Genomic DNA, 55,858 nt, shown 5'->3' with positions numbered 1-55,858 from the left:
ACGTCGTCGTCGAATGGATCGACGACGATGAGGGTCCGGGATTGCTCCTGGACGACGACCCCACCGCGGTCGCGCTTCTGGACGTGCTCGACACCCCGGCCGAGCGCTACGAGATTGAGGTCCAGCATCGATTCCCCGCGGAGGAAGGCGATGCCTAGGCCGGTCGCCCGCCCTCTCCTCGTCGATGGCCTCAACTCCCTCGACGCCGCCGAGCTCCGCAAGAGGCTCTCCCTGGCGATGGCCGTGGTCCGCGCCGCCTCCATCGAAGGCGGCGGCGTCCGGTCGCTCGATAGCGCGATCCGCCGCGCCCAGGCCGACCTCGCCTCCGCCTCGCGTCTCGCCATCCAGGATCTCGCGTACGCCCTGGCGGACCACGAACGCGGAAGCGGCCGCGGGCCGCCGCCGGACACGCCCCCGGTGGCAGCCATCCATCCCGCCCGCCTTCCGCGTCTCACTCCGAGGACCCCATGACCTCTCGCCATCCGCCCGTCAGCCACATCGCCGGCGTCCTCGCCGCGCAGGAGAGCCGCATCCCGTCGCACGAACTCGCGCAGGCCATCATGGACCGCCTCACTCGCGAGGGATTCGCCATCGTGCCGGCCGACGGCGACACGGCCGCCGCATGGAAGGCCTTGGCGGAACTCGATGAGGTCCTCACGCTGCCGGGCACGCCGGAACTCGTCGCGGGATTCGCCCAGCAGCTTGAGATCGAGGACGACCAGGATCTGGCCCGCGTCTGCGGCCGCGTCCGCGCGCTGCTCGACTACGGAGCCGCACCGTGAGCGCCGTCGTTATCGTGGAGTGCGGGCGCGAGACCCGCACTGCCTTCGTCTCCGAGCGCGACGCAAACGGGGACGAGCGCACCGAGGCCGCCGCTTCCATCATCGCGGGCTTCCACGTCGACGGCTACATCCTGGCCACCGGCCCGATGCCCGACGGCGACGTGGCGCCCGCCCTATGGCCGTTCCCCCTGAGCAAGACCCTCGACATCCATACTCAGATCGCCCGCTTCCCGCGGCGATTGGGCAGCGGACTGCATTCCGAGCGAGCCGCGGTGTTCAAGGCCATCCGTGGGACGGTCCGGACCGTGACGCCCTCCGAGATCGACGCCTACCTCGGGCGCCCGCCCGCTGCGGCGGCCAAGCCGGTTCGCCGCAGTGCCTCACCGCCGGCGCGCCCGAACGCCCCCATCCAACTCGCTCTCTTCTAGGAGCCCGCCCGTGTCGCACCTGCGCCTCGTCCCCGATTCCCCGCCGCCCGCGCCCGAGCCCGAGATGCCCCGGGCCTACGCGCCGCCCCCGGCGCCGGCCCGGCTTCCCTCGGCGGCGTTCCATTCCCATGGGCGCCGCCTCGCGCCGTCCCGGTCGGAACCCGACAAGCCGGTTCCGCCTCCAGGCGGGCGGGCGCACATCACGGCATGCTGGGACGACCTCGACGTCGAGGAAGCGGTTCTCGCCGGGTTGGAGCGCCTCACCCGCGGGCGAGAGCTTAAGGACGAGATGGGCCGTGCCATCGAACGCAACGAGATCCAGCGCCACGCCGGCCTGCGCGCGGCGGGGCTCGCCGGCCTTCAGGCGCGGATCAAGCCCCACCTCAGCGGCAGCCATCCATGGGTCGAGCAGGCCCGCGAGCTCGTCGAGCGCCTCGCCGCCGAGGAGGCCTATTGGATCTCGGTCGAGGGGAGGCGCCGGTGACGACGTCGCACGCCGAATACGCCCGGACCTGCCTTGAGCGCGACGACGACGGCCCGCCGCCCGGCCTGCGCATCCTGTCCGAGCGCCGGCTCGTCGCCCGCGTGGCGCACGACTGCGACGGCTGCAACGAGGCCGGCGGCATCCGGCCGGATGTCCCGTACGCGCAAGTCGTAGAGCTCGAAGGCAGGCGTTTCGCCATCCGCCGGTACTGCCTCAACGGCCGCTGCCGGCCGGATGACGAGCCCGTCCCGCCACGCAGGTCGGAACCCGAATGGGCCCCCGACGAGCTTCCCTTCTGAACCTTCCCCGCAACCCCGGTTTCCCCGAGCGGACCATGGACTACATCGACGAACTTCGTGACGGCGCTGGCGAGCACTTCAAGGAGTGGCTCCGCGCCCTCGCCGCGGGGGAACCATCCGCCCGTGCGGCCGCATGGGGCCTGCGCCTCAGCCTCGGCGGCCTATCGCCTGCCGACGCCCTGGTGCGCGTCGCCGAGGGCATGGAGCGATATGCCGGCCATCATCGCGTCCTCTACGCCGCGGCCGTAGCGGGCGGCCCGTACGACGACGCCGACGCCATCGAATCGGTGATGGAGACCGTCGAGGCCATCCTGTCCGACCTGGCGCTGCCGAAGTTGGCTCACGAGGCGACCCGGGTCGCGCGCATCGTTAAGCGCATCCGCCGGGGCGACTGGTCCGAGGTTGACATCTCCTGGCTCCAGGAGCGCGCAGCCCTGATGTCGGACGCCGAGATCCTGAGCATGGCGCCCTTCGACGGCGAGCGCCTCACGGAGATCTCCCGCCACGTCGCGCGGGCCTCGACGCCCCAGGTCGACCACTGGACGCGCCGGGAGATCCCCGTGGGGCAGCGGCACCTCGTCCTGCGGGAGTCCCTGCGCGGCCGGGAGCATGCGACGCGGCACTCGCTGCTGTCGGCGTATCTCCACGTCGTCGCCGGCGACGGGGGCGCGACGGAGTTTTTGTCGGCCTGCGACGAGCACGTCGCCCTGGCAAGTTAACTACTTCTTAACCAAACCAGAGACATCCACTTGCATCCGGCGCCCGGATGTAGCGTTAATGATTGACGACAAGAGTCTTGGCGGGCGCCCTCGCGCCCCCTGGACTTCCCGATGTTTGACGCCTTTTCTCCTGCGCATGGGGCAACCCGCCCCGCGTGGGACTTTCGTCATGGGAAATGGAAAGGTGTTCGGGCCGGTATGGCCTGACAAGGGCCTGGAGCAGGCCAAGACTCAGTGGGCGAAGGGGGAAAAGGCCCTCGGGCTGCGCCCCCTCGCGGTGGGGTGGTACGTCCTCCGCCACCTGCAGGAGCGCGACGTCCGCAACTTGCGTCGCGCCATGAAGATCGCGGCGCGCGACGAGGACGATGAGTGGAACATCGACCTCGGGAATGCCGGCTACGGGCTGACGGTAGTCGAGGGCCAGGCCATCACGACGGAACACCTCGCCCTGATGCTCGAATACCTGGCCATGGCCAGGGTCGAGACGCAGATGGACGCGGATGACTGGTACAACATCCTCCGGGGCGCCTTCGGGCAGGGGCGTGCCTTCGAGGTGGCGCGCATCTACGCCCGTGCGACCGGCCTGGACGACAAGATCCTCTTCCACGAGCTGATCGGCGACGAGATGCGCGAGCGCCTGCGCGTGCAGCGCCAGGTGCTCATCGATTCGGGCTATCCGGCCCCGGTGGCATACGCCCGGCCGGCGCTGCACCGGTACCGGCCGGACGCGCCCGAGCTCGCCGAGCCGGCGCAAGAGCAGATGCCCCTGTTCGGGGGCATCGAGGGCGCAGCCCGGGAGGACGGGGGCGGCGAGGGCTAGTCCCCCTCGGCCTCCAGGGCACGGGCGAGCCGGATCTCCTCCGGCTCCTCGGCCACGCCGGCAAGGCGCTCGCGGATCTCGTCGAGCGTCACCGGCCGGTAGGCCCACGCGTCCACGCCGACGTCGCAGGACTGCCGGGTCGGCGGCAGCGTCCCGTGCGTGTGCCCGTAGAGGTGGAGGGCGCCGCGCCAGACGCCCGGCCAAGCCCGCGCCGCATAGTGGCAGAGGAACAGGCGCTGCCCGTCCACCGTCACCTGGACGAGGTCGTGCTGGCTCGACCACGGCAGGTCGAGCACCCGCTTAGCGTCGTGGTTCCCCCGCACGAGATGCTTGACCCCGTGCAGCCGGGCGAAGATCGCGGCGCACTCCGCCGGGCTCGAACCCATGGCGAAGTCGCCGAGGTGCCAGACGGTGTCGCGCGGGCCGACGACGGCGTTCCAGGCGTCTACCAGGTCGCGGTTCATCTCGGCGACGTCGGCGAACGGCCGGTTGCACATGCCGATGACGCCGCGGTGGCCGAAGTGGTGGTCGGCGGTGAAGAAGGTTCGGTTGGTCATGAAGGCAGCCTCCGGTCTGGGGGCTGCCGCCGCGCGGTCACGCCCCGGGATGGGTCTCGGTCGGGTAGGGGCGTATGCTCGGTTTCACGGGTCGCTCCATCGCGTCGGTGTCCCGGGATCGCAGCTCGGGAATCCCCCGGTCAAGCGTCGTCGCCCGACACGGTTAACGGAAATCCAGGCCGGTCGGGCGGCCTGCGGCCCCCGAGCTCGGCGAACCTCGCCCGGCACCAGGGCAGATATTTTCCCGGGCGCCTGGCGTGCCACGGCGCCGGCCACCGGCACCGGACAAGGGCGGCTAGGACGTCCTCGGGGGTCGCCCGTGGCCCGAGGCGCGCGGTCAGCCTCTCGACGCAGTAATCCCCCCGCCGCCCCGGGCACCAGGGGCAGACGAGCCGCACCCGCCGGTAGGGGAACTCGCCCAAGCACCGCGGTACCCGCATCCTGCCCCCCGTCGACCCGATCCTTCCGTTCACTATCTGTTCGCTTTGGCGAAGGGGTCAATGCCGAGCCCGCTCGATGTCGGGCGAGTTATCCCGGGTCCGTCGCTGCCGGCGCGTCCTTCGCGGCCCGCTTCCGCTGCCGGTGCGTGCGGCCCTCCGCGTACTGCGCCGCCGCCACTTTCCGCAGCCGCGCCTTGTCCGCCTCGGGGTCGACGCCGCGCTGCTCGGCCCGGCGCCGGACGAGCTCGGCCTTGAGCTCCTCCCTTGGCAGGAGGACGGCGGCCGCGGCGGCTGGCTCCAGAAACCGCTCCCACGCCTCCATGACCGGCTTCTTGAACCCGAGGAGCTCCGCCTCGGTGTAGCGCCTGGTCATTCCGTTCGCTTGCCGGACGGTCTCAGTCTCGTCGCTGTGGTCGAGGATGTAGCCGACGAGGGCCACGTGGACGCCACCCCGCTCCTGAACGGTCGACGAGAGGCCGCGGCGCAGGTCGTGCGGCGAGCTCTTCGAGCCCGGGATGGCGGTGATGGTGTGCGTGAGCGTGTCCTCGGCGATGTGGCCCATGGGCCGATTCGAGCCCACTTTCGCCGGGCGTTGTTGCGGGAAGGCCCATCGCTGGTCCTCGCCGTATTCCAGGCGGTGCCACGCCAGGTAGGCCGTGAACGGGCCCCACGCGGCAGGCGGCAGGGGGATGACGTGCTCCTTGCCCTTCTTGCCGCTGGGCTTCCGGTGCCAGCACCGCCACAGCCCCCAGCCTGGCTCGCCATCCCATGGCTCGAAGTCATCGCGGTAGGCCGTGACGATGGACATGCGGCGCTGCCCCGTCCAAGCTGTTAGCTGCACCGCCGTGCCGACGGCGGGATTCAGCACGCCGCACCGCGCCGTGGCCAGGATGAGGGCGCATTCATCCAGAGGCGGGAAATGCTGCCGCCCCTTCACGCCGACGAGCCTGGGCGCCTTCAGCCGGTCCATGTCCGTCGTCTTGATGCCCGAGGCTCGCTCACGGTCGGGAGTACGCATCCACCGCCATAGCATGCGGACCTTCCTGACGACGTCGGCGGCCTGGGTACGCTTGCCCGCCTTCCGGAGCTCCTCGACTTCCTGTGCGATGCTGGAAGGGGTGATGTCGACGACCGCCTTGTCGTCGAACGCCCTCAGCGTCGGGCATCGGAGCGTCTTGCGATAGTTGTCGACCGTCGCCTGCGCGTAGACTCCCTCGCTGCACTCTGCCTGCGCCCACGATAGGTAGGCCTCGCAGGCCTGCGCGTAGCTCCACGTCGTCACCGGCGCCTGCCGGGGCATGACCTCGGGGACGTAGGGCCCCGCATCGGCGGTCTTGCCCTTCTTGCGCGCGTCGACGTGCAGGAAGGCTTGGCGCTTGAGCTCGATCCATTCCTCGCTCGGCACGCCGTTGCCCGTCGCGACATGCGAGAGGATGGCGGTGCAGACCAACCTGGCGTGCGCCAGGCTCCATGCGTCCGCGCGCCCGATCCGGACGCGGTACTCCCGTCCGGCGTGCTGGACCCGGGCGAAGTATGTCGGGCCGCGGGGCTGGACGCGGAGGCGGAGCCCCTGGTGCCGGATGTCTGTGATCTCGGTGGTCCCCTTCAGTTCTCCGGACCTCCACAACTCCATGAGCTCGGCTACGACATTGTCGTGGAGCGGCATCTTGTGCGACCGGTTCTTCGGTTCCGGCTTCGGCGGCGCCGGCGCCCAGGCCGTCCCGGCGAGCGCATCCTCCACGGGGACCGGCGCCGGGGGAGGTCCTCCGCCCCATACCGACGCTGCGCTCTTCCGCTTCCTTCCCATGGCCGGCCGTCCGAGTTCGCCTCTTCCGGCCGATTCGTAACTCGGACGGTATTCGGACGGCCAGGGACTTCGTCCACCGGCAAAACGGGGATCCACCGCCAAAACCGTATCACCCCCCTGGGCTTGGCGTTTTCGACCCCTCTCCAAGGGGGAAAGTGCGAGGTAGCGGAAACGCTTGACCGCGGGCCGAACCCGTGGCTTTTGGGGGTCGTTGGCGCCAGACTCCGTAGCTCAGCTGGATAGAGCAGCCGCCTTCTAAGCGGCAGGTCGCAGGTTCGAGCCCTGCCGGGGTCGCCAATCGCGCCCCAGGCGCTACAACCCTCGAGGTGGCGCGCCGGGAAGAGCGACGCCCTCCGGGAGGGATCGGCATGGCGAAGGTCGCGATCGTCGGGTGCGGGGCCATGGGCTCGGTCTATGCGGCGCTGATGGCGTCGGCCGGGCACGAGGTCCACGCCGTCACGCTCTGGGCCGACCATGCGGCGGCCATGCGTGGGCGCGGCCTACGGGTCGAGGGTGCCAGCGGCGACCGGACCGTGCGGCTGGCGAGCGCCGGCACGACGACCGAGGGCATCGGCCCCTGCGATCTCGTCATCATCGCCACCAAGGCCTTCGACGTCGCGGCCGCCGCCCGGACCTGCGCGCCGCTGATCGGCCCCGCGACCGTGGTCCAGACCATCCAGAACGGCCTCGGCTCGCCGGAGGTCGCCGCGGAGGTCGTCGATCCTGGCCGGATCGCCGTCGGGGTGGTCGGCGGCTTCGGCGCCTCGATGCGCGGGCCGGGCCACGCCCACCATAACGGGCTCGAGATGATCCGCTTCGGCGCCTTCGCGGGCTTGCCCCGGGCGGAGCTGGAAGCCTCCGCGGCGATCTGGGAATCCGCCGGGTTCAAGGTCAGCCTCTTCACCGATCTTAGCCGGATGGTGTGGGAGAAGCTGATCATGAACGTCACCTTCTCGGGCACCACCACGCTGACCGGCCTCACCATCGGCGGCGTGATGGCCGATCCGGAGGCCTGGCGGGTGGCGCAAGGGTGCGCCGAGGAGGCGATCGCGGTGGCGGCGGCGATGGGCATCGCCCTCGATGTCGGCGATCCGATCGCGCATATCCGCCGGCTCGGCGGCAAGATCCCGGAGGCCCGGCCCTCGATGCTGCTCGACCACCGGGCCGGGCGCCGCGGCGAGGTCGAGGCGATCAACGGCGCGATCCCGCGCCTGGGCCGGCGTTGCGGCGTCCCGACCCCGGTGAACGACACCCTGGTCGCCCTCGTCAAGGCGCGCGAGGCCGCCTTTCCGGCGCCGGCCGACCCGACCGTCACCCCGGTCTGATCGGGGACTTCAGCCCTCGACCGCCCGGTCGGTCTCGGCACGCCAGGGCAGGCTCGCCTGGCTGCCCCGCCGGCCGCAGGCGAGGGCCGCCGCCGTGCTCGCCCGCTCCATCGCCGCCCGCAAAGGCGCGCCGCGGTCGAGGGATGCGGCCAGCACGCCGACGAAGCAATCCCCCGCCGCCGTGGTGTCGACCGGGGTGATCGCCCGGGCCGGGACGTGCCAGGCTCCGTCCGCGGTGGCTGCTTCCGAGCCGGCCTCGCCGAGGGTGCGCACCACGTCGATGCCGAGCGCCGCGTGGAGGGCCGTCGCCTCCGGCGCGCAGCCGAGCCGGGCGGCGGTCGCCTCCGCCTCGTCCTCGTTGACGACGAGGAGGCCGGCGAGCTGCAGCGCGCCCAGGTCGAGCGGCAGCGCCGGGGCGAGGTTGAGGAGGCTGCGCACCCCGAGCGTCCGGGCCCGGCGCAGCAGGGCGGCGGTCTCGGCCGGGTCGACCTCCATCTGCAGGAGCAGCGCGGTCGCGCGGGCGAGGTCGTCGTCCGCGATCTGGTCGGCCCGGGTCCGGGCATTCGCGCCCAAAGCCACCACGATGCGGTTGCGCCCCTGTGCGTCGATCCAGATCGAGGCGCAGCCCGTCGCGGCCTCGACCCGGCGGACCCGGCCGAGATCGGCCCCCGCCTCGCGCAGGCCCGCCAGCGCCACCTCGGCGAGGGCATCGTCGCCGACCGCGCCGACCATCGCGACCGCGGCCCCGTCGCGGGCGGCGGCCACGGCCTGGTTCGCGCCCTTGCCGCCCGCCTGCACGGCGAGGTCGTCGGCCAGCAGGGTCTGGCCCGAGCGCGGGACCTGGGCCAGGCGGAAGATCAGGTCGGCGTTGAGGGAGCCGAAGCAGACGATCAACGGGATTCTCCGGCAAGGGTGGGGGCATCGATCGGGCCGCCCGGAACAGGGGCCTCGGGATGAGACCGCGGATGGGATGGAGGAGGCATCCGTCGCCTCACGCAACGCCGTGAGGCAGCCTCCTCACACCACCTTCCCCGGATTGAGCACCCCGTCCGGATCGAGCGCCGCCTTCAACCGCTGCATCAGGGCGATCTCGGCCTCCGAGCGGACATGGCCGAGCCACGGCTTCTTGGTAAGCCCGATGCCGTGCTCGGCCGAGACGGTGCCGCCGAACGCGCGCACGAGGCCGTAGACCACCTCCTGGATCACATCCTTCGGCTGCGGTTGTGCGCCCTTCAGGCCGGCGACGATGTGGAGGTTGCCGTCGCCGATATGGCCGTAGAACAGCGCGAAGGCGCCGGGCAGGCGCTCGGCGAGGGCGGCCTTGCAGGCGCGCACGTAATCGTCCATCGCCGCCACCGGCAGGCCGATGTCGAACGGCTCGTGCGGCCCGAGCACCTGCGGGAATTCCGAGCAGGCGTCGCGCACGCCCCAGAACGCCTTCACGTCGGCGACCGAGCGCGACAGGACCGCATCGGCGAGCAGCCCCGCCTCGGCCTGCCGCTCGAGCCAGGCCTCGAAGCGCGGCGCGTCGTAGGTCTCGTCGGTGCCCTGCGCCTCGATCAGGCAATAGGCGGCGTGGCCGGAGCGCAGCGGCACCCGCACGCCCGGCATGCCCTCGATCGTCCCCCAGTAATCCGGCCACATCACCTCGAACGCCGACAGCATCGGGCCGAGGCCCCGCCGGGCCGCCGCGAGAAGGCCGACCACCGAGTCGTAATCCGGCAGCGCGCAGAGCGCGGCAAACGTGCAGGCCGGCTTCGGGAAGAGGCGCAGCACCAGCCGGGTGATGATGCCGAGCGTTCCTTCCGAGCCGATGAACAGGTGCTTGAGGTCGTAGCCGGCGTTGTTCTTGATCATGGTGTTGAGGGCGGTGACCGTGCCGCCGTCGGGCAGGACGACCTCCAGGCCCAGGATCATGTCCCGGGTCATGCCGTAGCGGATGACCCGGTTGCCGCCGGCATTGGTCGAGGCGTTGCCGCCGATGGCGCAGGAGCCCCGCGCCCCGAGATCGAGCGGGACCAGGAAGCCGGCCTCGTCGGCGGCCTGCTGCACCACCTGGAGGGGAGTGCCGGCCCGGACCGTCATGGTGGCGGAGGCCGGGTCGATCGCCTCGATCCCGGTCATCCGCTCCAGCGAGAGGGCGACCGCGCCGGGAATCGGCCGCGCGCCGCCGCACAGGCCGGTGAGGCCGCCCTGCGGCACCACCGGCACGCCGTGGGCCGCACAGATCCGCATCGCGGCGGCGACCGCCTCGGTGGTGGCCGGCCGCACCACGGCGAGCGGCGCCTGGGGCCCGAGGGTGCTCCAGTCGGACTCGTTGCGGGCCGGCCGGTCGGCACCGGCGAGCACCGTCCTGGTCCCCAGTTCCGCCACGAGGGCGGCGATCGCCGCCTCGCCGCGCTCCGTGTCCGATAGCGCCGTCATCCGCTCTCTCCTCCCCGGGGGCGGCGTGGATCGCCGCTCCTCGCGATGGCCGCCGCTTTACCTCACGCCGCGGCGGCGCGGGAGAGGCCGGCGATCTCGGCCGCGATGCGCTGGCCGATCCCCGCCTCGGCGGCCACCAGCGGCGCACGCACCCGGCCGAAGGCGGGTTCGCCGGTCATGGCGGCCATGGCCGACTTCAGCACCGGCACGAACGGGCCGCGGATCAGGCCGATCGCCGCCCGCATCGGCTCGGCGGCGGCGGGATTGGTGAACATCGCCCGGACCAGCTCGGGGACGAGGTTGGCCATGCCGCAGATCGTGCCGGCCCCGCCCTCGGCCAAAGCCCGGCCGATATCCGCCTCGTTGCCGACGCAGACCGCGACCTCGGGCGCCGCCGCCCGGAAGGCCTGGAACTGGGCGAAGTCGCCCGAACTGTCCTTCACGCCGGCGACGAGGCGGCCGTAACGCGCCCGCAAGGTCGCGACCGCCGCGGGCGGCAGGGCGACGCCGGAGGTCTGCGGGATGTGGTAGAGCGTCGCCCGGAGGCGGTCGTCGCCGACGCCGTCGATATAGGCCGCGAAGGCATCGACGAGGCCGGCCTCGGTCACGTCGCGGTAGAAGTAGGGCGGCAGCACCAGGGCATGGGCGAGGCCGAGCGAGAGGGCCGCCTTCGTCAGCGCGACCGCGTCGGGGATCGCCGGCATGCCGGCGCCGAGGCCGATCCGCGCGGCCGGGATGCCGGCGGCGAGCAGCGCCTCGACCGCGGCGAGGCGCTCGGCTGCGGAGAACGAGGTGCCCTCGCCGGTCGTGCCGAACGGCACCACGCCGTCGCAGCCCCGCTCCATCAGGAACTGCACGTGGCGCACGAGGGCGCCGTGATCGACCGCGCCGGTCGCGTCGAGCGGCGTGGCGAGGGCGACCCACAGGCCGGTGATGGGGTTGGTCATGCGGTCCTCCGGGAGGGCGCTTCGCGCCCGTCGTTGTTGAGAGGTTCGGGCGCTTCGCGCCCGTCGTTGTTGAGAGGGTCGGGCGCCCCGCGCCCGCCTGTTTCAGGGGATCCCGGCGCCTCGCGCCGGTCGGCGTCGCGTCCGGTGTCGAGGCCGAGCGCCCGGCGGCGCGAGGTCTCGAGGTGGCGCCGCAGGGCCGCGGCGGCGGCGTCGGGGTCGCGGTTCTCCACCGCCGCCAGGATCGCCGCGTGCTCGGCGAAGGCCGGCGGCAGCACCTCGGGCGAGAGCGCGACGCGGCTCTGCATGATGACCCGGATCCGGATCAGGTTGACCCGGTGGATCTCCGAGACGAGGCCGTTGCCGAGATGGGCGACGATCGCATCGTGAAAACCCCAGTCGGTCGCCTGCGCCTCCGCGATCAGCGCCTCGGTGACGCCGTCCGCGGCCTGCGCGCTGACCCGGTCGTGTGCGGCGCGGTGGGTGGCGACCAGGGAGGCCGGCGCCGTGCGGGCGAAATGCGCCACCGCCGCGGTCTCGATGATCTCCCGGAGCTGGAACGCCTCGTGGACCAGCCGCAGGTCGACCGCGGCGACCTGCAGCCCGCGCTGCGGCAGGGTCGAGATCAGCCCGTCGGCCTCCAGCCGCGGGATCATCTCGCGCACCGCGCCGAGGGGCAGGCCGGTAAGCGCCACCAATTCGCGCTGCGTCACGAAGGAGCCCGGCGCCAGCCGCCCGTCCAGCAATTGCTGGACGAACGCGTCATAGGCTTGGTCGCGCTGTTTCATGTCACTCGTCTCTCATTGACATGTCAGTCTGTCAATCGCTAAAGGTTCGCATAACACGCAGTGATCGGGCAGTGCGCGGAGGCCGGTTCGGCCGGCGCGGGGACCGCCCGGCGAAGACGTGGCGAACCGGGCAGCCGGTCCGAGGAGGAAACATGACGATGGTGCAGCGCGCGACAGCCCCCGGTCGTTCCCGCAAGCGGGCAGGACGGCGCGGACGGATCCTCGCGCTGGCGGGCGTTCTGGCGAGCCTCCTCGCAGGCCCGGCCGCGGCCGAGGGGTTCGACTGGAAGCGGTACGACGGCCAGACCATCAACCTCGTCCTCACCAACCACCCCTGGAGCAACGCCATCCGGGATATGGCGCAGCAATTCACCGACAAGACCGGGATCAAGCTGCGCATCGAGATCCTCAACGAGGACCCGCAGCGTGCCCGCCTCAACACGCTGCTCCAGGCCAAGTCCGCGGATATCGACGTCTACGTCTCGCTCAAGATCCGCGAGGGCGCAGTCTACAACAAGGCCGGCTGGTATGCCGACATCGCGCCGATGCTGAAGGATCCGGCCCAGACCGCGCCGGAGTTCAGGATCGAGGATTTCGGCGCCGGCCTGATCCGCAACGAGACCTTCGGGGGCAGGCTCACCGGCCTGCCGATCAACGTCGAGGGGCCCTTGTTCTACTGGCACAAGGACATCTTCGCCAAGTGCAACGTCGCGGTGCCGGAATACCTCGAGGATATTCTCGACGCGGCGCGCAAGATCAAGGCCTGCGATCCCGCGATCAACGCCTGGGCCGCCCGCGGCGTGCGCAACGCCGTGCCCTACCCGATGGCCGCCTTCGTGTTCAACAGCGGCGGCGGCTTCAAGTCGGTGGACGGGACCAAGCCCGGCCTGTGCCGGCCGGAATCGGTCGCGGGGCTGACGCTCTACACCGACCTCCTCAAGGATTACGGCCCGGTGGGGGCCACCAACCACAGCTTCCCGCAGGTCGTCGAGCTTCTGGGCCAGGGCAAGGTCGCCATGACCCACGAATCCTCGAACGAGTTCTCGAACATCATGAAGTATCCGGGCCGGGAGGACGATCTCGGGGTCAAGCTGCTGCCCAAGGGGCGTGCCAGCGGCGTGTCGCAGCCGATCGGCTTCGGCTGGGGCCTGTCGATCTCCGAGTATTCGCGCCGCAAGGGGCCGTCCTGGACCTTCCTGCAATGGGCGACCTCGCCCGAGGTGCAGGCGGTGCTGGTCGATCGCGGCGTCGCGCCCTCGCGCAATTCCGTCTTCGCCGGCGAGGGGATGCGCGCCTGGGCGAGCCAGAAGCCGGTCCGCCGGGAATGGGTCGACGCGGTGAGCGAGATCAGCCGCCGCGGCACCGGCGACTACGCCTCGCCGACCGACCGTGTGCCGGAAACCCGAGAGATCATCGGGCGGGCGGCGCAGGAGGTCGTGCTGGGCCAGAAGACGCCCCAGCAGGCCGCCTGCGACGCCGACGCCGCCCTGCTCAAGCTGCAATAGCTCACACGTCGACAACTCCCCGGGTCGTCCCGGGGCCCGCCGAAGGCGAGAACCCGGGACGACGTGGAGAGCGTCAGGTCGGCCGGGGCAATCAGACCGGCGCTCAGGACGAGGTTCAGGGTTGGATCCTCTCTCGACACCGGCCGCCATCCCACCAGGGGGACACGTGTGAGCACCATCGCCAGCCCGGCCGTCACCGCCGCACCCGACAGGATGCGGCGCGGCCAGCACAAGATCTCGTTCTCCTGGATGGTCTGGCCGGCGGTCGCCTTCGTCGTCCTGATGATGGTCTTTCCGCTGGTCTATGCGGCCTGGATCTCGCTCCAGGACGCCTCGCTCGGCACCGAGCCGCGCTTCGTCGGGTTCGAGAACTACCTCAACCTCGCGAGCGATCCGGAATTCCTCAACGCCTTCCGGGTCACCTGGGTGCTCTACGGGGTGGCGCTGGCGCTGCAGCTGGCCCTCGGCACCTGGCTCGGGATCGTGCTCAACGGGGTGAAGGTCGCGCGCCACCTCGTGCGCACGATCGCCATCACGCCGTTCATGATGCCGCCGGTGGTGGTCGGCATGATGGCGATCGTGCTCCTCGATCCGTCGGTCGGCATCGTGAACTGGCTCATCGGGACGGTCGGCGTCCCGCCGCTCCTGTGGCTGGCGAGCCCGCACTGGGTGCTCCTCAGCGTCGCCCTGGTCGATACCTGGCAATGGGCGCCGTTCGTCGGGCTGATCGTGCTCGGCGGCCTGCAATCGCTGCCGGCGAGCGTGTTCGAGGCGGCGGAGGTCGACGGCGTGATCGGCTGGCGCCGGTTCGTCTACGTCACGCTGCCGCTCCTCGGGCCGACGCTCCTGACCGCGGCGGTCCTGCGCTCGGTCGATCTCCTGCGCTTCTTCGATCTCGTCTTCATCGCCACCCGCGGCGGGCCGGGCAACGCCTCGACCACGATGAACATGTACGCCTACCAGCAGGGCTTCGAGTTCTCGCGCTTCGGCCACGCCTCGGCGGCGATGCTGACGCTCTCGGCCGTCGTGCTGTGCACCGTCATGGTCTTCGCCCGCCTGCGCCGCTCCCTGAGCTATTGAGGATCCGCCGATGACCCCTTCCGTCGCCCGCCGGATCCTCGGCCGCCTCCAGGTCGCCGCGATGCTGGTCGCGGTCCTGGCGCCGCTCGCCTGGATGGTCCTGTCCTCGTTCAAGGTCAGCCGCGACGTGATGGCGCTGCCGCCGCAGCTGATCTTCACGCCGACCCTCGACAATTACCGCGAGCTTTTCCTGCGCACCGACTTCCTGCACAACACCTGGAACAGCCTGGTGGTGGCGCTCGGCGCCACGTTGCTCGGGCTCGTGCTCGGGGCGCCCGCCGCCTTCGCGATCTCCTGGCACCGCACCACCTGGCCGGCGACGCTGACCCTGTTCGCCCGCATGGCGCCGGGCACGCTGTTTCTGCTCCCCTGGTTCATCCTGTTCTCGCAGGTCGATCTCGTCGGCACCTACACGGTGCTGATCCTGACCCATGGGGCGATTACCGTGCCGGTCGCGCTCTGGACGCTCCTGCCCTATTTCGACGCCCTGCCGCGGGCGCTCGTCGAATCGGCGCAGATGGACGGCTGCCGGCCGCACGCGATCCTCCTGCGCATCGCGCTGCCGCTCGTCGCGCCGGGCCTCGTCGTGGCGGCGATCCTCTGCTTCGTCTTCACCTGGAACTACTTCCTGTTCGCGCTCGCCCTGTCGGGCTTCGACACCAAGACGGCGATCGTCGCGTCGTTCAACTTCATCGGCGAGGGCGTGACCAACTGGGGCGCCCTGATGGCGGCCGCCACCATGATCGCGCTGCCGCCCCTCGCCCTCGCGCTCCTCGTGCAACGCCAACTCGTCTCGGGCCTGTCGTCCGGGGCGGTGAAGGGATGACCCCGATGCCGGCCCTCTCGCTCCGCAACGTCGTCAAGCGCTACGGCGCCGCCGAGGTCATCCGGTCCTTGAGCTTCGACGTCTCGCCCGGCGAGTTCATCGTCTTCGTCGGCCCCTCGGGCTGCGGTAAGTCCACGTTGCTGCGCATGATCGCCGGGCTCGAGGATTTCCAGGACGGCGAGGTCGCCATCGACGGCCGGGTGGTCAACGGGCTCGCCCCCTGGCAGCGCGACATCGCGATGGTGTTCCAGGATTACGCGCTCTACCCCCACATGAGCGTGGCGGCCAATATCGGCTTCAGCCTCAAGATGGCGGGCGTGGACAAGGCGACCGTCGCCGCCAAGGTCGACCGCGTCGCCGCGGTGCTGCAGATCGGCCACCTCCTCGACCGCAAGCCGAAGGCCCTGTCGGGCGGCCAGCGCCAGCGCGTCGCCATCGGCCGCGCGATGGTGCGCGACCCCAAGATCTTCCTGTTCGACGAGCCGCTCTCCAACCTCGACGCCAAGCTCAGGGTCGACATGCGGGCCGAGATCAAGCAGCTCCACCAGCGCCTCGGCGCGACGATGATCTACGTCACCCACGACCAGGTCGAGGCGATGACGCTGGCCGATCGCATCGTCGTGCTGAAGGAGGGCCGCATCGAGCAGATCGGCACCCCGACCGAGCTCTACCGCAGCCCCGCCTCGCGCTTCGTCGCGAGCTTCATCGGCTCGCCGGCGATGAACTTCGTCTCCGTCGAGGTCGCCGACGGCGCCATCACCCTGCCGGGCGGCCAGCGCATCCCGACCCCCAGCCCCCATGCCGGCCGGGCCTCCTTCGGCATCCGGCCGGAGCATCTGGGCCTGGGAGGGGAGGGGCCGGCGCTCCGCGGCACGATCTCCCTCGTCGAGCCGCTGGGGGCGGATACGCTGGTCACGGTGGTGGCTGGCGAGGAGCGGGTGCTGGCGCGGCTGCCGGGGGATGCGGCGCCGGTGCTGGGCGAGGCGATCGCCCTGACCTTCGATCCGGGGCGGGGGGCGTTGTTCTCGGTGGAGGGGCGGCGGGTGTAGGCTCGAAGCCGAGCGCCATCCTGCCAGCGATGTCCTTCCGACGGCGTCGTGACGGACGGGAAGGCGACGTCACATCCGCCGGGCGATGGCCGCTCCCAGCCGCCCGACTCCTTCGCGGATGACCGCCGGGGAGCCCGCGAAGGTGAGCCGCAGGAACGAGCCGTCCGGGTCGGCCGGGAACCAGGCGCGGCCGGGGCTGACGACGACGCCTTGACGGTCCATCTCCGCGGCGATCTCGCCCTCCGGGACGTGATCCGGCAGGCGTAGCCACAGATGCATGCCGCCACCCGGGACCCGGAACGTGGCGCGATCGTGGAGGTCCGTGCGCAGCGCGCCGACCATGGTGTCGCGGCGCTCGATCAGGGCGGCCCGCACCGCGTTGAGGTGTCGTTTCCAGCCGGGCGCCGTGACGACGGCCAACGCCGCCGCCTGCAAGGGACCGGACACGAAGAAATCGTCGCTGCTTCGCCCCGATTTCAACCGGGCCGAGGCGGCCCCCCGCGCCATGATGGCGGCGACCCGCAATCCGGGCGCGGCCGACTTGGCGAGGGAGCGGAGATAGACGACGTGGCCATGCCGGTCGCCGGCGGCGAGCGGTGCGGGCGCCGTTCCCGTCAGGTCGAGATCGCAAGCCCAATCATCCTCGATGACGAAGGCCCGCGCCTCCGCGGCGATGTCGAGAACGGCAGCGCGCCGCTCCGCCGACAGGACGGCTCCGGCCGGGTTGGAAAAGGTCGGCTGGGTATAGAAGGCCCTGGCGCCGGTCCGCTGGAAGGCATCCCTCAGCAACTCCGGCCGTACGCCCTCCTCGTCCATCCCCACGGGGACGAGGGCGAGACCCGCCGCACGCGCAGCCGAGATCGCCCCGGTATAGGTTGGCATCTCGACGAGGATCGGATGCCCGGGCGGGACGAGCGCGCGGAAGGTCGTGGCGATGGCGGCCTGTCCACCCCCGCAGATGATGACGTCGTGGGGTGAATAGACCGTGCCGCGTGCGACTTCGCGGGCGAACCACGCACGGAGGGGGTCGAAGCCGTCGATCGGCAGGCGGTCCCACAGTTCGGGCCGGCCGGCGGCTTGGCGGAGCGCATTCGCCAGCAGGCCGGAGGCCTGAAGATCCGGCGGCAGGTAGCCCGTGCTGAGGATCAGGCTGCCGGGCGGCGGCAGGGTCAGGAGCGCCCCTATCTCACGACCGTCGGCGCGCGCCGCGCCGAGCGCGTTCGATTGCCAGGAGAAATCGGCGCCCGGTTCCGTGCCGTCCGTCCGTTCACGAACGAAGGTGCCATGACCGGGCCGAGGCTCGATCAGCCCTTCGGCGACGAGTTGCGCGAAGGCCCGCTCGACCGTCGCCGGGCTCACGCGATGCCCGGTGACGAGCGCCCGGACCGACGGCAGGCGCCCCCCCGGGCCGGCCGCCGCGATCTCATCCCGAAGCGTTTGAATAACGCTCGCCGCTCTGTTATTCGTCTTCATGAGAAAGACGGATAACACTTCCCGCCAGGAGCCGGAAACGCTTTCGGCCCGCGCCCCGACCGAAACGGCCTTGGATACAGGTGCCGACACCGGTGCCGACAGGCTGCCGCCACGCCTCTTCGCCCCGTACCTGGCCTCCGCCGTCGCGCTCGCGATGTCCTATGGGTCGAGCTTCCTGTTATCCGACGCGCTGCGCGCGGCGGGTTATCCGGCATCGACCGCCGGGGCCGTCGTCAGCGCCGGGACTGTGGCGACGCTCATCGGCTCCCTGGCCGCGGGCCGCTTGGCCGAACGCGCCGGCATCCTGCCTTTGGTCGTCGCCTCCGCGGCGATCATGGCGGTGGCCATGGCCTGCTTCGCCCTGATCGGCGTGGGCGGCCTGTCGCTCGCCTATGCCGGAGGTCTTCTCCTCGGCCTCGGGTGGGCCGTCTTCTACATGCTCGCGCCGCTCCAACTCATCCATTGCCTCAGGCCTGCGGCGCGCCTCGAGGCGCTGACGCTCCTGTCGGGATCGCAGATGCTGGGCATCGGCCTGTCCGCGCCGCTCGGCCGTGCCGTCTCCGGGGCCTTCGGCGGCCCGGCCCATGCCTATGCGTGCTACGCCGCCTTCTGCGCCCTGGCGGCGGTCCTCTGCCTCGCCATTCGCAAGCGCATGGCCGATCAACCGCAATTGCCGATGCGCGCGGTGGCGTTGTCGGTTCCGTCGATCCTGTCCATCCTGCGCGCCCGCACGCTCGCACCGGTGCTGATGATCGGGGTGGCGGCCTGCACCTTCGCCGGCCTGTCGACGTTCCAGGGCCTCTACGCGGCCTCGCGCGGGACGACCCCCGACATCTTCTTCCTGGCCTTCACCATCACCACGGTCGCCCTGCGCTTCTCGGTGGCCTCCATGATCGGCCGGCTGCCGCTCGTGCGGCTGGCGCTGGCGCTCTTCGTTGCGACACTCCTCGGCATCGGGCTTCTGGCGATCAACGAGAAGAGCCGGATCCTGTATGCCGTCGCCACCATCCTCTTCGCGACAGGCTACGGCCTGACCTACTCGACGCTCAACGCCATGGTGGTGAACCTCGCCGGCGAGCGGGGATTGTCGATCCCGGCCGCATCGCAAGTGTTCACGCTCGGCTACTTCGTCGGCTTGTTCGGCTTTCCCTTCATCGCCGGCAGCGTGATTGCCGTCTACGGGATCGACGCGGCGCTCCTCGTGATGGTGGGACTCGTCATGGCCAACATCGCCGGAGCCTGCTGGATCTCGAGACGTGACAGAGCAGAGGCCGAGCGCATGTCGGGACGACGAGCGGCCCGGATCCGGCGGTGAACATCCGCATCCCGCATCATGACGCCGCCCGGCGAGCCCCTGACCGCCTCCTGCCGCGCCGACCGCCCCTCACGGTCCTTCGAGCCGGCTCGCCCGCAGGGCGCCGCCTCTCTCCAGGATCGGGTAGGCGGCGCCGGCGACGAGGTGGTCGTTGACCCGCTTCAGGTCGCGCACGAGGTCGGGATAGAGCGCGGTGGCCTCGGCCGGCCCCGGGCCGGCGCCGTGGCCGGATCCGGCCTCGCGCAGGCGGCGGAAATGGTTCTCGGTCGCCCGCGCCTCAAGATCGCGAAACACCGCCTTCTCGTCGGCGAGGCGTCGGGCGGCCCGGGGATCCTCGGTCAGGAAGGCGGCGCCGGCGGCACTCAGGTTGGCCTGGAGCCGGGCGAGCAGGGCCTCCACCTCCGCCTTGCCCTCGGCCGAAAAGGTCAGCCCGCGCTTCAGGCGCTTGGCCGCATGGGTCATCACGTTGCGCGAGAGGATGTCGCCCGCATGCTCCAGGTTGGTGGTGAAGGCGATGAGCGTCGCGACCCGGCGCTCGTCGTCCTCGCTCAAGGCCTCGGGGTCGAGGCGCACCAGATAGGCCTTGATGGCGGCGTTGAGCCGGTCGAGCGTGTCGTCCATGCGGCGGATCTGCGCCACCTTGGTGCGGTCGCCGCCGGTCAGCGCCTCGCCGGCGCCGCCCGTCATCTCGGCGAGCACGTCGGCCATCCGCAGGGCCTCGCGGCCGGCGGCGCCCAGGGCGACCGGCGGCGTCTCCAGGGCGGCCTCGTCGAGGTGGATCGGCTGGCCGGGATCGTGGGCGGCGATCCGCTCCGGCACCAGCCGGCGCAGCATGGCCGCGAAGGGGGTGAGCGCCGGCAGGAAGACCAGCGCGAGCGCGAGGTTGAAGGCGGTATGGAAGTCGGCGACCGCCCGCGACAGGTCGGGCTGCCATGTCACGAGGAGCGGTCCGATCAGCCCGAGGCAGGGCAGGGCGACCGCGCAGCCGAGTGCCCGGGTGAGGAGGTTGCCGAGCGCCACCCGGCGCCCCGCCGCCTCGCCGTCGCGAGACCCCTCCAGCACCGGGTTGAGCGCCGAGCCGAGATTGGCCCCGAGCACCAGGGCCATGCCGGCCTCGAGCGGCAGCACGCCGGCCTTCGTGAAGGACATCACCAGGAGCACGATGGCGACGCTCGAATGCGCCGCCCAGGTGAGGACCGCGCCGATCACCAGGGCGATCAGCCGGTCTGTCGCGACGGCGCCGAGCAGCACCCGCAGGGCCGGCACGTCCTCGTAGGGGGTGATGACCTCGACGAGGCGCGCGAGCGCCATCAGCATCAGCCCGAGCCCGATCGCCGCCCGGCCGAGGTCGCGGGTGCGCGGCTCGGCGCCGCGGCGGAACAGGATCACCCCGACCAGCACCAGGACCGGCGCCACCCGGGCGACGTCGAAGGACAGGGCCTGGACGATCAGCGTGGTGCCGATATTGGCGCCGAGCATCACCGCGAGCGCCGGCACCACCGCCACCAGCCCGGCGCCCGCGAAGGACGCGACCATCAGGCCGGTCGCGGTGCTGCTCTGGAGGAGCGCCGTGACCCCGAGGCCCGCCGCGAGCGCCTTCACCCGGTTGCCGAGCGCCACCCCGAGCAGGCGGCGCAGATGCGGGCCGAGCGCCCGCTGCACCCCGGTCTGCACCATGTGGATGCCCCAGAGCAGCAGCGCGACCGCGCCGCAGAGATCGAGCAGGGTCAGGGTGGTGTCCATCCGCGTCGGCCGTCCTCCGTCCCGTCCGGGCCCTGAGATAGGGCGCCGGGGTATCGGGGCTCCGGCTCCGGACGCAAGTCTGCTGCCGATCCTCGGCAGGGGCCGAGGATTCGGCGTGCCGTCAGGGCTTCGGGCAGGCCGGGTCGGCCGGGCGCGGTGCGCGGGTGAAGTCCAGCACCTCGCGCGTATAGGTCTCGACCACCTCCGAGAACGGCTGCCGCTCGCCCGTGAACAGCACCGCGCGGTGGCTGAACAGGTGCTCGGGGACGGCCAGCGTGCCGCAGGCCGGGGGAGGCGGCGGCGCCTGGTCCCAGCCCGCGGGCAGGGGCTGCCAGAGCGGCTCGGACCCGACGGTCTGGCGGGTGGTGCCGAGCGACGACACCGCCCGGCCGAACGGCGTATCGGTGGTCTCCAGCACCCGGTTCATCTCCGGGGTCAGGCGGGCGGGCACGTACCAGTTGTCGGCCTCCGACAGGACGTGGTCGCCGCAGGCGAGCCGCACCCTGCGGTAGCGCAGGGGCTCGTCCGGCCCGACCGCGAGGCGCTTGCGGGTCTCGGGGCTTGCCGGCTTGTCCACGCCCCGGTCCAGCCGGGCGACGAGGCGCGGCGCCTCGGCCATGCGGTGGGCCGCGCACCAGCCTTCGAGCGTCGCGGTGGCGCTGCGGCTCGCGAGCAGGGCGGCGTTGAGGCTCTGCACCACCGCGGTCGCCTCGACCCGGGACAGGTAGGTGTCGGGCCAGTCCGGCCCCGCGGCCCGGGCGGAGAGGGCGGCCAGGGTTGCGGTCGCGCCGGCGGCGAGGCCGGTGAGCAGGGCAAGGAGGCGGCGGGTTTGCAGCATGTGGGGCGTCTCTTCGAGCGGGGCCGTGACGCAGGGGTGCCCGGTCCGGGCCCGGGCCGCAAGCGGGGGCTGGCGCGGCGCTGCGGCCCCGCTATGAAAGGCGCGGGCGCGACCGATTCGCCGCGCGTGCCCGGCGCATCCGGTCTTCGTGCTGTCGCAGGGTTTCGCCAGACGGAGCGGCGGTTCGCCGATCACGACTGTTTTTCCGGAGAGACGACGATGTCGGGTGGTCACGGAGCCGTCGACGGCTCCAACAAGAAGATCGCGCTGTTGATCTCGGTCCTGGCACTGTTCCTCGCGCTGGGCGAGACCCTGGCGAAGAGCGCCCAGACCGACGCGCTCAGCGCCAATGTCGAGTCGTCGAATCTCTGGGCCTATTTCCAGGCCCGCACCATCCGCGCGACGGTGCTGAAAACGGCGAGCGAGGAGATCGCGCTCGAGCCCGGCGCCCCCCCGGAGGCGGTGAAGAAGCAGGTCGAGGAATGGGCCAAGACGATGGCCCGCTGGGAATCCGACCCGGCCTCCGGCGACGGCCGCAAGGAACTCGCCGCCAAGGCCAAGAAGGCCGAGGAGAAGCGTGACCTGTCGCTGGCCCGCTACCACCATTACGAGCTCGGCTCCGCCGCCTTCCAGATCGGCATCGTGCTCGCCTCCGCCTACGTCATCACCGGCATCGCGGCGCTCGCCTTCGCCGGCGGGGCGCTGGGCGTTGCCGGGATCGCCATGCTGGCGATCGGGCTGTTCGCGCCGCACGCGATTCATCTGGTGTGACGGGACGGGGCCGATCGTCCGTCATCGGCCGGACTCCGGTTCGTCCGACATCCACCGCGTCGTCCCGGGCTCCGCTGGCACGGCCGGGAGCGTGGGCAGTGTCTCGGTTATCGGACGCTATCGACCTGGGGCGATCGCCTCGGACCGTGCTGCCCTCGGCCTCATCCTGAGGGGCCCACGAAGTGGGCCTCGAAGGAGGTCTCCAGATATCCCTGCGATCCCTGGAGACCTCCTTCGCGGCTCGCTACGCTCGCACCTCAGGATGAGGTCGAGGATTGAATATCTGTTGTTTTCTTGTTTTATTGAGGGCGTTTATTTTTGATTTGTTGTGTTCGATAGTTGCGAATTGATTGTCGTGGGATCTGCTGCGGCTGATCGAAGCCGGATCGACGTCTTGGAACTGCACCGACCCCTCCGATTCCACCTCCATCCACATTGCGCCATTGTGTCGCAGAAACCTTCGCTTGCCAGCCGGACACGCCGCACCCCTAACTGAACCCGTCAGTTCAGTTAGGCCTTCATGAGCGACGCCGCCCGCCACGTCGATCGCCCTTCCGCCGCGCGCCCGCAGGCTGAGCGTCCGCTCGATCCGAAACGCCGTCGCCGCATCCTCGAAGCCGGGATGGGACTGTTCTCCGGCCTCCCTTACGCCGCCGTCCACATGGATGCGGTGGCGGCCGCGGCCGGCGTCGCGAAGCCCACGCTCTACCGCTACTTCCCCACCAAGGAAGCCCTGTTCATCGCCGGCCTCGCCTGGACGCTGGCCGAGCTGCGCGACGCCATCGGGGCGATCCCGGAGCGGGACGCCGGCGCGCGCCTGCGCCGGGCGGTCGGGCTGGTGCTGGAGCGCATCGGCGCGCTGTCGCCGGCGCTCACCGCGATCGAGGGGCGCGGCGCCGAGTGCGGCGAGCGCAGCCGGCGCGTCCTGCGCGAGGGCTTCGACGGGTTGCGCGGGGCGCTGGCCGGGATCCTGCGCGACGGCGTCGCCGCGGGCGAGCTGTGCGTGCCGGATGTCGACCTCGTGGTGCTGATGCTCCTCGGCGGGATCCGCATGGCGGTGCACGGCACCGGCCGGCGTGCGCCTGCCGCATCGGCCGTCGCCGATTTCTTCCTCCACGGCCTCAGCGCCGCCGCCCATCCTGACGGAGCCCCGCGATGATCCGCCTCGTCCTCGTTCTCCTGGCGCTCGTGGCGGCCGGGGCGGGATGGCTCGTGCAGCGCCACGGCGGCGACACGCGCGCGGCCTGGACCACGGCCAGGGGCGCGCTGCCGGGAGCCATCGCTCGAGCCCTGCCCGAGCACCTGCCGGTGGCCTACGTGCCGCCGCCGCCCCCGACGCCGGCGAACCCCGCCGCCGCCCGCCCAGTCGTCACCACGGTCGCGGCCGGCGTCACCGACCTCGCGCTCACCCGCTCGGCGGTGGGCTGGGTCGAGCCGATGGCGAGCGTCGTGGTGCGCCCGCGCATCGACGGGGTCATCGTCGAGCAGCTCGCCCGCGACGGCCAGGTGGTGAAGGCGGGCGACGTGCTCTACCGCCTCGACGACCGCGAGATCCGGGCCCAGCTCGCCCGCGACGAGGCCGCGCTCGCCCGCGACCAGGCCACCCAGGTCCGGACCCAGAACGACGTCCGTCGCGTCGGCGAATTGCTGTCGCGCTCCTCCGCCTCGCAGGCGCAGTTCGACGTCGCCTCGGCCGAGGCCAAGGTCGCGGCGGCCAACGTCGCGGCGTCGCAGGCCGCGATCGACGCCGACAAGGTCCGGCTCGACTACACCATCGTGCGGGCACCGATCGCCGGCCGCCTCGGCCGGGTGCTCGTCACCACCGGCAACCTCGTGAAGGGCAACGAATCCGCCGGCACCGGTCTCGTCACCATCACGCAGATGCGGCCCTTGCGCGCCACCTTCTCGCTGCCCGAGCGCGACCTCGACGGGCTGCGCGCCGCGCTGGCGCGGCCCGGCACCGCGCCGGTCCGGGTCTATCCGAGCGGCGGCGAGGCGGTGCTGGCGACCGGCCGGCTCTCCTTCGTCGATTCGAGCGTCGACCAGGCCTCCGGCACCGTCACCGCCTGGGCCCTTTTCCCGAACGAGGACGACCGGCTCTGGCCTGGCCAGTACGTCCGGATCGAGGTCGATCTCGGCCGGCGGCCGAACACCGTCACGGTCCCGCAGGCCGCCGTGCAGCCGGGGCAGGAGGGCAGCTTCGTCTGGGTGGTGCGGCCCGACCGCACGGCGGAGCGCCGCATCGTCGAGGTGATCGCCTCCCGCGACGGCCGCGCCGCGCTGGCGATGGGGTTGAGGCCCGGCGAGCGGGTAGTGGTCGAGGGCCAGTTCCGGGTCCGTCCCGGCCTGCCGGTCAGCGAGCGCCCGCAGGACGCCACCGAGGCGCAGGCCGCAGGCCCCGGCGCGTCCACCCGCATCGAGTGAGAGCCCGCGCATGAACCTCTCGGCCCCGTTCATCCGCCGGCCCGTCGCCACGATCCTGCTCTCGATCGCCCTGACGCTGTCGGGGCTGTTCGCCTACCGCTTCCTGCCGGTGGCGGCGCTGCCGACCGTGGACTTCCCGACCATCTCGGTCACCGCGCAGCTGCCCGGCGCCTCGCCGGAATCGATGGCGGCCTCCGTGGCGACGCCGCTCATCAAGGAGTTCTCGACGATCCCGTCGATCGCCACGATCTCGGCGACGAACTACCAGGGCTTCACCTCGATCACCGTCGAGTTCGAGCTGTCGCGCAACATCGACCAGGCCGCCGCCGACGTGCAGGCGGCGATCACCCGGACCTTACGCCGGCTGCCGATCGAGCTGACGATCCCGCCGAGCTTCCGCAAGCTCAACCCCGCCGACGCGCCCGTTATCCTGCTCGCCCTGTCGAGCGAGACGACGCCGCTGCCGACGCTGGACGCCTTCGCCCAGACGGTGATCTCGCCCTCGCTCTCGACCATCACCGGCGTCGGGCAGGTGCTGGTCTTCGGCAGCCAGAAATTCGCCGTCCGGGTGCAGCTCGATCCCAACGTGCTGGCCGCCCGCGGCATCGGCGTCGACGAGGTCCAGGCGGCGATCCAGAACGCCAACACCTCGACCCCGGTCGGCGTGGTCGAGGGGAGGGGGCAGAACCTCACCATCCAGACCAACACCCAGCTGATGAACGCCGACGGGTTCCGCGACGTGATCGTGGCGGTCCGCAACGGCCGGCCGGTGCGCCTCGGCGAGGTCGCCCGCGTGATCGATTCGGTCGAGAACAACCGCATCGCCTCGTGGAAGGACGGTACCCGCGGCCTGGTGCTCGCCGTCCAGCGCCAGCCCGACGCCAACACGGTGGACGTGGTCGACCGGGTGCGGGCGATGCTGCCGAAGTTCCAGGAGCAGCTGGGATCGAGCGGCACCATCGACGTCGTCAACGACCGCTCGGTCTCGATCCGCGAGGCGGTGCACGACGTGCAGTTCACGCTGGTGCTCACCATCGTGCTCGTCGTCGCGGTGATCTACCTCTTTCTCGGGCGGCTCGCCGCGACGCTGATCCCGTCGGTGGCGGTGCCGATCTCGATCATCGCCACCTTCGGGGCGATGTACCTGCTCGGCTACTCGATCGACAACATCTCGCTCTTGGGCCTCACCCTCGCGGTCGGCCTCGTCGTCGACGACGCGATCGTGATGCTGGAGAACATCGTCCGGCACGTCGAGGAGGGGATGAAGCCGTTCGAGGCGGCGCTGAAGGGCGCGGGCGAGATCGGCTTCACCATCCTGTCGATCACCATCTCGCTCGTCGCGGTGTTCATCCCCGTGCTGCTGATGGGCGGCGTCGTCGGACGCATCTTCAACGAGTTCGCCATCGTGGTGACGATCGCCATCGTGGCCTCGGCGGTGATCTCGCTGACGCTCACCCCGATGCTCGCCGCCCGCCTGCCGGCCGACGCCGCCGGCCATGGGCAGAAGAAGAACCTGTTCGAGCGCGGCTTCGCCCGGATGCAGGGCGCCTACGAGCGCGGGGTCGATCTCTGCCTGCGCTGGCCCCTGGCGGTCCTGCTGGTGTTCTTCGCCTCCGTGGCGCTCACCGCCTGGATGTTCGTCGTCATCCCGAAGGGGTTCTTCCCGTCGGAGGATATCGGCCAGCTCCAGATCGCCACGGAGGCCGGCCAGGACGTGTCCTTCGACGCGATGAGCGCGCTCCAGCACGAGGCCGAGGTGATCCTCGCCCGCCATCCGGCGGTGGCCCACGTGGTGAGCCGGGCGGGCTCGAACGGCTTCTCGGGCACGCTCAACCAGGGCTCGTTCTTCGTCGAGCTGAAGGACCGCGACCTGCGCCCGCCGCTCAGCAAGACCATCGCGGAATTGCGGCGCGACCTCGCCGCGGTGCCGGGCCTGACCTCGTTCATCACGCCGGTGCAGAACCTGCGCCTCGGCGGGCGCCAGTCGAAGAGCCAGTACCAGTACGTCGTCCAGGGCCTCGACCGGCCCGGGCTCGAGCGCTGGTCCGAGCGGCTGACCGAAGCTCTGGCGCGTGACCGTGCCACCTTCGCGGGCGTCACCAGCGACCTGCAGAACGCCGCGCTCCAGGCCAAGGTCACGGTCGATACCGACAAGGCGCAGGCGCTCGGCATCACCTCCGACCAGATCCGCCAGACCCTCTATACCGGCTTCGGCACCCGCCAGATCTCGACGATCTACGGCACCGCCGACAGCTACCAGGTCATCACCGAGTTCGACCCGCGCCTGAACTGGACCGCCGACCGCCTCGACGACATCCGCCTGCGCGCCTCGGGCGGCAAGCTCGTTCCGCTCTCGGCGGTGGCGGGCATCACCCGGGTGCCGGGCCCGCTCTCGATCAACCAGCTCGGCCTCTTGCCGGCGGTGACGATCTCGTTCGACCTCGCCCCCGGCGTCGCCCTCGGCCAGGCGGTGAACCGCATCGCCGAGATCAAGGAGTCGCTCGGGGTGCCGGGCACCATCACGACGACCTTTGCCGGCACCGCCCAGGTGTTCCAGGACGCGCTGGCGAACCAGGGCCTGCTGCTGGCGGCCGCGGTCATCACCATCTACCTCGTGCTCGGCATCCTCTACGAGAGCTTCATCCACCCGCTCACCATCCTCACCGGCCTGCCGGCGGCGGCGATCGGGGCGCTCGGTGCGCTCCAGCTCTTCGGGATGGACCTCTCGGTGATCGCGATCATCGGCGTGCTGATGCTGATCGGCATCGTGAAGAAGAACGCCATCATGATGATCGACGTCGCCCTGGTGCTCCAGCGCGAGCAGGCCTGGAGTCCGGCGGCGGCGATCCGCGAGGCCTGTGCCTTGCGCTTCCGCCCGATCATGATGACGACGGCCGCCGCCGTGATGGGCACCCTGCCGATCGCCATCGGCCACGGGGCGAGCGCCGAATTGCGCCAGCCCCTCGGCGTGGCGGTGGTGGGCGGGCTGCTGGTGTCGCAGCTCCTCACCCTGTTCATCACGCCGGTGCTCTACCTCTACATGGACCGTCTCGGCACGGGGGTGACGCGCCTCGTCCTGTCGCTGCGGCGCGGACGCCTGCCGGCGGCGCGGGACGAGGGGGAGGCGGGCCGGCATCAGCCGGCGGAGTGAGGGGCGGGGACCGCATTCTTCGGGTCGCGACCTCCGCGCCTGATTGAGAGGCCGACGGCGTTATCACCCGCCACATCATCTCGGGGCAGCGCAGCCGAATCCGGGACCCGTCACCGTCGACATTTCAGGACGAGGCGGAACGCCGATCGCCATGGTGTCCATCGTCAGCGGCGATGGATCCTGGGTTCTCGGCCAGGGCGAGGCCGCGCGCGCGAGAAGGCCGACGCTCACCCTCGTCATGCGACGACACGTCATCGCGAACCGCGTCTCATTCGAATGACGGATGACGCAGTTCCCCGGCGTCTCTACGCCTGTCAGGAATAAACAAGCAGACGGACCGTAGCCCGTCGGCCGATGGCTTCGGCGGACAGATGATCGCCGGTCTCCGGTACGCCGGATCCTGCATGCGATCACGCGCGACCCAATTGAGCCTTGCCAAGATGCGGTCCCCGTGGATCGCGAGACCGTGAGCGGGCGGACCGGCGCGGCCTGCCCGCTCGGGGACGCCGAAGGACTCGTCCGGCCCGGCGATGCGGGCCGTCAGGAGGCCGACATGCGTGTTCTGACCACTCTCTGCGCCCTCGCCGTCGCCACCGGGCTGTTCTGGGCCACCATGCTGACCCATCCGCCGACCAGCGAGGCGCGGCCCGGACTCAGCATCGACACCCGGGCCCTGACGCTCGGCGCCGACCTGCGGGACGCCGATCCCTGCGACGCCTACTGACGGCCCGGGACCGCCCGAGCGGCTCCGTTTCGTCCCGGGACCATCCCCTTCCCTAGCCGCCGACCGGCCGCGTCGCCTCCACCAGCCAATCCCGGGTCTCCGGATCGACCAGGTCCGACAGCGCCTCCCGCACCCGGGCGTGATAGGCGTCGAGCCAGGCGGTCTCCGCCGGGGTGAGCAGCTCCGGCAGCACCAGCGCCCGGTCGATCGGCGCGAGGGTCAGGGTCTCGAAGCCGAGCATCGGCCGCTCGGCGCCGGGAATCTCCCGCTCCTCGACCAGGATCAGGTTCTCGATCCGGATGCCGAAGGCGCGGGCCTTGTAGTAGCCGGGCTCGTTCGAGACGATCATGCCGGGCTGGAGCGCCACAGTGCCGGTCTTGGCGATGCGCTGCGGTCCTTCATGCACCGACAGGAAGGCACCGACGCCGTGGCCGGTGCCGTGGTCGAAGTCGAGGCCGGCCTCCCAGAGCGGGCGGCGGGCGAAGGCGTCGATCTGCGCCCCCGTGGTGCCGCGGGGAAACGATGCGGTCGCGATGGCGATGTGGCCCTTGAGCACGCGGGTGAAGCGGTCGCGCATCTCCGGGCTCGGCGCGCCGACCGCCACCGTGCGGGTGATGTCGGTGGTGCCGTCGCTGTATTGCGCACCGGAATCGATCAGGAACAGCTCACCCGGCTGCACCCGCCGGTCGGTGCCGGCGGTTACGCGATAATGCACGATGGCGCCGTTCGGCCCGGAGCCGGAGATGGTCGGGAAGGCGATCTCGCGCAAGGCATTCGTCTCGGCGCGAAATCCTTCGAGCCGCACCACGGCGTCGATCTCCGAGACCGCGCCGCCGGGAGCCTCGCGGGCGAGCCACGCGAGGAAGCGCGTCACCGCGGCGCCGTCGCGCCGGTGCGCGGCGCGGGAGCCGGCGATCTCGGCCGGGTTCTTCACGGCCTTCATGGCGGTGATCGGATCGGGGCCGACATCGAGCGAGCCGCCCGCCGCCTCGATCCGCCGGCCGAGCGCCACGGCGCCGGTGGCGGCGTCGATCCGCACCCGGGCCTTCGCGGCGCCGAGGCCGTCGAGGAAGGCCGGCAGGGCCGACGGCTCGGCCCGCTCGGCGAGGCCGTCGAGGGCACTGGCGGTCTCGGGCGTGATCTTCCCGGATTCGAGGAACAGGCGCGGCCGGCCGTCGCGCGGGAGCACCGCGTAGCCGAGCGGCAGGGGCGTATGCGCCACGTCGCCGCCGCGGATGTTGAACGCCCAGGCGAGGTTGTGCGGATCCGACACGACCAGCGCGTCGAGGCGCGCCTTCGCCAGCGCCGCGCGGACCCGGTCGAGCTTCGCGGCCGAGGCTTCGCCCGCAAGGCCCTCCGGATGGGGCACCACCGGTGCAAGCGGCGCGGCCGGGCGGTCGATCCACACGAGGTCGACGAGGTTGAGGGAGGTCGGCTCGACGCGCCCGCCGGCCGCTGCGGCGGCCCGCTCCAGCCGGGCGAGCCCGTCCGCCGTGTGCAGCCAGGGATCGTAGGCGAGCACCCCGCCGGCCGGCAGGTTGGCCTCGATCCAGGCCTCGGCGCTGGTCTCGGCGAGCGGCACCGGCGTGACGACGGCGGTATCGACCTGCTCGGCGGCCTGGAGGGTGTAGCGCCCGTCCACCACCAGGGCGGCCTTGTCGGCGAGCACGATCGCCGTGCCGGCCGAGCCGGTGAAGCCGGTGAGCCAGGCCAGCCGCTCGGCGTGGGGCGGCACGTACTCGGATTGGTGCTCGTCGGCCCGCGGCACCACGAAGCCGGCATAGCCCCGTTGCGCCATCGCGGCCCGGAGCGCGGCGACCCGCGCCGCGCCCTCCCGGTGGCTGGGATCCTCGAAGCTCTGGAAGCGGGCGGTCTGGCTCATGCCCCCTGGGGTACGACGGAGCGGGCGGGGCGGCAACCGGCGGATCGGGCTTTCACCCGATCCGCGACGGGCGGAACATGACCATTCCTTCCCGTTCCCGCGACGCCTCTCCCCCCTCGGGGTCGTCCCGGGTCCGGGCTCCCCTGCGCGGCCCCGGAGCGACGAGGCGGGAGCCTGAACCGGGATGGGGGCGAAGGCGCCCTCAATACAGCGGCTGCAGACGCACGTTCGGCACCGCGAACGGGCCGACCACCACCCGTCCGCCGGTGAGGCGCACGGTCGGCAGCACCTTCAGCGGCGGCTCGCCGGGGCGGTCCTGGGTGCCCGGCGCGGGCTGGCCGGACGCCGGCTCCTTGCGGCGTCCGCCGAGGAACTGGCCGACGATGTTGCCGATCAGCGCCGCGCCGTCGCCGCCGAGGCGCGCGCCGATCTGTTCGCTGATCAGCGGCGCGATCACCTGCTCCAGGCCGGCGGTGCGCACGTCGAGCTGGCCCGTCGGCCGGTGCTCGTCGTCGAGGGCGAGCACGCCCTGCGCCCGCAGCCGCCGGCTGCCCTTCTCGACGGCGAGGCTCGTCAGCTCCACCGTGCCGCCGGCCTCGCGCCAGCGCTCGAGCTCCTTCGCCAGGGTGCGGGTGCGGAAGCCCGTGGCCCGGGTCACGGTGGCATCCAGCGCGACGTCGGCGGGCTCGGATCCGCCGAGCACCGGGTCGAGCAGCGGCAGGCCGACCTGCATCACCCGGAGGCTAAGATCGACCGCGCCGTCGGTGGCGAAGCGCCCCGGCGTCGGCCTGGCATGCAGCTCGAGATGCCCGGCGGTGAAGTCGATCGGCCAGGGATCGGCGCCGGTGACGCGGCCCTTCAGCCCGTCGACGACCAGGGAGGCGCGCTGGAAGCCGTCGCCGGTGAGGTGGAGGCTGGCCTCCAGGTCGCTCCAGGTCACGTCGGCGTCGAGACCGCCCTGCTGCACCCGGAACGGCCCGGTCGCTTCCAGGATCACATGGCGCGGCTGGTAGACCTGCGCCGCCGCCACCACCGGCCCGACGGTGAAGCGCACGTCGGAGCGGGCGAAGCTCAGTGCGCTGCAGCGCAGCTCGAAGCGGAAGGGGAAGCCGGTGAGCGAGCGGTCGGCGCAGGTCCATTGCCGCCCGGCCTGCGCCTCGCGGGCGAACCACCCGTCGATCTCGGATTCGGCCTTGCCCCGCAGCCAGAACCAGCCCGCGGTCCAGGCCAGGGCCAGCAGGAGGAGCAGCACGAAGGGGGCGAACAGGCCGAGGCGCAGGCCCGGCCCGCGGCCGGCCCCCCGGTCCCCCGTGCCCCCGCTCCGCGTCGTCCCGCTCGTCGGCCCAACGGTGGTCGGCCTGTCCATCGGCATGATCCCGGCGCTGCGGCGGTCCGTCCTCGGGCCGCCCGGATTGAATCGCGTCCCCGTAGCTGCTACCGGCCGCGCCCGGCAAGTGAGCCGGGCCTCGGCCGCGCTCACGAGGTCGTGGCGACGGACCGCGCCGGCAGCAAGAAACGACGAGCGGGGGGCGATGACGATGGAGGCGGGGACACCGTCGGATCTCTGGGTGTTCGGCTACGGCTCGCTGATGTGGCGGCCGGGCTTCCCCTTCCTCGAGAGCGGGCCGGGCCGCCTGCGCGGCTATCACCGCTCGCTCTGCGTGCTCTCCCACGTCCATCGCGGCACGCCGGAGCGGCCGGGGCTGGTGCTCGGGCTCGATCGCGGCGGCTCCTGCCGCGGCATGGCGTTCCGGGTCGCGGCAGCCGATGCCGCGGCCACGCTCACCTATCTGCGCGAGCGCGAGCAGGTCACGGCGGTCTATGTCGAGCGGCGGCTCGGCATCACCCTCGACGACGGGCGCAAGCTCCAGGCGGTGACCTACCTCGTCGACCGCCGCCACCCGCAATATGCCGGCCGCCTGCCGGAGGAGGAGCTGGTGCGGCTGGTGCGCCAGGGCCTCGGCCGCTCGGGCGCCAATCCCGACTACGTCCGCCACACCCACGACCAGCTCGTCGCCATGGGAATCCCCGACCCGATGCTCGCCCGCCTCTCCGCCGCCTGCGCGGTGCCGATCCCGTGAGTGACCCCGGGAACGCCCTGAGAGGAATGAACGCCCGGCCAGGAATGAACGCCTGGCCGGGAATGAACGCCCGAACTGTGAGAGCTTGACATGGGAGAGCCCGGCCGCCTGTACGATCATTCCCGGTTCAGGCGCGTTAGTCCGTCTGGGCCCATGAAGAGCCCGAACAGGCAAGCCGGAGCGCCTCCGCGTTGATGAATCCCACCACCCATCTCGCCCTGATCAACGCCTTCGTCGGCGACATCCAGGGCGGGCTCGGCCCCTTCCTCGGCACCTGGCTGGCGCAGGCCGCGCAATGGGGGCCGAGCGAAGTCGGCCTCGTCACCACCATCGTGGGCTTCGCCACCCTCGGCTTGAGCGGCCCGCTCGGCGCGCTCGTCGACCGGCTCGGACGGCCCCGGATGCTGATCGCGGCGGCCTGCGCGGCGATCCTCGTCGGCACCCTGCTGCTGCTGCCGGCCCGCGCCTTCATGACCGTGCTGGTGGCGCAGTTCATCGCCGCCGCCGGCGGCACCCTGGTGGTGCCGGCGGTGACGGCGCTGACGCTCGGCATGGTCGGCAAGCAGGCCTTCCCGAAGCAGCAGGGCCGCAACCAGGCCTGGAACCACGTCGGCATCCTGGGCGCGGCGCTCGCGATCAGCTTCGGCACGCCGGTCATGGGCCCGAGCATCGCCTTCTGGGTGCTCGGCGGCCTCTCGGCCTGCGCCATCGTGGCGGCGCTGACGACGCCGAGGAAGTCCTATAACGGCCGCCGCGCCGTCGGCTGGAAGGAGGACGATCCGGACGACGAGCCGGAGCGCTCCGGCATCCTGAAGGTCCTCGCCGACCGGCGCCTGCTGATCCTCTCGGCGGCGCTCGCCCTGTTCAACCTCGCCAACGGCTCGATGCTGAGCCTGCTCGGCCAGAAGCTGGTGGCCTCCGGCCAGGACGGCACCGGCTGGACCGCCCGCTACGTCATCGTCGCCCAGGCGGTGATGATCCCGGTGGCGCTCTTCGCCGGATCCCTCGCCGACCGGCGCGGCCGGCGCCAGCTGCTCCTCGTCGCCTGCGCGGTGCTGCCGGCCCGCGCGCTGCTCTCCGCCTTCCTGTCCGATCCGTACTGGCTGATCCTGGCCGAGGTGCTGGACGGCGTCGCCTCCGGCGTCATCGGCGTCGCGGTGCCGGTGGTGGTGGCCGACCTGACCTGGGGCTCGGGCCGCACCCAGACCGCGCTCGGCACCGTCGCGGCGGTGCAGGGGGTCGGCGGCGCCCTGTCGGGCTGGGTCGGGGGCCTGCTCGCGCTCCATCTCGGCTGGACCTGGGCCTTCCTGGCCCTCACTGTCCCGGCCGGCCTTGCCCTGATGATGGCCCTGTGGCTGGAGGAGACCTGCGCGCCCGGCGGCCAGGACGGTGCCGGGGCCGCCTGCAGCCAGTCGAGGCCGCCCGAGGAGGCCGCGCCGCGCCGCGGGAGGGTGGAGGCGCCGGCAGGGTCGTGAGGCCCGCGCAGGGTCGCGAGGCTCGCCTGGGCCGCCGTCGCCCCTCGCCCGGGGGCGCATGACCCTGGGGGAAGAGCCGGGTGGCCCCTGGACAGGGCGCGGGCCGCCGTGATGCTATCGCGGCACAGATCCCCGAGGCTCCTGAGGTGAGTGCGCCGCCATGAAGACGCTTCTCGTTCCGGTCGCCCGTCACACCCTGCTCGACTCGGTGCTCGACACCGCGACGCTCACCGCGCGCCGCTTCGGCGCCAGCATCGAGGGGTTCGGCCTGCGGCCCGCCCTCGCCGAGTACGTGCCCGTCGACATGGTCGGAGGCATGACCTGGGTGCGCGACGAGGAGACCGACCTCGTCGAGGCGCGCGATTGCGGCGGCCTGTTCACCGCCGCGATGGAGCGCCACGGCCTCGCCCGCGAGAGTGCCGATACGGGCCGGGACGGCCCGCGCTACCGCTGGCTCCCCGATGCGCCTCCCGGCGACGGCTTCCTCGCCCAGCATGCGCGCCTGTTCTGCGCCACCGTCGTCGGCCGTCCCGGCAGCGGCGAGGGCGCGCCGCGCATGACGACCCTCGAGGCGGTGCTGTTCGAGAGCGGGCGACCCCTGGTCATCGCGCCGCCGAGCGCCCCCGCGAGCATCGGCGAGACCGTGGTGATCGCCTGGAACGGCTCGACCGAGACCGCCCGGGCGGTCGCCTTCGCGGCGCCGTTCCTGCGCGCCGCCTCCCGGATCGAGGTCCTGGGCGTCGATGCCGGCATGGTGCCGGGCCCGAGCGCCGAGGAACTCGCCGCCGTCCTCAACCGCGAGGGTCTGTCGGCGCAGGGGCGCACCCTCGCCGCCGGCCGCCGCACCGCCGGCGAGGTCTTCCTGACCGAGGCCGAGGCGATCGGTTGCGACCTGCTGGTGAAGGGCGCCTATACCCAGAGCCGCCTGCGCCAGATGATCTTCGGCGGCGCCACCAGCCACATCCTCGCCCACGCCACCATGCCGGTGCTGATGGCGCATTGACGGAACCGATGACCGACTTCACCCTCGACCCGCGGCTCTCCGCCGACACCATCGCGCTCGGCGACCTCGCGTTGTCGAGCGTGCTGCTCCTCGACGACAAGCGCTTCCCCTGGCTGGTCCTGGTGCCGCGGCTGCCCGGCGTCTCGGAACTCACCGACCTCCCGCCTGAGGAGGCCGCCCGCCTGATGGAGGAGACCCGCCTCGCCGTCGGCGTGATGCAGGCGCTGGCCAAGCCCGACAAGGTGAATGTCGGGGCGCTCGGCAACGTGGTGGCGCAGCTCCACGTCCACGTGGTCGGGCGGTTCCGGTCCGACCCGGCCTGGCCCGGCCCGGTCTGGGGCCACGGCACCCGCGAGCCGTATCCGGCCCATGCGGCGGCGCAGCTGGTCGAGCGGGCGCGGGCGCTGTTCGCGGCGGCGTGAGGCGCGCGAGGGGGCGGGCCCCTCAGCGCAGCGACACCGCCCCGCCCGGATGGCGCCACACCTTCCCGTCGAGTTCCAGCTCCATCAGCAGTCCCTGCACCGCCCGGGCCGGCAGCCCGGCCTGGCGGGCCAGGGCGTCGACCGGCACCGGGGACGGCCCGAGGAGCTCGAGCAGGATGGCCGCGTCGTCGGTCCGGGGCGGCGGGGAGGGCGCTTCGTCGAGGCGGGCGCCGTCGAGGAGGGGCTGCGCCGGCTCGGCCGCCATCGCGGTGACCGGCTCGGCGGAGAAGTCGATCTCGTCCCAGTAGAGCGCGGGATCCGGCCGGTCCGCCGCGTCCTCGGCTCCGGCATCCGGTGCCGGCCCGCCGATCAGCGGCGCCAGCACCGCCATCACGTGCTCGGGGGCGGCGCAGAGGGTGGCGCCGTCGCGGATCAGGTCGTTGGTGCCTTCGGCCCGGGGATCGAGGGGCGAGCCCGGCACGGCGAAGACCTCGCGGCCCTGCTCCAGGGCGAAGCGGGCGGTGATGAGCGAGCCGGAGCGGCGCGCCGCCTCGACCACGACCGTGCCGAGGGCGAGTCCCGAGATGATGCGGTTGCGGCGCGGGAAGTCGCGGCCCCTCGGCTCCCAGCCCATCGGCATCTCGGCGACGACCGCGCCGCCCGAATCGAGGATGCGCGCGACCAGCTCCTCGTGCTCGGACGGGTAGATCCGGTCGTGCCCGCCGGCGAGCACCGCGACGGTGCCGCTCGGGAGCGCCGCCTTGTGGGCCCGGGCGTCGATGCCGCGGGCCAATCCCGACACGATCACCAGACCCTCGGCGCCGAGCGCGTGGGACAGCCGCTCGGTGAAGGTGAGGCCGGCGGCCGAGGCGTTGCGCGAGCCGACGATGGCGACGGCAGGCCGCTTCAGGCAGGCGGCGTCGCCCCGCAGGCAGAGCAGCGGCGGCGCATCCGCGGTGGCCTGGAGCGGCAGCGGGTAATCCGGCTCGCCCATCGCCACGAAGCGGGCGCCGAGGCGGCCGGCCGCGGCGATCTCGCGCTCCGCCTCGGCCTTGGTGGTGACCCGGATCGGCTTGCCGCGGGCCTTGGCAAGGCCCGGCAGGGCTTTCAGCGCCGGCCCGGCCCCGCCGAACTTGTTCACCAATCCCCGGAAGGTGCGCGGGCCGACGCCGTCGGAGCGGATCAGCCGGAGCCAGTCGAGGCGCTGCGCGTCGCTGAGGAGCAAGGCCCTCTCCCTTTGGATGAGGGCCTGTGTCAGACCTTCAGCCCTTCTGCCCGATGCGCCCTTCGGTCCCCGCGGCGAGGCGGCGGATATTGGGCGCGTGCTTCCACCATAGCAGCAGGGCGAGGATGCAGAACAGCACCGCGAGGTGCGGTTGCCCGAAGGCCCACAGGGCGACCGGGGTGGCGGCCGAGGCCGCCAGCGCCGAGGCCGAGGAGTAGCGCAGCAGGGCGGCGAGGCCGAGCCACACGACCGCGAAGACCAGCACGCCCAGCGGAAACAGGCCGAGCAGCACGCCGATGAAGGTGGCGACGCCCTTGCCGCCCTTGAAGCCGAGCCAGACCGGGAAGAGGTGGCCGAGGAAGGCGCCGAGCCCGGCCGCCAGGGCCGCCTCCTGCCCGCCGAGCCGGCCGGCGACCAGCACCGCGGCGGTGCCCTTCAGGGCGTCGCCCAGCAGCGTCGCGGCAGCCAAGCCCTTCCGGCCGGTGCGCAGCACGTTGGTGGCGCCGATGTTGCCTGAGCCGATCGCCCGCACGTCGCCGAGGCCGGCGAAGCGGGTCAGGATCAGCCCGAACGGGATCGCGCCGAGCACGTAGCCGAGGGCCAGCCCGAGGGCGACCTGGGTCCAGTCCGGAATCATCAGCGCGCCTCCTCGCTGCGGTGGACGATGCGGCCGGCGACCATGGTGAGGGAGGCGAGACCCTGCAGGCGCGCCTCGTCGAAGGGCGAGTTCTTGGAGCGCGACTTCAGCCGGCGCTTGTCGAGCACGTAGGGCGCATCCGGGTCGATCAGCACGAGGTCGGCGGGAGCGCCGGGAGCGAGGCGCCCGGTCTCGCGGCCGAGCACCCGCGACGGCGCGGCCGAGAGGGCGGCGAGCAGCCGTGGCAGCGAGACGTCTCCGGCATGGACGAGGCGGAGCGCGGCGGCGAGCAGGGTCTCGATGCCGAGCGCCCCGTCGGCGGCCTCGGCGAAGGGCAGGCGCTTGGTCTCGACGTCCTGCGGGTTGTGATCGGACACGATCACGTCGATCACGCCTTCGTTGAGAGCCGCCACCACGGCCTGGCGGTCGGCTTCCGTGCGCAAGGGCGGCGAGAGCTTGCAGAAGGTGCGGTAGTGGCCGATGTCGTTCTCGTTCAGCACAAGGTTGTTGACCGAGACGCCGCAGGTCACCGGCAAGCCGGCGTCCTTGGCCCGTCGCACGATCTCGACCGAATCGGCACACGAGATCATGGCGGCGTGGTAGCGCCCGCCGGTCAGGCGCACGAGGCGGATGTCGCGCTCGAGCAGGATCGTCTCGGCCTCCCGCGGAATGCCGTGCAGGCCGAGCCGCGAGGCCATCTCGCCCTCGTTCATCACGCCGTCGCCGACCAGCGTCGGCTCCTCGACGTGCTGCATCAGCAGCACGCCGAAATCGCGGGCATAGGTCAGCGCGCGGCGCATCACCTGGGCGTTGGTGACGGCCTTGAGCCCATCCGTGAAGGCGACGGCGCCGGCCTCGGTCAGCAGGCCGAACTCGGTCATCACCTGGCCGGCGAGTCCCTTGGTGATGGCGGCGGCGGGCAGGACGTGGGTGCTGGCGGTGTCGCGGGCGCGCCGCAGCACGAAATCGACGATGGCCGGCTCGTCGATCGGCGGGTTGGTGTCGGGCATGCACACCAGCGTGGTCACGCCGCCGGCCGCCGCCGCCGCGCTGGCGCTGGCCAGGGTCTCGCGGTGCTCGGCCCCCGGCTCGCCCACGAAGGCGCGGAGATCCACGAGGCCGGCGGTGAGCACCTGCCCGCCGCACTCGATCACCTCGGCGCCCTCGGGCAGGGCGGCGGGCGTGCCCCAATGGACCTCGGCGATCGCGCGGTCGCGGACGAGCACCGCGCCCGGGCCCTCGCGGCCGGTGGCGGGGTCGATCAGGTGGGCGTTGGTGAGGAGAAGTGGGTTCATGCGATGCGGTCTGTGTTCGGCGGAGGCGAGATGGTGCGGCGCTCGACCGCGGCGAGCACGGCGTCGAGCGCGCGCTGAGGGTTGCCGAGGAAGGCGTCGTTCGTGAACCGCATGATCTCGAAGGTTTGGGCGCGAAGCCAGGCATCCCGAGTGGCGTCGCGCGTGCGGCGTTCGGCCGTCTCGTGAGGCTCGCCGTTGAGCTCGACGATCAGCCGGGCGGCGGGGCAGAGGAAATCGACGATGGAGGGGGTGATCGGGACCTGCCGCTTGAACGTGTGGCCGGAGAGGCGACCGGCGCGGACCTGGCTCCAGAACAGGGCCTCGGCACGGGTCGCAAGCGAGCGTTGATCCCTGGCGAAGTCCCTGAGGCGGCCGGAAACCGGATTTCGCTTCTCTTGCTCCATCCGCCTCTCCTCAAACCCGCCGCCCTGAACCCTGCCCCCTCTGCGGGGGAGGGTGCCCGGCAGAGCCGGACGCGAGAGGGGAACCACGCTTCCGGATGAAGCGGAACCGTTCTGACGAGCGCCATACTTGGCACCGTCGCGCTGCCCCTCTCCCGGCCTGCTCCGCAGGCCACCCTCCCCCGCAAAGGGGGGAGGGTTCAGCCGTGGCGCCCTTCCCCGAAGTTACGCTTGATCCCTCACGCGTTCGGCAGGTGGGTCGCCAGCGCCTCCAGCACCGCCATCCGCACCGCGACCCCCATCTCGACCTGCTCCCGGATCAGCGACTGCGCGCCGTCGGCGACCTCGGAGGAGATCTCGACGCCGCGGTTCATCGGGCCCGGATGCATCACCAGCGCATCGGCCTTGGCGTGGCTCAGCTTGTCGCCGTCCAGGCCGAAATACCGAAAGTACTCCTTCACCGACGGCACGAAGGAGCCGTTCATCCGCTCGCGCTGGAGCCGCAGCATCATCACGATGTCGACGCCCGCGAGCCCCTTGCGCATGTCGGTGAAGACCTCGACGCCGAAGCGGGCGAGGCCCGGCGGCAGCAGGGTCGAGGGGCCGATCACCCGCACCCGGGCGCCGAGGGCCTGGAGCAGGATGATGTTCGAGCGCGCCACCCGCGAATGCAGGACGTCGCCGCAGATCGCCACGGTGAGCCCCTCGATCCGGCCCTTGTTGCGGCGGATCGTGAGGGCGTCGAGCAGCGCCTGGGTCGGGTGCTCGTGGGCGCCGTCGCCGGCGTTGACCACGGAGCAATCGACCTTGCGGGCGAGGAGATGCACCGCCCCGGCCTGGTGGTGGCGCACCACGATGATGTCGGGGCGCATGGCGTTCAGCGTCGCGGCGGTGTCGATCAGGGTCTCGCCCTTCTTCACCGACGAGGAGGCGACCGACATGTTCATCACGTCGGCGCCGAGGCGCTTGCCGGCCAGCTCGAACGAGGACTGGGTCCGCGTCGAGGGCTCGAAGAACAGGTTGATCTGGGTGCGCCCGCGCAGGGTCGTGCGCTTCTTCTCGACCTGGCGGCTGATCTCGACGGCCTCGTCGGCACGGTCGAGGAGCGCCACGATGTCGAGGGGCGAGAGGCCCTCGATGCCGAGGAGGTGGCGGTGCGGGAAGCCGGGGGGTGCCTGGGTGCTCATCCTGAGCGAAGGGCTATAGGAGCGCTGCGCGCCGCCCGCAAGGACGGGCGTGTGGATCGCAGGTGGAACGAGTTGGACCATCGGCGGTATTTGACAACCGCCGCGTCATCACCCACTTGTCCGCTTCGCCGCGCGAAAATCCGCGCCAGCCGCCCCGCACAAGTTGAAGCCCGATCTGCCGCGGTGTGCTCTTCGAAGAGGCAGCCCGTCCATGAAAGTCGTCGTCGTCGAGTCGCCCGCGAAAGCCAAGACGATCAATAAATACCTCGGCAGCGACTACGAGGTGCTGGCCTCGTTCGGGCATATCCGGGATCTTCCGGCGAAAGACGGCTCGGTCGATCCCGAGCAGGACTTCCATATGCTGTGGGAGCTGGAGGATCGCGGGGCCAAGCGCGTCGCCGAGATCGCCAGGGCCGTGAAGGGCGCCGATACCCTGATCCTGGCGACCGACCCGGACCGCGAGGGCGAGGCGATCTCCTGGCACGTGCTGGAGGCGCTGCAGGCCAAGAAGGTACTCAAGGACGTCGCGGTCGAGCGCGTCACCTTCAACGCCATCACCAAGGACGCGGTCGCGACCGCGATGGCCCAGCCGCGGGCGATCGACCAGGCCCTGGTCGACGCCTACCTGGCGCGCCGGGCGCTGGATTATCTCGTCGGCTTCAACCTCTCGCCGGTCCTGTGGCGCAAGCTGCCGGGCGCCCGCTCGGCCGGCCGGGTGCAGTCGGTGGCGCTCCGCCTCGTCTGCGACCGCGAGCGCGAGATCGAGACCTTCAAGCCGCGGGAATACTGGTCGATCGTCGCGACGCTCAAGACCGCGAGCGGCGCGGTGTTCGAGGCGCGCCTCGTCGGCGCCGACGGCAAGCGGATCCAGCGCCTCGACGTCGGCACGGCGGACGAGGCCGAGGCGTTCCGGCGCGACCTGGAACTCGCGACCTTCACGGTCGCCTCGGTCGAGGCCAAGCCCGCCAAGCGCCACCCGCAGCCGCCCTTCACCACCTCGACGCTGCAGCAGGAGGCCTCGCGCAAGCTCGGCCTCGCCCCGGCCCAGACCATGCGGGTGGCCCAGCGCCTCTACGAGGGCATCGAGATCGGCGGCGAGACCGTCGGCCTCATCACCTACATGCGGACCGACGGCGTCGACATGGCGCCGGAGGCGGTGGCCCAGGCGCGCCAGGTGATCGGCGCCGAGTACGGCGACGCCTACGTGCCGGGAGCGCCCCGCAAGTACAGCGTCAAGGCCAAGAACGCGCAGGAGGCCCACGAGGCGGTGCGCCCGACCGACCTCGCCCGGCTGCCGAAGGACGTCGCCCGCTTCCTCGATCCCGAGCAGGCCCGGCTCTACGAGCTGATCTGGATCCGCACCGTGGCGAGCCAGATGGAATCGGCGGAGCTGGAGCGCACCACGGTCGAGATCGCCGCCCAGGTCGGCCCGCGCCGCATCGATCTGCGCGCCACCGGCCAGGTGGTGAAGTTCGACGGCTTCCTCACCCTCTACCAGGAGGGCAAGGACGACGAGGAGGACGAGGAATCCCGCCGCCTGCCGCCGATGCACAAGGACGATGCGCTGACCCGCGAGCGCATCGCCGCGACCCAGCACTTCACCGAGCCGCCGCCGCGCTATTCCGAGGCGAGCCTGGTCAAGCGGATGGAGGAGCTCGGCATCGGCCGGCCCTCGACCTACGCCGCCGTGCTCCAGGTCCTGCGTGACCGCGAATACGTCAAGATCGACAAGAAGCGCCTGGTACCGGAGGACAAGGGCCGGATCGTCACTGGCTTCCTCGAGAGCTTCTTCCGCCGCTACGTCGAGTACGACTTCACCGCCGACCTGGAAACCCAGCTCGACCGGGTCTCGAACGCCGAGATCGACTGGCGCGCGGTGTTGCGCGACTTCTGGCGCGATTTTTCCGCGGCGATCGCCGGCACCAAGGAGCTGCGCACCGCGGAAGTGCTGGAGGCCCTGAACGGGCTTCTGGCCGAGCACATCTTCCCGGCCAAGGCCGACGGGTCGAACCCCCGCGCCTGCCCGAACTGCGCCGGCGGCCAGCTCTCGCTCAAGCTCGGCAAGTTCGGCGCCTTCGTCGGCTGCTCGAACTACCCGGAGTGCAAGTATACCCGCCAGCTCAACGCCACCGGCCTCGACGGCGACGGCGAGGGGGCGGGCGAGGGCGGCCAGCCCGGCGTGCGGGTGCTCGGCGACGATCCCCAGACCGGTCTGCCCGTGACCTTGCGTGACGGCCGATTCGGCCCGTTCGTCCAGCTCGGCGAGGCCTCGGCCGAGAAGGGGGCGGAGAAGCCCAAGCGCTCCTCGCTGCCCAAGGGCCTGTCGCCGTCGGCGGTGGATCTGGACAAGGCGCTCAAGCTCCTCTCGCTGCCCCGCGAGGTGGCGCGCCACCCGGAGACCGGCGAGCCGATCCTGGCCAATATCGGCCGCTACGGGCCTTACGTGCAGCACGGCAAGATCTACGCCAATCTCGGCAAGGACGACGACGTGCTGGAGGTCGGCGCCAACCGGGCCATCGACCTGATCGTCCAGAAGGAGCAGGGCGGCGGGCGCCCGGCGCAGGATCCGGGCCGCGTGATCGGCGCGGCGCCGGACAGCGGCAAGCCGGTGACCGTGAAGGCCGGCCGCTACGGGCCCTACGTCACCGACGGAGAGATCAACGCCACCCTGCCGAAGGGCGCGGATGCCGAGGCCGTCACCCTTGAGGAGGCCCTGCGCCTGATCGCCGCTCGCCGCGAGGCCGGCGGCGGGACGAAGAAGAAGGCCGGGGCGCGGAAAGCCGCCGGAAAGTCGGCCGCGGCCAAGACGACCAAGGCCACCGCCAAGGACGTGGCCGCCGAGGGTGAGGAGACCGGCGAGGCGAAGCCCGCGGCCCGGAAGGCGGCGACCAAGCCTGCTGCGACCAAGAAGGCTCCGGCGAAGAAGCCGGCGGCCAAGGCGGCCAAGGCGGCGAAGAGCGCGGCGGGGGAGTAGCCGCGAGGCCCCGGGCACTCGGTCGATGCGATGACGGCCCTGGCCCGACCGGCTTGAAGCCCTCCATCGTTATCCCGGGTTCTCGCCGTCGATGATCCGAGTCGAACTCAGACCGTCGTGCCGGTCGCTCGACGTTCTGAACGTTCTCCTGAAACGATCCATCCTCGCGCGATCTCGGGTCGCCCCTACCTCTCTCCCATATGGGAGAGGGGAGCCAGCGCCTTATCCTGCGCCCGGATCGTTTCAAGACAGACCGGCCGATTCCATCCGATGGACGCAAAGCCGTCGGAAGCCGGTGTCGGGCGCCGCCGAAGTCCCGGCCCTACCTAAGAAAACCCCTCGCCACGGTGCATCGCCTCCACCCGCGGCGTGAACCGCCCGTCCGGTCCGTGCAGCACCAGGGCCGGCGCCAGGGTGAACGGCGCCCGGCTTCCGCGCACGCCCGAGACCAGCACCCGGATCGCCGTCGCCTCTGCCCGCGGCTGGACCGGGACGACCTGGAGCGCGCCGAACCGGCCCGCCATCGCGTCGAGGCAGGCGGGCAGCGCATCGGCGCGGTGGATCAGCACCAGCCGGCCGCCGGGGCGCAGCAGGTCGGCGGCGGTGCGCAGCCAGGCCTCCAGCCCGCCGGGCTCGGAGAAGCCGTGCGCCGCGGCGCGGGCCGCCACCGGCGAGGCGCGGTGGCGGCCGGGCTCGAAGAAGGGCGGGTTGGTGAGGAGAAGGTCGACCGAATCGGGCAGGAGGCCGGCGGCCCGCCGGGCGCGCCCCGGCGCCGTCACGTCGGCCTCGACCACCCGGACCCGGTCGGCGAGCCCGTTCTCCTCGGCGTTGAGGCGGGCGAGGCGAGCGGCCTCCGGATCGCGCTCGACCAGGGCTACCCGCACCTCCGGGCAGGCCTGCGCGACCGCGAGCCCGACCGCGCCGGTCCCGGCGCCGAGGTCGCACACGCTCTCCCCGCCCGCCGCGCCGGCGCTCGCGGCGAGCAGCACCGCGTCGGTCCCGGCCCGGTGGGCGCCGCGGGCCGGCTGGCGCAGGGAGAGCCGGCCGCCGAGCCAGGATTCGGGGTCAGAGGCGGGGCGCATCGCGCAGCTCGTGGGCGAGGCCGGCATCGGTGAGGATGCGCCGGGCCTGGCGGGCATGGTCCTCCGGCACCAGCAGCCGGCGTGGGAAGGCGCCGATCATCCCCTCCATCACGCTGATGTGGTTGTCGGCCACCAGGACCGGGATCGCGGCGCCGCTGAGAAGGGACTCCGCGAAGCCGATCAGGACGAGGTCGTTGGTGCGGATCAGCTCGATCATGGTGCGGCACGCGGTCCCTGCTCGGATCGCGGCGGCCATACCACACCTCTGCGCCGGTTGCGCCGCATCCCCAGGCCGGCGCCCCCGCTCCAGGGCCTTGCGGCAGCTTGCGTGTTGCCGCCGGGGGCGCTCGCGTGCCAAAGGGGGCGGGAGTAGATCAGGAGCCCCGCGGTTCGGGGCGACTCCGAGGAGATCGCGCGGGCGTGGGCGTCGTACTTCCCCTTCAGGACAGACCCTCCGATCCGGAGGCCAGCCTCGACGCCCTGGTGGGCCTGGTGGCGGGCGGGATGGAGCGCGTCAACGCGATGATCCTGTCGCGCACCGGCTCCGACGTGACGATGATCCCGGAGGTCGCCAACCATCTGATCTCCTCCGGCGGCAAGCGCCTGCGCCCGATCCTGACCCTCGCGACGGCCTCCCTGGCCGGGTACGATCCGGCCGGCGACGGGGACGTGAAGCTCGCCGCCAGCGTCGAGTTCATGCACACCGCGACGCTGCTCCACGACGACGTCGTCGACGAGAGCGACATGCGCCGCGGCAAGGTGGCGGCGCGGATCAAGTGGGGCAACGAGGCCAGCGTCCTCGTCGGCGACTTCCTGCTCGGGCAGGCCTTCAAGATGATGGTCGAGGTGGGCTCCCTGCGCGCCCTCGACATCCTGTCCTCGGCCGCTTCGGTGATCGCGGAGGGCGAGGTGATGCAGCTCACCGCCGCCCGCAGCACCGAGACCAGCGAGGACGAATACCTCGCGGTGATCCGCGCGAAGACCGCCGAATTGTTCGCCGCCGCCTGCGAGGTCGGTCCCGTCCTGGCCCAGCGCCCGAAGGCCGAGATCGCCGCCTGCCGCAGCTACGGCATGAATCTCGGCATCGCCTTCCAGCTCGTCGACGACGCCCTCGATTACGGCGGCACCAGCGCCGATCTCGGCAAGAATGTCGGCGACGATTTTCGCGAGGGCAAGATCACCCTGCCGGTGGTGCTGTCGTTCCGCCGCGGCAACGACGAGGAGCGGGCGTTCTGGCGCCGCACCCTGGAGCGCCAGGAGATCGAGGAGCCCCGCGACCTCGACGACGCCATCGCGATCATGCGCGGCCACCGCGCCCTCGAGGACACGATCGAGCGCGCCCGCCATTACGGCGCCATGGCCAAGGACGCGTTGGCCTTGTTCCCGCACTCGCCGATGAAGCAGGCGCTGCTGGAAGCGGTGGATTTCTGCATCGCCCGGGCGCGCTGAGCAGGCCAGGCCGCACGATCCGCGACAGAGCAAGGTGTGCGATCATGACCCCCCCTTTGCGGGGGAGGGTTCATTCTCTCGGCCGTCGCTCATGCTCCCGCACCTGCACGGCCTCCTGTGCGGCCCCGGGATGTCGCCGACGGATCGGGGGGCTCAGCGCAAAAGCGTCGCCCGCACCCACCAGCCCGGCTGCGCCGCCGCGATCGCCCGCGCCGCCCGGGCCGCCGTCGCGCGGTGGCCGAACAGCCCGTATACCGTGGCGCCCGATCCCGACATCCGGGCGAGGCGGCAATCCGCCTGTTCGCGCAAGGAGGCGAGGGTGTCGCCGATCACCGGCGCGACCGTGAGGGCAGGAGCCTCGAGGTCGTTGCGGGCCGGTGCGATGCGGGCGATCAGGGCGTCGAGGCCGTCCGTCCCGGCGATCTCCGGATGGATGTCCGCGGCACGGGGATGCGCCTCGCCGACCTTGAGGCCCAGCGCCCGGAAGACCGGTGCGGTCTCGACCGGCACGCCGGGATTGATCAGCACCGCCGGCAGCGGCGGCAGGGCGAGGGCTGAGCCCACGGCCTCTCCGGCGCCGCGCATCATCCGGGCCCGCGGATCGAGGCAGACCGGCACGTCGGCGCCGGTGCGGCGCGCCGCCGCCATCAGGGCTGGGTGATCGGGGGCAAGGCCGTTGAGGCGTCCCAGGAGCCTCAGGGCCGCCGCGGCGTCGGACGACCCGCCGCCGATCCCCGCCGCCACCGGCAGGCGCTTCACCAGCCGGAACCGCCCGACCGCGAGCCCGGGCACCTCGGCGGCGAGGTGACGGGCGGCCCGCATCACTAGGTTGTCGTCGGTCGGGCCCGCCGGGCCGGCGGTCGGGCCGGTCACCGCGAGGTCGAGGGCCGGCCCGGGTTCGAGGGTCAGGAGGTCTGCCGCGTTCGATCCCGCGAACGCCACCAGGCTCTCCAGGGCGTGGTAGCCGTCGCCGGGGCGGCGGCCCAGGACGTGCAGGGTCAGGTTGATCTTGGCGGGCGCGCGGGTGGCGAGGGCAGGCACGTCGTCGTCTCTCGAACGGGCAAGTCTTCGAACTGGTAAGTCTTCGAACAGGCAAGTCTTCGAACAGGCAAGTCGTCAAACGGTCAAGGGGCGCGGTGCCTGTCCGGCACCGCGCCCGCGATCCGTCTCACATCGAGGAGGGAGGACGGCGTCAGCCGCCGCTCTTCGTCTCCGTGCCCATCGCCGGCGGCTCGGTCGGGGCCGGGGCGCCCTTCGGCATCTCGGGCTGCGGCGCGGGCTGGCTCTCGGCGGTGGCGGCGGGCTTCTCCAGCTCCGGCAGCCCGTCCTTCAGCTTCGCCTCGATCTTCGCCAGGTCCTCCGGCTCCGGGTTCAGGTCCTTGGCGTGCTGCCACTGGAACTTGCCCTCGAGCCGCCGGCCGGAGCGCCAATAGGCGTCGCCCAGGTGGTCGTTGATCGTCGGGTCGCCGGGCTTCAGCTCGATCGCCTTCTCCAGCTCCCGCACCGCGTCGTCCCAGCGGCCGAGGCGGTAATAGGCCCAGCCGAGGCTGTCGATGATCATGCCGTCGCGCGGCTGCAGGTCGACCGCCTGCTTGAGCATGCGGAACGCCTCGTCGATGTTCTGGTTCTGGTCGACCCAGGAATAGGCGAGGTAGTTCAGCACCTGGGCGCGGCCGTTCGGCTGCGTCGCCGGCACGAGATCGAGGGCCTTCTTCAGGTCGGCCTCGGCCTTCGTCCACTCCTTGGCGCGCTCGTAGGACGTGCCGCGGAAGTAGTACAGGGTCCAGTAATTGCGCGCCGGCTGGTCGCCGATCAGGTCGATCGCCTTGGTGTAGGTCTGGGCCGACTCGGCGTATTTCTTGCGCGAGCGCTGGACGTTGCCGAGCGCCGAGATCACGTCGACGTCGTTGGGATAGGTCTTGGCGACCTGGTCGAGATGGGCGATCGCCTCGTCGCCCTTGCCCATCTGCTCCAGGTTGAGGCCGATCTGGATGTCGGCGTTGAGCTTGAGCGGCGAGCTCGCCGGCATCCGGGCGAAGACCTCGTTCGCCCGGTCCGGCGCCTTCATCCGCTCCAGCGTGTCGGCCAGCGTCAGCAGCGCCAGGGAATGCTCGGGAGCGAGGTAGAGCGCGAGGCGCAGGTACACCACCGCCGGCAATTCGTCGCCCTGCGAGGTCCCGGCCGAGCCGAGGCCGTAGAGCACCTCGGCGGCGCCTTCCTGGGCCGTGGCGATGAGCGGCGTCAGCGGCTTGCCGGCCTTCAGCTTGTCGAGGGCGTCGCGCACGATCGGGTGGCGCGGCAGGACGTTGTCGAATTCCTGGTAGGCCGCCACCGCGAGGTCGGGCCGGCCGGAATCCGCCTCGAAGCGGCCGTAGGCGTCGACGATGCGCAACGTGTTGCGGTCGGCATCGTAGGCCGATTTCAGCCGGCGCTCGGCCTCGACCTTGTCGCCGACCAGCGCCGCGATCAGGCCCGCGTGATAGTCGCGGAAGACGTTGTAGTAGCGCTCGCCCTTGAGCTTGTTGATGGTCTCGAGCGCCTTCTTGCCTTCGCCGGCCCCGGCATAGGACCATGCGGTCAGCAGCGTCGAGGTCAGGTCGGCGGCGGCGCCCTTGCCGCCGCGCTGCAGGTTCTGGCGCGCCGCGGCGAATTGCTTGGCCTTGATCTTCTGCACGCCCAGCGCGAGCTGGGCGAGGCCGTTGGCCCCGTCCCGGGCCGTCAGCCGCTCGGCGGCGCGGAAGGCTTCGGGCAGCGAGCCGTCGGCGAGCAGAGCCACGAAGGAGCGTTCGAGGAGTTCCGCGTTGCGCGGGTCGCCCTTCACCGCCTCGCGGTAATAGGTAGCCGCCGCCGCCGTGTCGCGGGAGGCGCCGGCGATGTAGGCGGCCAGGAAGTTGCCTTCCAGCGAATCCGCCGGTTCGTAGGATTGCGGGGCCGCAACCTCCCGCACCGGCAGACGCGCCGCGAGGGCCGGCGCCGTCGAAGCGGCGAGGAAGAGGGCCAGCGCGGCGAGCGCGCCACCGCGGCGGGGGGCGGGGATTCGGGTCTTGAGCACCAAACTCGTGGCTCCGTGGTCGCGCCGGCCGCGGCGCCGGCACGCGAAATCGGCGCGACATTGGACCCTGCGCGGGGCAGCGGCAAGACCAAACGGCGGCGGCGATGTGTCGGAGGTCGGCCTTCCGTGCCGCCGGGCGGGCCGGCCGCGCGGGAGCGCAACCGATCGTGTGGCCGCCCGGTTTCCAGGTTGTAAGACCAATTTTTAGCAATCGCCGCGTCAGATGGGCCGGACCGCTCAAGTCTTCCATCAGAGCCGCCGGACATGTCGTTGCGCAGACAAATATTCCTCATCCTGGGCTTGATCGGCTGCTTGCTGGTCGGGCTCGCGGGGTATCAGGCCATGCAGGCCTGGGAGAGGGCCGATATCATGCGGCGCGCGGCGGAGGCTAACCGGGTGACCGACGGGCTCGCCGCCGCCGCGTCGTCGCTGGCGGCCGAGCGCGGCCTGACGAATGGCTGGCTCGCCGGACCGCCGGCGGCCTCCGAGCGCCCGGTTCTGTCACGGCTCCGCGAGGAGGGCGACCGTCGTCTCGGCGCCGCCCTGGCGGCTCTGCGCGCCGACGACGCCGTGTCCCGGGCCGCCGCCGCCCTCGACGAGGCGCGGCGCGATCTCGCGGCCCTGCGCCAGCGGGTCGACCGGGTCCTCGCCGGCACGCCCGATCCTGATCTCGCCGCGGCGTGGTTCCCGGCCGCCACCGGCGTGATCGCCCGCGAGCAGGCCCTGTTCGACGCGGTGCGGGCCGGCATCGCCGGCGCGGTGCCGGGCGCGCTCCATCACGGCCTCGACATCAAGCGGGCCTTGTGGGACGCGAGCGAGTTCGCGGGGCGCGAGCGCGGGCGGCTCAATGCCGTCATCGCCGGGCGTCAGGCCCTCGCCGTCGACCAGGTCCGCACCATGGCGTCCCTCGCCGGCCGGGTCGAGGCGGCCCTGGCCCAGGCCGGCGCCTCCGCGGCCGCCCTCGGGGCGGGGTTCCGCGATGCGCTGGCGGCCTCCACCCGCCGGCTCGAGGCGTTCGAGCCAACCCGCGCAGCGGTGCTGCGGGCCGGGGCCGCCCGCGACTCCTATCCGGTCGCGGCCGAGGAGTGGTTCCGACAGGCGAGCGAGGTCATCGCCGGCATCGCCGATGCGAGGGCTGCTGCCACCGCCTCCCTCGCGGCGATCGTGGCGGACGAGGGCCGGGCGAGCGAGGCGTGGCTCGTCGTCTCCCTGGTGATCCTCGCCGGGGCTTGCGCGGCGGTCGGCGGCGGGGCGTTCCTGCTGGTGCGCGGCGTGACCGGGCCGCTCGCCCGGATGATCGAGGCGATGCGCCGCCTCACCGCCGGCGACCTCGCGGTGGCGGTGCCGGTCGCCTCGTCCCGCAGCGAGATCGGCGCGATGGCCTCTGCCATGGGGCAGCTGCGCGACGGCCTCGCCCGCACGGCGGCCCTGGAGCAAGAGACGGCGCTCGCCCGCGCCGGAGCCGAGGCGCAGCGCCGGGCGGCGCTCCGCGACCTCGCCGACCGGTTCGAGACCTCGGTCGGCGGCGTGCTCGCCGCGGTGACCGCCGCCGCCGCCGAGATGGAGGCCACCGCCCGCGGCATGAGCGAGATCGCCGGCCGCACGGCGGACCAGAGCGCCGGCGTCGCGGCCGCCGCCGAGGAGGCGTCCTCGAACGTCGCGACCGTCGCGGCGGCGGCGGGACAGCTCGGCGCCTCGGTGCACGAGATCGGCTCCCGGGTCGGAGCCTCGGCGGAGATGGCCCGGGCCGCGGCGGATGCCGCCGGGGCGACCGCCCGCCTCGTCGAGGACTTGCGCCGGGGGGCGGCGCGGATCGGCGACGTGCTGGCGCTCATCTCGTCGATCGCCGACCAGACCAACCTGCTGGCGCTCAATGCCACGATCGAGGCGGCGCGGGCCGGCAGCGCCGGGCGCGGCTTCGCCGTGGTGGCGGCCGAGGTGAAGGCGCTCGCCGGCCAGACCGGACGCGCCACCGCCGAGATCGCCGACCAGATCGCCCGCATCCAGGGCTCGACCGAGCAGGCCGTCGCGGCGATCGGCGGCATCGCCGGGCGGATCGGCGAGATCGACGCCGCCTCGACCGCCATCGCGGCGGCGGTGGAGGAGCAGGGCGCGGCGACCCAGGAGATCGTTCGCACCATCGCCGAGGCGGCCAAGGGCACCGGTGAGGTGACGGGCAGCGTCGTCCAGGTCGCGGGCGCGGCCGACGAGACCGGGGTGGCGGCGAGCCAGGTCCTGTCGGCGGCAAGCGAGCTGTCGCGCCAGTCGGAGCATCTGCGCGGGGAGGTCGGGCGGTTCGTGACGACGGTCAGGGCGGCGTGAGGATCGATGCGCGAGACGGCGCGCTCCGAGGCTTTTGACATCCGCACGGTCGTCCCGGGTTCTCGGCTTCGTCGAGCCCCGGGACGACGGAGAGAAGTGGGAACCGGCGAGCCGACGATCAGGGCTCGCCAGACCCCTCACATATTCACGTAGTTCGGACCGCCCGGACCTTCCGGCGTCACCCAGTTGATGTTCTGGTTCGGGTCCTTGATGTCGCAGGTCTTGCAGTGGACGCAGTTCTGCGCGTTGATCTGGTAGCGCGGCGCACCGCCCTCCTCGATCCACTCGTAGACGCCGGCCGGGCAGTAGCGGCCGGACGGCCCGCCGAACACGTCGTGCTCGGAGGACTTTTGCAGGCCCATGTCCTTGACCTGGAGGTGGACCGGCTGGTCCTCCTCATGGTTGGTGTTCGACAGGTAGACCGACGAGAGACGGTCGAAGGTCAGCACCCCGTCGGGCTTGGGGTACTTGATCGGCGTCACGTCCTTGAGCGGCTTGGTGCAGGCATAGTCCGGCTTGCCGTGGCTGAGCGTGCCGAACAGCGACAGGCCGGCGAGCTCGTTGAGCCACATGTCGAGGCCGCCCAGGCCCACGCCGATGACCGTGCCGTATTTGGACCAGAGCGGCTTGACGTTGCGCACCCGCTTCAGGTCGTAGCCGATCGGGCTCGCGCGCCAGCCCTCTTCGTAGGAAGTCAGCTCGTCCTGGGCGCGGCCGGCGACGAGCGCCTCGTGGATCGCGCCGGCGGCCTGCATGCCCGACAGCACCGCATTGTGCGAGCCCTTGATGCGGGGCACGTTGACGAAGCCGGCGGAGTCGCCGACGAGGCAGCCGCCCGGGAAGACGAGCTTCGGCACCGATTGCCAGCCGCCCTCCATGATGGCCCGGGCGCCGTAGCCGATGCGCTTGGCGCCCTCGAACACGTCCCGGATCATCGGGTGGGTCTTGAAGCGCTGGAACTCCTCGAACGGCGACAGGGTCGGGTTCTCGTAGTTCAGGTGCGTGACGAACCCGACCGAGACCAGGTGGTCGTCGAAATGGTAGAGCCAGGAGCCGCCGCCGGCCTTGTTCGGCAGCGGCCAGCCCATCGAGTGCTGCACCAGCCCCGGCCGGAACTTCTCGGGCTTGACCTGCCACAGCTCCTTCACGCCGAGACCGTATTTCTGGTGGTCGGAATGCTGGTTGAGGCGGTAGCGGTCGATCAGCTTCTTGGTCAGCGAGCCGCGGGCGCCCTCGCCGAACACCGTGTACTTGGCGCGCAGCTCCATGCCGCGGGTGAAGTCGTCCCGCGCCTCGCCCGAACGGGCGATGCCGAGGTCGCCGGTGGCGATGCCGACCACCGCGCCGGCCTCGTCGTACAGGATCTCCGCGGCCGGGAAGCCCGGATAGATCTCCACGCCCAGTTCCTCCGCCTTGCGGCCGAGATACTTCGTCACGTTGGAGAGCGAACCGACGAAGTTGCCGTGGTTGCTCATCAGCTTCGGGAAGGCGATGTTCGGCAGCGAGACGCCGCCCGCCGGCCCGAGGAACATGAACTCGTCCTTCACGACCTCGGTCTTGAGGGGGCGGTCCGGGTCCTCGCGCCAGTCGGGCACCAGCTTGTCGAGGCCGCTCGGATCGATCACCGCGCCCGACAGGATGTGGGCGCCGACCTCGCTGCCCTTCTCGACCACCACCACCGACACCTCGGTGCCGGCCTCCGCGGCGAGTTGCTTCAGCTGGATGGCGGCAGCCAGCCCGGCCGGGCCCGCTCCGACGATCACCACGTCGAAGTCCATCGCCTCGCGTTCCGGCAGCTCCATCCTGGTCCTCCCCTATCGTCTAATAGTTCACATATAAACGATCTTCGGCCGCCTCAAGCGGTTCCGTCGGCCGGACCGTGCGACGGCGTGTCCCCGGGTGCAAGCGTCCGCCACGCCGTCTCCGGCGCGAGAATGCGTGTGGGCGCCGTGTCGCGCCTGTTGTCCACACCCGGAAGGCACGCCACATCGTACATATGACTCCCGACGCTCCCGACAGCCGCGACCTGCTCTCCTTCCTCGATTTTCACGTCGCGGCGGGCGTCGACGCCGTACTGGACGAGACGCCGCACGATCGCTTCGCCGAGTCGGAGGCGCCGCGCCGCGCCGCGCGGGCGGAGGCCGCGAGCCTCGACGCGCCGCCGCCCCGGGCCGAGACCGAGACCGAGACGGCCCGGGGCGGGCCCCCGCCGCGCCAGGACGCGCCACGCCACCAGGACGCGCCGCGTCAGGAGGTCCCTCGTCAGGAGGCACCCAGCACCTACGGCCGCTCCGCCGCCGCCGCCCCGGGCGAGGCCGCGGGCGACGCGCGGGAACTCGCCGCCACCGCCGCGAGCCTGGAGGAGCTGGAAGCCCTGCTCGCCCGGTTCGAGAGCTGCGCGCTCCGTTTCACCGCCAAGAACCTCGTCTTTGCCGACGGCAACCCGCAGGCCCGCGTGATGTTCGTCGGCGAGGCGCCGGGGGCCGACGAGGACCGGGTCGGCAAGCCGTTCATGGGCCGGTCGGGCCAGCTCCTCGACCGGATGATGGCGGCGGTCGGGCTCGACCGCACCAACGCCTATGTCGGCAACGTCGTGCCCTGGCGCCCGCCGGGCAACCGCAACCCGACCCCCCAGGAGCTCGCGACCTGCAAGCCGTTCATCGAGCGGCAGATCGCACTGGCCGATCCCGACATCCTGGTCTGCCTCGGCGGCGTGGCCACCCAGGCGCTCGCCGGCACCAAGGACGGCATCCTCAAGTCGCGCGGGCGCTGGTTCCCGTATCGCACCGGGCGGCGCGAGATCCGGCTGCTCGCCACCCTGCACCCGGCCTACCTGCTGCGCCAGCCGCTGCAGAAGCGCCTCGCCTGGCGCGACTTCCGGGCCCTGCGGGCCGCCCTCGACGAGGGCGGCGCCTGACCGCCGGCCCGTGCGGCAAAGCGGAACCGTGCCGGCCCTGGTCGATTACCCTTGAGCCTTTCGCCTGCGCCGCGTAGCCGTCGCGGCCAAGGTTCACGGGCCGACGGGTAGCAGACCATGCGCTGGGAAGATTTTCGCACCTCCGACAACGTCGAAGACCGCCGCGGCGAGGGTGGCGGCGGCGGAGGCTTCGGCTTTCCGGGCGGCGGGGCCGGGGGGCTGGGCATCGGCGCCATCGTGATCCTGTGCATCATCGGCTGGGTCACCGGCATCAACCCGTCGATCCTGATCGGCGGCGCCGAGCAGATGACGCGTCCGCGCGCCCCCCAGGAACAAGGACAGCCGCAGCCCGACCGGCGCACCGGCGCCCCCAGCGACCAGACCGGCAAGTTCGCCGCCGCCATCCTCGGCAACACCGAGGACGTGTGGAAGACGGTGCTGCCGAACCAGACCGGGCGCCAATACACCCCGACCACGATGGTGCTGTATACCGGCGGCACCCGAAGCGGTTGCGGCCAGGCCCGGGCCGCGATGGGCCCGTTCTACTGCCCGCTCGACAAGAAGGTCTATCTCGACACCTCCTTCTTCAAGGAGATGGAGCAGAAGTTCCACGTCAAGGGCGACTTCGCCTATGCCTACGTGATCGCCCACGAGGTCGGCCACCACGTCCAGGACGTGCTCGGCATCCTGCCCAAGGTGCAGCAGAAGCAGCAGCAGGTCGGCGAGCGCGAATCGAACGCGCTCTCGGTCCGCGTCGAGCTGATGGCCGACTGCCTCGCCGGCGTCTGGGCCAAGAACTCGAACGACCGCTTCAACGCCCTCGAGCCCGGCGACATCGAGGAGGCGATGCAGGCGGCGAGCGCCATCGGCGACGACAAGCTCCAGAAGCAGAGCCAGGGCTACGTGGTGCCGGATTCCTTCACCCACGGCTCATCGGCCCAGCGCATGCGCTGGTTCCAGACCGGTTACCGCAGCGGCCAGACCCAGTCCTGCGACACCTTCCGGGCCTCGCAGCTCTGATGGCAGGCCTCGACCAGACCCGGCTGGACCTCGCCCGGGACTTCGTGCCGCTCGGGATCGCGGTGCTCACCGTCTCCGACACCCGCACGTCGGCCGACGACCGTTCGGGCGACACGCTCGCCGATCGGCTGACGGGCGCGGGCCACCGCCTCGCCGCCCGGGCGATCGTGCCGGACGAGGTCGAGGCGATCCGCGCCCAGGTGACGGCCTGGGCGGCGGATCCGGGGGTGGACGTCGTCATCACCACCGGCGGCACCGGCTTCACCGGCCGCGACGTGACGCCGGAGGCGCTGGAGCCGCTGTTCGAGAAGCGGATGGACGGCTTCTCCGCCATCTTCCACCGCATCTCCTACGACAAGATCGGCACCTCGACGCTGCAATCGCGCGCCACGGCCGGCGTCGTCCACGCCACCTACGTGTTCGTGCTGCCCGGCTCGCCCGGCGCCTGCCGCGACGCCTGGGACGGCATCCTGGCGGCCCAGCTCGATTACCGGCACCGGCCCTGCAACTTCGTCGAGATCATGCCGCGCCTCGACGAGCACCTGAAGCGCGGGGCCGCTAGCTCCGCAGCAGCGAAGCCCGCAGGGGCCTGACCGGCAGGCGGGCGCGCAACGGCAGGCCCGCCCGCAGGGCTTCCACCCGAACGACGTCGCCGGCCCGAACCCGACGGGTGCCGGTCAGCGTCTCGCGCCGTCCGGCGATCCGCTCCAACAGCGGT

51 protein-coding genes and 1 tRNA gene (2 of these 52 only partly in view) are annotated in these 55,858 nt (G+C 71.9%); 30 read left to right on the top strand and 22 right to left on the bottom strand.

What is annotated here, in order from left to right; all coding sequences use genetic code 11:
* From G4G93_RS14395 to G4G93_RS14360, 8 genes are all read left to right on the top strand, one after another.
* Window positions 1–158, top strand: partial view of a hypothetical protein gene (locus G4G93_RS14395; protein ID WP_099955992.1) — the 3' portion only. The gene continues 157 nt to the left of window position 1, outside the view; only the last 158 of its 315 coding nucleotides appear in the window; its start codon lies beyond the left edge, outside the window; the stop codon is at window positions 156–158.
* Window positions 151–471 (top strand): hypothetical protein, encoded by a 321-nt coding sequence (locus G4G93_RS14390; RefSeq protein ID WP_099955991.1) that lies wholly within the window; start codon window positions 151–153, stop codon window positions 469–471. The genes G4G93_RS14395 and G4G93_RS14390 overlap by 8 nt, the downstream gene beginning before the upstream one ends.
* Window positions 468–782 (top strand): hypothetical protein, encoded by a 315-nt coding sequence (locus tag G4G93_RS14385; protein WP_099955990.1) that lies wholly within the window; start codon window positions 468–470, stop codon window positions 780–782. The genes G4G93_RS14390 and G4G93_RS14385 overlap by 4 nt, the downstream gene beginning before the upstream one ends.
* Window positions 779–1,210 (top strand): hypothetical protein, encoded by a 432-nt coding sequence (locus G4G93_RS14380; protein WP_099955989.1) that lies wholly within the window; start codon window positions 779–781, stop codon window positions 1,208–1,210. The genes G4G93_RS14385 and G4G93_RS14380 overlap by 4 nt, the downstream gene beginning before the upstream one ends.
* Window positions 1,211–1,220: 10 nt before the next feature.
* Complete coding sequence (locus G4G93_RS14375) at window positions 1,221–1,694, top strand: hypothetical protein (protein WP_099955988.1); 474 nt, start codon at window positions 1,221–1,223, stop codon at window positions 1,692–1,694.
* Window positions 1,691–1,993 (top strand): hypothetical protein, encoded by a 303-nt coding sequence (locus G4G93_RS14370; protein WP_099955987.1) that lies wholly within the window; start codon window positions 1,691–1,693, stop codon window positions 1,991–1,993. Before G4G93_RS14375 ends, G4G93_RS14370 begins: the two co-directional genes overlap by 4 nt.
* 35 nt (window positions 1,994–2,028) lie before the next feature.
* Window positions 2,029–2,712: a hypothetical protein gene (locus tag G4G93_RS14365; protein ID WP_099955986.1), complete on the top strand. Its 684-nt coding sequence runs from the start codon at window positions 2,029–2,031 to the stop codon at window positions 2,710–2,712.
* 169 nt (window positions 2,713–2,881) lie between these two features.
* Window positions 2,882–3,532 carry a hypothetical protein gene (locus G4G93_RS14360; RefSeq protein WP_123834460.1) on the top strand — a complete coding sequence of 217 codons (651 nt, stop codon included), beginning with the start codon at window positions 2,882–2,884 and terminating at the stop codon, window positions 3,530–3,532.
* On the opposite strand, the gene G4G93_RS14355 is transcribed toward G4G93_RS14360, so the two are convergent.
* Together G4G93_RS14355 and G4G93_RS14350 are read right to left on the bottom strand one after the other, a co-directional pair.
* The gene (locus G4G93_RS14355; RefSeq protein ID WP_099955984.1) at window positions 3,529–4,089 is read right to left on the bottom strand and encodes a metallophosphoesterase family protein; all 561 of its coding nucleotides are present in this window, start codon (window positions 4,087–4,089) and stop codon (window positions 3,529–3,531) included. The genes G4G93_RS14360 and G4G93_RS14355 overlap by 4 nt on opposite strands.
* Window positions 4,090–4,617: 528 nt before the next feature.
* Complete coding sequence (locus G4G93_RS14350; protein WP_099955983.1) at window positions 4,618–6,270, bottom strand: integrase family protein; 1,653 nt, start codon at window positions 6,268–6,270, stop codon at window positions 4,618–4,620.
* Window positions 6,271–6,556: 286 nt separating this feature from the next.
* Here G4G93_RS14350 and G4G93_RS14345 point away from each other — a divergent pair.
* Together G4G93_RS14345 and G4G93_RS14340 are read left to right on the top strand one after the other, a co-directional pair.
* Window positions 6,557–6,633, top strand: a tRNA-Arg gene (locus G4G93_RS14345).
* Between the two features lie 71 nt (window positions 6,634–6,704).
* Window positions 6,705–7,661, top strand: coding sequence for a ketopantoate reductase family protein (locus tag G4G93_RS14340; protein WP_165085061.1), 957 nt, complete (start codon window positions 6,705–6,707; stop codon window positions 7,659–7,661).
* A 9-nt stretch (window positions 7,662–7,670) separates the two neighbouring features.
* On the opposite strand, the gene G4G93_RS14335 is transcribed toward G4G93_RS14340, so the two are convergent.
* The 4 genes from G4G93_RS14335 to G4G93_RS14320 all read right to left on the bottom strand — a co-directional run bounded on the left by G4G93_RS14335 (window position 7,671) and on the right by G4G93_RS14320 (window position 11,817).
* Entirely contained in the window at window positions 7,671–8,555 is an 885-nt protein-coding gene (locus tag G4G93_RS14335; RefSeq protein WP_165085060.1) for a PfkB family carbohydrate kinase, read from the bottom strand.
* A gap of 123 nt (window positions 8,556–8,678) precedes the next feature.
* A complete protein-coding gene (locus tag G4G93_RS14330; protein ID WP_165085059.1) occupies window positions 8,679–10,085 on the bottom strand; it encodes an FAD-binding oxidoreductase in 1,407 nt (468 codons plus the stop codon).
* Window positions 10,086–10,147: 62 nt separating this feature from the next.
* Complete coding sequence (locus G4G93_RS14325) at window positions 10,148–11,032, bottom strand: dihydrodipicolinate synthase family protein (protein WP_165085058.1); 885 nt, start codon at window positions 11,030–11,032, stop codon at window positions 10,148–10,150.
* The gene (locus G4G93_RS14320; RefSeq protein ID WP_165085057.1) at window positions 11,029–11,817 is read right to left on the bottom strand and encodes a GntR family transcriptional regulator; all 789 of its coding nucleotides are present in this window, start codon (window positions 11,815–11,817) and stop codon (window positions 11,029–11,031) included. The genes G4G93_RS14325 and G4G93_RS14320 overlap by 4 nt, the downstream gene beginning before the upstream one ends.
* Before the next feature lie 152 nt (window positions 11,818–11,969).
* On the opposite strand from G4G93_RS14320, the gene G4G93_RS14315 reads away from it, so the two are divergent.
* From G4G93_RS14315 to G4G93_RS14300, 4 genes are all read left to right on the top strand, one after another.
* Window positions 11,970–13,322, top strand: a complete 1,353-nt coding sequence (locus G4G93_RS14315) for an ABC transporter substrate-binding protein (RefSeq protein WP_246736763.1) — start codon at window positions 11,970–11,972, stop codon at window positions 13,320–13,322.
* A gap of 168 nt (window positions 13,323–13,490) precedes the next feature.
* On the top strand, window positions 13,491–14,402 hold the full coding sequence (locus tag G4G93_RS14310) for a sugar ABC transporter permease (protein WP_312891985.1): 912 nt from the start codon (window positions 13,491–13,493) through the stop codon (window positions 14,400–14,402).
* Window positions 14,403–14,412: 10 nt separating this feature from the next.
* Window positions 14,413–15,228 (top strand): carbohydrate ABC transporter permease, encoded by an 816-nt coding sequence (locus G4G93_RS14305; RefSeq protein WP_165085056.1) that lies wholly within the window; start codon window positions 14,413–14,415, stop codon window positions 15,226–15,228.
* 5 nt (window positions 15,229–15,233) lie between these two features.
* A complete protein-coding gene (locus G4G93_RS14300; RefSeq protein WP_165085098.1) occupies window positions 15,234–16,277 on the top strand; it encodes a sn-glycerol-3-phosphate ABC transporter ATP-binding protein UgpC in 1,044 nt (347 codons plus the stop codon).
* A 69-nt stretch (window positions 16,278–16,346) separates the two neighbouring features.
* On the opposite strand, the gene G4G93_RS14295 is transcribed toward G4G93_RS14300, so the two are convergent.
* Window positions 16,347–17,750 (bottom strand): PLP-dependent aminotransferase family protein, encoded by a 1,404-nt coding sequence (locus tag G4G93_RS14295; protein ID WP_165085055.1) that lies wholly within the window; start codon window positions 17,748–17,750, stop codon window positions 16,347–16,349.
* A 70-nt stretch (window positions 17,751–17,820) separates the two neighbouring features.
* On the opposite strand from G4G93_RS14295, the gene G4G93_RS14290 reads away from it, so the two are divergent.
* Complete coding sequence (locus G4G93_RS14290; protein WP_246736762.1) at window positions 17,821–19,065, top strand: MFS transporter; 1,245 nt, start codon at window positions 17,821–17,823, stop codon at window positions 19,063–19,065.
* A gap of 69 nt (window positions 19,066–19,134) precedes the next feature.
* Here the strand turns inward: G4G93_RS14290 and G4G93_RS14285 are convergent, their stop codons facing one another.
* Window positions 19,135–20,808: a Na/Pi cotransporter family protein gene (locus G4G93_RS14285; protein WP_165085053.1), complete on the bottom strand. Its 1,674-nt coding sequence runs from the start codon at window positions 20,806–20,808 to the stop codon at window positions 19,135–19,137.
* 121 nt (window positions 20,809–20,929) lie between these two features.
* Entirely contained in the window at window positions 20,930–21,646 is a 717-nt protein-coding gene (locus G4G93_RS14280; protein WP_165085052.1) for a hypothetical protein, read from the bottom strand.
* 219 nt (window positions 21,647–21,865) lie between these two features.
* On the opposite strand from G4G93_RS14280, the gene G4G93_RS14275 reads away from it, so the two are divergent.
* From G4G93_RS14275 to G4G93_RS14255, 5 genes are all read left to right on the top strand, one after another.
* Window positions 21,866–22,417: a DUF4337 domain-containing protein gene (locus G4G93_RS14275; protein WP_165085051.1), complete on the top strand. Its 552-nt coding sequence runs from the start codon at window positions 21,866–21,868 to the stop codon at window positions 22,415–22,417.
* A 520-nt stretch (window positions 22,418–22,937) separates the two neighbouring features.
* Window positions 22,938–23,576, top strand: coding sequence for a TetR/AcrR family transcriptional regulator (locus G4G93_RS14270; protein ID WP_246736761.1), 639 nt, complete (start codon window positions 22,938–22,940; stop codon window positions 23,574–23,576).
* Window positions 23,573–24,841, top strand: coding sequence for an efflux RND transporter periplasmic adaptor subunit (locus G4G93_RS14265; protein ID WP_165085050.1), 1,269 nt, complete (start codon window positions 23,573–23,575; stop codon window positions 24,839–24,841). The genes G4G93_RS14270 and G4G93_RS14265 overlap by 4 nt, the downstream gene beginning before the upstream one ends.
* A gap of 10 nt (window positions 24,842–24,851) precedes the next feature.
* Window positions 24,852–27,992 carry an efflux RND transporter permease subunit gene (locus G4G93_RS14260; RefSeq protein WP_165085049.1) on the top strand — a complete coding sequence of 1,047 codons (3,141 nt, stop codon included), beginning with the start codon at window positions 24,852–24,854 and terminating at the stop codon, window positions 27,990–27,992.
* A 553-nt stretch (window positions 27,993–28,545) separates the two neighbouring features.
* Complete coding sequence (locus G4G93_RS14255) at window positions 28,546–28,716, top strand: hypothetical protein (RefSeq protein ID WP_165085048.1); 171 nt, start codon at window positions 28,546–28,548, stop codon at window positions 28,714–28,716.
* A 52-nt stretch (window positions 28,717–28,768) separates the two neighbouring features.
* On the opposite strand, the gene G4G93_RS14250 is transcribed toward G4G93_RS14255, so the two are convergent.
* Entirely contained in the window at window positions 28,769–30,598 is a 1,830-nt protein-coding gene (locus tag G4G93_RS14250; RefSeq protein ID WP_165085047.1) for an aminopeptidase P family protein, read from the bottom strand.
* Window positions 30,599–30,800: 202 nt separating this feature from the next.
* Entirely contained in the window at window positions 30,801–31,964 is a 1,164-nt protein-coding gene (locus G4G93_RS14245) for a DUF2125 domain-containing protein (RefSeq protein ID WP_165085046.1), read from the bottom strand.
* Between the two features lie 166 nt (window positions 31,965–32,130).
* Here G4G93_RS14245 and G4G93_RS14240 point away from each other — a divergent pair, with 166 nt between their 5' ends.
* The 4 genes from G4G93_RS14240 (at window position 32,131) to G4G93_RS14225 (ending at window position 35,579) form a co-directional block, all read left to right on the top strand.
* Complete coding sequence (locus G4G93_RS14240; protein WP_165085045.1) at window positions 32,131–32,679, top strand: gamma-glutamylcyclotransferase; 549 nt, start codon at window positions 32,131–32,133, stop codon at window positions 32,677–32,679.
* Window positions 32,680–32,873: 194 nt separating this feature from the next.
* Window positions 32,874–34,154 (top strand): MFS transporter, encoded by a 1,281-nt coding sequence (locus G4G93_RS14235; protein ID WP_165085044.1) that lies wholly within the window; start codon window positions 32,874–32,876, stop codon window positions 34,152–34,154.
* Between the two features lie 160 nt (window positions 34,155–34,314).
* A complete protein-coding gene (locus G4G93_RS14230; protein ID WP_165085043.1) occupies window positions 34,315–35,157 on the top strand; it encodes a universal stress protein in 843 nt (280 codons plus the stop codon).
* 8 nt (window positions 35,158–35,165) lie between these two features.
* Window positions 35,166–35,579: an HIT domain-containing protein gene (locus G4G93_RS14225; RefSeq protein WP_165085042.1), complete on the top strand. Its 414-nt coding sequence runs from the start codon at window positions 35,166–35,168 to the stop codon at window positions 35,577–35,579.
* Between the two features lie 22 nt (window positions 35,580–35,601).
* On the opposite strand, the gene dprA is transcribed toward G4G93_RS14225, so the two are convergent.
* From dprA to G4G93_RS14200, 5 genes are all read right to left on the bottom strand, one after another.
* Window positions 35,602–36,804, bottom strand: a complete 1,203-nt coding sequence (gene dprA, locus G4G93_RS14220; protein ID WP_165085041.1) for a DNA-processing protein DprA — start codon at window positions 36,802–36,804, stop codon at window positions 35,602–35,604.
* Window positions 36,805–36,841: 37 nt separating this feature from the next.
* Window positions 36,842–37,441 carry a glycerol-3-phosphate 1-O-acyltransferase PlsY gene (gene plsY / locus G4G93_RS14215; RefSeq protein ID WP_165085040.1) on the bottom strand — a complete coding sequence of 200 codons (600 nt, stop codon included), beginning with the start codon at window positions 37,439–37,441 and terminating at the stop codon, window positions 36,842–36,844.
* Window positions 37,441–38,736: a dihydroorotase gene (locus tag G4G93_RS14210; protein WP_165085039.1), complete on the bottom strand. Its 1,296-nt coding sequence runs from the start codon at window positions 38,734–38,736 to the stop codon at window positions 37,441–37,443. The genes plsY and G4G93_RS14210 overlap by 1 nt, the downstream gene beginning before the upstream one ends.
* Entirely contained in the window at window positions 38,733–39,140 is a 408-nt protein-coding gene (locus G4G93_RS14205; RefSeq protein WP_165085038.1) for an endonuclease domain-containing protein, read from the bottom strand. Before G4G93_RS14205 ends, G4G93_RS14210 begins: the two co-directional genes overlap by 4 nt.
* A 236-nt stretch (window positions 39,141–39,376) precedes the next feature.
* The gene (locus tag G4G93_RS14200) at window positions 39,377–40,324 is read right to left on the bottom strand and encodes an aspartate carbamoyltransferase catalytic subunit (protein ID WP_165085096.1); all 948 of its coding nucleotides are present in this window, start codon (window positions 40,322–40,324) and stop codon (window positions 39,377–39,379) included.
* Window positions 40,325–40,535: 211 nt separating this feature from the next.
* Between G4G93_RS14200 and topA the strand changes: the two genes are divergently transcribed.
* Entirely contained in the window at window positions 40,536–43,298 is a 2,763-nt protein-coding gene (topA, locus tag G4G93_RS14195; RefSeq protein ID WP_165085037.1) for a type I DNA topoisomerase, read from the top strand.
* A gap of 326 nt (window positions 43,299–43,624) precedes the next feature.
* On the opposite strand, the gene G4G93_RS14190 is transcribed toward topA, so the two are convergent.
* Together G4G93_RS14190 and G4G93_RS14185 are read right to left on the bottom strand one after the other, a co-directional pair.
* On the bottom strand, window positions 43,625–44,380 hold the full coding sequence (locus G4G93_RS14190) for a tRNA1(Val) (adenine(37)-N6)-methyltransferase (RefSeq protein ID WP_165085036.1): 756 nt from the start codon (window positions 44,378–44,380) through the stop codon (window positions 43,625–43,627).
* Window positions 44,364–44,597 carry a DUF2007 domain-containing protein gene (locus tag G4G93_RS14185; RefSeq protein ID WP_165085095.1) on the bottom strand — a complete coding sequence of 78 codons (234 nt, stop codon included), beginning with the start codon at window positions 44,595–44,597 and terminating at the stop codon, window positions 44,364–44,366. Before G4G93_RS14185 ends, G4G93_RS14190 begins: the two co-directional genes overlap by 17 nt.
* A 203-nt stretch (window positions 44,598–44,800) precedes the next feature.
* Here G4G93_RS14185 and G4G93_RS14180 point away from each other — a divergent pair, with 203 nt between their 5' ends.
* The gene (locus G4G93_RS14180) at window positions 44,801–45,829 is read left to right on the top strand and encodes a polyprenyl synthetase family protein (protein ID WP_165085035.1); all 1,029 of its coding nucleotides are present in this window, start codon (window positions 44,801–44,803) and stop codon (window positions 45,827–45,829) included.
* Between the two features lie 153 nt (window positions 45,830–45,982).
* On the opposite strand, the gene G4G93_RS14175 is transcribed toward G4G93_RS14180, so the two are convergent.
* Window positions 45,983–46,870: a 4-(cytidine 5'-diphospho)-2-C-methyl-D-erythritol kinase gene (locus G4G93_RS14175; protein ID WP_165085034.1), complete on the bottom strand. Its 888-nt coding sequence runs from the start codon at window positions 46,868–46,870 to the stop codon at window positions 45,983–45,985.
* 151 nt (window positions 46,871–47,021) lie between these two features.
* A complete protein-coding gene (locus G4G93_RS14170; RefSeq protein ID WP_312891981.1) occupies window positions 47,022–48,881 on the bottom strand; it encodes a tetratricopeptide repeat protein in 1,860 nt (619 codons plus the stop codon).
* 264 nt (window positions 48,882–49,145) lie between these two features.
* Here G4G93_RS14170 and G4G93_RS35950 point away from each other — a divergent pair, with 264 nt between their 5' ends.
* Window positions 49,146–51,203, top strand: a complete 2,058-nt coding sequence (locus tag G4G93_RS35950; RefSeq protein WP_246736760.1) for a methyl-accepting chemotaxis protein — start codon at window positions 49,146–49,148, stop codon at window positions 51,201–51,203.
* 137 nt (window positions 51,204–51,340) lie between these two features.
* On the opposite strand, the gene G4G93_RS14160 is transcribed toward G4G93_RS35950, so the two are convergent.
* Window positions 51,341–53,005, bottom strand: a complete 1,665-nt coding sequence (locus G4G93_RS14160) for an electron transfer flavoprotein-ubiquinone oxidoreductase (protein WP_165085033.1) — start codon at window positions 53,003–53,005, stop codon at window positions 51,341–51,343.
* 194 nt (window positions 53,006–53,199) lie between these two features.
* Here G4G93_RS14160 and G4G93_RS14155 point away from each other — a divergent pair, with 194 nt between their 5' ends.
* The 3 genes from G4G93_RS14155 (at window position 53,200) to moaB (ending at window position 55,733) form a co-directional block, all read left to right on the top strand.
* Window positions 53,200–54,120 (top strand): uracil-DNA glycosylase family protein, encoded by a 921-nt coding sequence (locus G4G93_RS14155; protein WP_165085032.1) that lies wholly within the window; start codon window positions 53,200–53,202, stop codon window positions 54,118–54,120.
* A gap of 117 nt (window positions 54,121–54,237) precedes the next feature.
* Complete coding sequence (locus tag G4G93_RS14150) at window positions 54,238–55,140, top strand: neutral zinc metallopeptidase (protein WP_165085031.1); 903 nt, start codon at window positions 54,238–54,240, stop codon at window positions 55,138–55,140.
* Window positions 55,140–55,733, top strand: a complete 594-nt coding sequence (gene moaB, locus G4G93_RS14145) for a molybdenum cofactor biosynthesis protein B (RefSeq protein ID WP_165085030.1) — start codon at window positions 55,140–55,142, stop codon at window positions 55,731–55,733. The genes G4G93_RS14150 and moaB overlap by 1 nt, the downstream gene beginning before the upstream one ends.
* On the opposite strand, the gene G4G93_RS14140 is transcribed toward moaB, so the two are convergent.
* A protein-coding gene (locus G4G93_RS14140; RefSeq protein WP_165085029.1) for a hypothetical protein crosses the window boundary here: on the bottom strand, window positions 55,699–55,858 show its 3' portion. The gene runs 356 nt beyond the window's last position; 160 of the gene's 516 nt are visible here — the last part of the coding sequence; its start codon lies beyond the right edge, outside the window — the gene reads right to left on this strand; the stop codon is at window positions 55,699–55,701. The two genes, moaB and G4G93_RS14140, sit on opposite strands and share 35 nt — an antisense overlap.

The organism is Methylobacterium sp. DB0501 (assembly GCF_011043735.1).
GTDB lineage: Bacteria > Pseudomonadota > Alphaproteobacteria > Rhizobiales > Beijerinckiaceae > Methylobacterium > Methylobacterium alsaeris.
This window is presented reverse-complemented; position numbering and strand designations above follow the sequence as displayed.

Excerpts from the sequence above, each read along its gene's own strand:
- G4G93_RS14285 (WP_165085053.1), bottom strand. The coding sequence starts at position 20,808 with ATGGACACCACCCTGACCCTGCTCGATCTCTGCGGCGCGGTCGCGCTG.
- G4G93_RS14240 (WP_165085045.1), top strand. The coding sequence starts at position 32,131 with ATGACGATGGAGGCGGGGACACCGTCGGATCTCTGGGTGTTCGGCTAC.
- G4G93_RS14250 (WP_165085047.1), bottom strand. The coding sequence starts at position 30,598 with ATGAGCCAGACCGCCCGCTTCCAGAGCTTCGAGGATCCCAGCCACCGG.
- G4G93_RS14355 (WP_099955984.1), bottom strand. The coding sequence starts at position 4,089 with ATGACCAACCGAACCTTCTTCACCGCCGACCACCACTTCGGCCACCGC.
- G4G93_RS14245 (WP_165085046.1), bottom strand. The coding sequence starts at position 31,964 with ATGGACAGGCCGACCACCGTTGGGCCGACGAGCGGGACGACGCGGAGC.
- G4G93_RS14340 (WP_165085061.1), top strand. The coding sequence starts at position 6,705 with ATGGCGAAGGTCGCGATCGTCGGGTGCGGGGCCATGGGCTCGGTCTAT.
- G4G93_RS14235 (WP_165085044.1), top strand. The coding sequence starts at position 32,874 with ATGAATCCCACCACCCATCTCGCCCTGATCAACGCCTTCGTCGGCGAC.
- G4G93_RS14230 (WP_165085043.1), top strand. The coding sequence starts at position 34,315 with ATGAAGACGCTTCTCGTTCCGGTCGCCCGTCACACCCTGCTCGACTCG.
- G4G93_RS14385 (WP_099955990.1), top strand. The coding sequence starts at position 468 with ATGACCTCTCGCCATCCGCCCGTCAGCCACATCGCCGGCGTCCTCGCC.
- G4G93_RS14390 (WP_099955991.1), top strand. The coding sequence starts at position 151 with ATGCCTAGGCCGGTCGCCCGCCCTCTCCTCGTCGATGGCCTCAACTCC.
- G4G93_RS14190 (WP_165085036.1), bottom strand. The coding sequence starts at position 44,380 with ATGCGCCCCGCCTCTGACCCCGAATCCTGGCTCGGCGGCCGGCTCTCC.
- G4G93_RS14330 (WP_165085059.1), bottom strand. The coding sequence starts at position 10,085 with ATGACGGCGCTATCGGACACGGAGCGCGGCGAGGCGGCGATCGCCGCC.
- G4G93_RS14160 (WP_165085033.1), bottom strand. The coding sequence starts at position 53,005 with ATGGAGCTGCCGGAACGCGAGGCGATGGACTTCGACGTGGTGATCGTC.
- G4G93_RS14260 (WP_165085049.1), top strand. The coding sequence starts at position 24,852 with ATGAACCTCTCGGCCCCGTTCATCCGCCGGCCCGTCGCCACGATCCTG.
- G4G93_RS14365 (WP_099955986.1), top strand. The coding sequence starts at position 2,029 with ATGGACTACATCGACGAACTTCGTGACGGCGCTGGCGAGCACTTCAAG.
- G4G93_RS14155 (WP_165085032.1), top strand. The coding sequence starts at position 53,200 with ATGACTCCCGACGCTCCCGACAGCCGCGACCTGCTCTCCTTCCTCGAT.
- G4G93_RS14295 (WP_165085055.1), bottom strand. The coding sequence starts at position 17,750 with ATGAAGACGAATAACAGAGCGGCGAGCGTTATTCAAACGCTTCGGGAT.
- G4G93_RS14315 (WP_246736763.1), top strand. The coding sequence starts at position 11,970 with ATGACGATGGTGCAGCGCGCGACAGCCCCCGGTCGTTCCCGCAAGCGG.
- G4G93_RS14270 (WP_246736761.1), top strand. The coding sequence starts at position 22,938 with ATGAGCGACGCCGCCCGCCACGTCGATCGCCCTTCCGCCGCGCGCCCG.
- G4G93_RS14300 (WP_165085098.1), top strand. The coding sequence starts at position 15,234 with ATGCCGGCCCTCTCGCTCCGCAACGTCGTCAAGCGCTACGGCGCCGCC.
- topA (WP_165085037.1), top strand. The coding sequence starts at position 40,536 with ATGAAAGTCGTCGTCGTCGAGTCGCCCGCGAAAGCCAAGACGATCAAT.
- G4G93_RS14225 (WP_165085042.1), top strand. The coding sequence starts at position 35,166 with ATGACCGACTTCACCCTCGACCCGCGGCTCTCCGCCGACACCATCGCG.
- G4G93_RS14185 (WP_165085095.1), bottom strand. The coding sequence starts at position 44,597 with ATGATCGAGCTGATCCGCACCAACGACCTCGTCCTGATCGGCTTCGCG.
- G4G93_RS14205 (WP_165085038.1), bottom strand. The coding sequence starts at position 39,140 with ATGGAGCAAGAGAAGCGAAATCCGGTTTCCGGCCGCCTCAGGGACTTC.
- moaB (WP_165085030.1), top strand. The coding sequence starts at position 55,140 with ATGGCAGGCCTCGACCAGACCCGGCTGGACCTCGCCCGGGACTTCGTG.
- G4G93_RS14320 (WP_165085057.1), bottom strand. The coding sequence starts at position 11,817 with ATGAAACAGCGCGACCAAGCCTATGACGCGTTCGTCCAGCAATTGCTG.
- G4G93_RS14265 (WP_165085050.1), top strand. The coding sequence starts at position 23,573 with ATGATCCGCCTCGTCCTCGTTCTCCTGGCGCTCGTGGCGGCCGGGGCG.
- G4G93_RS14280 (WP_165085052.1), bottom strand. The coding sequence starts at position 21,646 with ATGCTGCAAACCCGCCGCCTCCTTGCCCTGCTCACCGGCCTCGCCGCC.
- G4G93_RS14255 (WP_165085048.1), top strand. The coding sequence starts at position 28,546 with ATGCGTGTTCTGACCACTCTCTGCGCCCTCGCCGTCGCCACCGGGCTG.
- G4G93_RS14275 (WP_165085051.1), top strand. The coding sequence starts at position 21,866 with ATGTCGGGTGGTCACGGAGCCGTCGACGGCTCCAACAAGAAGATCGCG.
- G4G93_RS14210 (WP_165085039.1), bottom strand. The coding sequence starts at position 38,736 with ATGAACCCACTTCTCCTCACCAACGCCCACCTGATCGACCCCGCCACC.
- plsY (WP_165085040.1), bottom strand. The coding sequence starts at position 37,441 with ATGATTCCGGACTGGACCCAGGTCGCCCTCGGGCTGGCCCTCGGCTAC.
- G4G93_RS14200 (WP_165085096.1), bottom strand. The coding sequence starts at position 40,324 with ATGAGCACCCAGGCACCCCCCGGCTTCCCGCACCGCCACCTCCTCGGC.
- G4G93_RS14305 (WP_165085056.1), top strand. The coding sequence starts at position 14,413 with ATGACCCCTTCCGTCGCCCGCCGGATCCTCGGCCGCCTCCAGGTCGCC.
- G4G93_RS14360 (WP_123834460.1), top strand. The coding sequence starts at position 2,882 with ATGGGAAATGGAAAGGTGTTCGGGCCGGTATGGCCTGACAAGGGCCTG.
- G4G93_RS14150 (WP_165085031.1), top strand. The coding sequence starts at position 54,238 with ATGCGCTGGGAAGATTTTCGCACCTCCGACAACGTCGAAGACCGCCGC.
- G4G93_RS35950 (WP_246736760.1), top strand. The coding sequence starts at position 49,146 with ATGTCGTTGCGCAGACAAATATTCCTCATCCTGGGCTTGATCGGCTGC.
- G4G93_RS14325 (WP_165085058.1), bottom strand. The coding sequence starts at position 11,032 with ATGACCAACCCCATCACCGGCCTGTGGGTCGCCCTCGCCACGCCGCTC.